This is a genomic window from Agrobacterium vaccinii (assembly GCF_021310995.1).
In the GTDB taxonomy this organism is placed as follows: domain Bacteria; phylum Pseudomonadota; class Alphaproteobacteria; order Rhizobiales; family Rhizobiaceae; genus Agrobacterium; species Agrobacterium vaccinii.
The window spans coordinates 1,475,612-1,532,411 of sequence record NZ_CP054150.1; the positions used below are offsets into that span (position 1 = coordinate 1,475,612).

Consider the following 56,800-nt stretch of genomic DNA (forward strand, 5'->3'; position numbering starts at 1 on the left):
CGATCACCATCCGGTGTCTGTTCCTTTACCAGCCAGCTTGAAATCTTGTCCTGATGCTTGCGCGGCACGCCCTTGACCAGCGACCAGTAGGTCTTTTTGGTGTCGCGCTCACGAAACGCAGCGGTCAACTTTTGCGCTGCACCTCTGGTGCGGGCAACAACCAGCACGCCTGACGTATCGCGGTCAATGCGGTGGACAAGACGCGGCTTTTCACCCTTGGAACTCGTCCATGCTTCCAGCAGCCCATCGATATGACGGTTGATGCCGGAGCCGCCCTGCACGGCAATGCCAGCAGGCTTGTTGAACACGAAGACTTTTTCGTCTTCATGCAGCAGCATGCGCTTCAACAGATCGACGTCGTCGGAATTCTTGAGGTCGCTGGAGCTGATCGGTCCACCCTTGACCTTCGCATCGACATCAAGCGGCGGAACGCGCACGGTCTGTCCGGCTTCCACACGCGCATCGGTCTTGACGCGGCCACCATCGACACGCACCTGCCCGGAGCGCATCAGTTTTTGCAGCGGACCAAAGCCTAAGCCCGGATAGTGGATCTTGAACCAGCGGTCGAGGCGCATTCCGGCTTCTTCAGGCTCAACCTTGATGTGCTCGATACCTGCCATGGCAATTCCATTCTTTCTTTTCTCAACTCCGCATCCTTGGTGTGCGGTATTTTCCGTTGCCTTTAGAACAAAGCGCGGCCCAAGGCCAGCCCGGCGAAGATTGCAGCGAAAGAAACGACGAGACTGGCCAGCAGATAGACCGCCGCCAGCCCCAAATCTCCGCGCTCGAACAGCACGACGGCGTCCAGCGTAAACGAAGACCATGTGGTGAAGCCGCCGAGAATGCCGGTGACGATGAACACCCGCACTTCCGAAGACGCATCGAACCTGCGCGCTATTATCTCGACCATCAAACCAATGAAAAATGCCCCGACAACGTTGACGGTGATCGTGCCCCACGGAAAGTTCGGACCCGCCAGCTTCACGCCCCAAACGCCGACCAGATAGCGTGCCACGGAACCGATTGCGCCGCCAATGGCAACGAGAGCGATATTGAGCATGGGAAATCTCCGGTCATGAAACGGCGGCTGGGCGCAGCGTGTTCGATCTTTACGACAAACTCGCAGCAAGCGAAATTCCCGAAGGGAACTATATGCGTAAAAAAGAGGTTTTCGAAATCGTTAAAACACCGATCAAATGCAACCCTTGGATTTAATCGGGAAGAAAGTCGCCGATGATAAAATCATTCGATTAAACAGCAGGAGGGTGTTCGCATGGTGCAAATTTTGTCAGTTTCGGCGACCACCGCTGGTTATGTTGCAGATAGCATCAAGGCCACCCAGCGTGCGTCGCGAAAAACGGAAATCGAGCAAGCCAAGCGCGAACTCGTGCGAAAGACCAGCCAGGTTCAGGACACTCAGGTCAGTTCCCTCTCGACTGCCGTCACACAGCCTGCCCTGTCACTGCACTTCATGACGGCGGGACAGCAGCACAATCCCCAAGCCACCCTTGAAGAGGTCATAGAAGCCTACGAGGAAAACAAGGGCCGCTCTGAAATCTAATTCAACGACAGAAGAAAGCTGCCGGGACTTATTGCCCGGCAGCTTTTTGATTCAGTTATGGTCGTGCTTTTCAGAGCCGCCTTTGGAAGACCCTACGTCAAGCATGACGTCTGCCTTGCCCGCCTTTTCGAAGGTCAGCGTAACCGGCACTTTGTCGCCTTCTGCGAATGGCCTCGTGACATTGAAGAACATGAAATGCAGGCCGCCCGGCGTCAGCTCCACGGTCTTGCCAGCGGGAATGACGATCCCGGCATCCAGCTTGCGCATCTTCATCACGTCATTGACCATCGCCATCTCGTGGATTTCGGCGCGACCGGCATTCGGCGATGAGATGGATACAAGACGGTCGTCGGACGAACCGTCATTCTTGATGGTGATGAAGCCCCCACCCACTGGCTGGCCCGGCAGCATCGCCTTGGACGCCGCACCGGAAAGCTCGAGTTCGCCGACTTTCACGACGTCAGCCGCGTGTTGTGCTGCCCCATGATCGTGTTCATGCCCGCCAGCCATCGCCTGCTTGGCCACGATCTTAATGGTGGGCGCGGGGTTCTCTAGCGAGTGAGGGTCCTGTCCCTTCTCGGCAACCTGATCCCAGTTCGCCCTACCCTTGTCTCCGCAAATCTGGATGACCTTGAACGGCAGATCGACCCCGGCATCCACGCCAGTCACTTTGCCCTGCACATTGAACGTATCATAGAATGCATCCGGCAAATCTCCGTCTTTCCAGCGAATCTCTACCGGGCCGGACTTCACGTCGACACCATGGTTTTTGTAGCTCTTTTGATAATCACCCGTGATGATCTCAAGCTCCCAGCCCGCCTTGGGCTGTGGCTTTGCTGAAATGAAGCCTTCCGGCAGCTTCATCCGCACCTCTGTGGTGGGAAGGCCACCGTCACATCCATGGGGAACCTGAAGTGCCGCAACGATGGTGCTTTCCTGCTCGGCAGTCTGGTTGACGAATGTCGAATGCGCGAGGGCTGGAGACGCCGCCATCGATGCGATTAGCGCCGTACCGGCTGCAAGTGTGTGAATGTTCATTTTGATACCCTTCCGACTGTGGCTCTTCGAGCGTCGCCAGTCCCGTTTGCCGCAAGATGCGGCTATCCTGTTTTCTCGGTTCAGCGATCAGAGAACAACAGGCGGCGCCCTCGCCTTGGGGCGCTGGTAATCGACGTCGTAGACCTGAACAGGTTGAATGACGGGGGCATTGTCCAGCCATGTGAACTCAGCCTTTGCCCAGGAGTTCGCATCCGGTGTTGGTATCAGGACCGAAGATGACAGAAGGCATGCTTCGCAAAACAGCGATATCGTGGAATGGTCTGATTTGCCGGGCGCATGGGGAGCCGCCGCACCCGCGTGTCCTTCGCAAATCTCGGCAAAGCTGCCATCTGGCAACCTGTAGGCCTCATCAAGAGCAAAGGACGGCGCGACAAAGGCAGCCACCGGTTTATGCGCAAAGCCAAGCGACAGCATCAGCGCCGCGCAGAAAATGCGCAGGAGCCGTGTCCAGTCTGTGCGGTGCTTACTCATGGACGCTGTCATGACACGAAGCGATATCGCGCTTTTTGTTTGAAATCAAAGTGGAATTGACGCGCACGGGAACCGTCCACTCCAAACCGTCGTTTGCCCGATGTAGAAAACCGGTGAGGAGAATGGTCCGATGCCTGCAAAATCCAAAGCACAACAGAAAGCTGCCGGTGCAGCGCTTGCAGCAAAACGCGGCGATATGCCAAAGTCACGTTTACAAGGCGCTTCAAAAACCATGGCTAAGTACATGACAGAAAAAGAACTTGAAGACCTGGCATCCACCAAACACAAGAAGCTGCCTGAAAAGAAAGACACGTGATTGAGACGTCTACCTTCAGCTCAATGAAAACAGTCTCGTGACGCAAGCGGAACAAAAAACTGTTTGGCTGCGTCATTTGGTCCTTGCCAAGAAACGCACATACCAGATAATGACGATCTATCCCGCTGGGAGACACCGCCTCACGGCGGGGCCGAAGGAGCAACCGCCCCGGAAACTCTCAGGCAAAAGGACCAGCGGCGAGGACGGAACTCTGGAGAGAAGCCACCTGCACAAGGACGGCTCGCCGAAGGGATAACAATCTCAGGCGACAAGGACAGAGGGGGCTCTTGAACCCGGCACGTTGTGTGCCATGACATGAGCCCGCGCGACATCGCGCAACCTCGGAGGCTTTTTTGGCCGATACTGCCGCTCTACAAGTCACCCCACTTCATTCTCTGCATGTGTCCCTCGGTGCCCGCATGGTGCCGTTTGCAGGATACGACATGCCGGTTCAGTACCCTGCAGGCGTCCTTAAGGAACATCTGCACACGCGCGCGTCGGCTGGCCTGTTCGACGTTTCCCATATGGGACAGGTGATCATGAAAGCGAAGTCCGGCAAGGTCGAAGATGCCGCGCTGGCTCTCGAAAAGCTTGTGCCGGTCGACATTCTTGGCCTCAAGGAAGGTCGTCAGCGATACGGGTTCTTTACCGATGCCGAAGGCAACATCCTGGATGACCTAATGATCACCAATATGGGCGATCATCTCTTTGTCGTCGTCAACGCCGCCTGCAAGGATGCCGATCTTGCACACATGCAGGCGCATCTTTCCGACACATGCGACATCACGCTTCTGGATGACCGTGCGCTCATCGCGCTTCAGGGACCACGTGCCGAGGCCGTGTTGGCCGAATTGTGGGCTGGCGTTTCTGGCATGAAGTTCATGGATGTTCGCGAAATTCCGCTTCTCGACGTGCCTTGCATTGTGTCTCGATCTGGATATTCCGGCGAAGACGGTTTTGAAATTTCCATTCCATCCGATAAGGCAGAGTTCATCGCCAAGGCGTTGCTGGAACATCCTGACTGCGAAGCCATCGGCCTTGGCGCGCGCGACAGCCTTCGTCTTGAGGCTGGCCTGTGTCTCTACGGCAATGACATCGACACCACGACCTCCCCCATCGAAGCCTCTCTCGAGTGGGCCATCCAGAAAGCACGCCGCACGGCCGGCGACCGCGCAGGCGGCTTTCCGGGTGCCGAGCGCATTCTCGGTGAGCTTGCCAATGGCACGACCCGCCGCCGCGTCGGCCTGAAGCCGGAGGGCAAGGCCCCGGTTCGCGGTCACGTCAAACTGTTCGCCGATGCAGAGGGCAAAAACGAGATTGGCGAAGTGACCTCGGGCGGCTTCGGACCGTCCGTCGAAGGCCCCGTCGCCATGGGCTACGTACCGAAAGATTTCGCAACACCCGGCACGGCCATATTCGCGGAAGTGCGTGGCAAGTACCTGCCCGTCACCGTGTCTGCCCTGCCCTTCATCACACCCACTTACAAACGCTAATTTCCGGAGAGACCAATGCTGAAATTTACTCAAGAGCACGAGTGGCTGAAGATCGAAGGCGATGTCGCCACCGTCGGCATCACGACGCATGCTGCCGAGCAGCTGGGCGACCTTGTTTTCGTAGAATTGCCGGAAGTCGGCGCGACCTTCTCCAAGGATGGTGACGCGGCCACAGTCGAGAGCGTGAAGGCTGCTTCCGACGTCTATTGTCCGCTGGATGGCGAGATCACCGAAATCAACCAGGCCATCGTGGACGACCCATCTCTGGTCAACTCTGATCCGCAGGGCGCTGGCTGGTTCTTCAAGCTCAAGCTTTCCAACGCGTCTGACGCCGATGCGCTGCTGGATGAAGCGGCCTATAAGGAGCTTATTGCGTAATGACGACTCCCACAGAGTTCCATTTCACCGACTATCAGCCCTATGACTTCGCCAACCGGCGTCATATCGGGCCGTCGCCGTCGGAAATGACGGATATGTTAAAGGTCATCGGTTACAACAGCCTCGATGCCCTCATCGACGCGACCGTGCCGTCTTCCATACGCCAGAAGGCACCGCTTGCATGGGGTGCAGCGCTGACGGAACGCGAGGCGCTGGACCGTCTTCGCGAAACCGCCAACAAGAACAAGGTCCTGACCTCGCTGATCGGTCAGGGCTATTATGGCACCATCACGCCGCCGGTCATCCAGCGCAACATTCTGGAAAATCCGGCATGGTACACCGCCTACACACCGTACCAGCCAGAGATTTCGCAGGGACGTCTTGAAGCGCTGCTGAACTTCCAGACCATGATTTCCGATCTGACCGGTCTTGATGTCGCCAACGCCTCGCTACTGGATGAAGCAACCGCTGCTGCCGAAGCCATGGCCATGTGCCAGCGCGTGGCGAAGTCCAAGGCGACAGCCTTCTTCGTGGATGCCAACTGCCATCCGCAGACTATCGCGCTCATCGAAACCCGTGCAGCACCACTCGGCTGGAATGTCATCGTCGGCAATCCCTTCACCGATCTCGATCCCGTCGATGTCTTCGGTGCGCTATTCCAGTACCCCGGTACGCATGGCCATGTGAATGATTTCACCGGCCTGATTTCCCGTCTGCACCAGACAGGCGCCATTGCCGCTGTCGCAACAGACCTGCTGGCGCTTACGCTTCTGAAATCCCCCGGTGAAATGAGCGCGGATATCGCCATCGGCTCGTCGCAGCGTTTCGGCGTTCCCGTTGGTTACGGCGGCCCGCATGCGGCCTTCATGGCCGTCAAGGATGCGATCAAGCGTTCCATGCCCGGCCGTCTCGTTGGGGTCTCAGTCGATGCGCGCGGCAACCGCGCTTATCGCCTGTCGCTTCAGACTCGCGAGCAGCATATCCGCCGCGAAAAGGCCACTTCCAACATCTGCACTGCACAGGTGCTGCTGGCCGTCATGGCGTCCATGTACGGCGTCTTCCACGGCCCGCAGGGCATCAAGGCCATTGCCCAGCAGACCCACCAGAAAGCCGTGTTGATGGCAAAGGGTCTGGAGAAGCTCGGCTTCGTCATCGAACCCGAAACCTTCTTCGACACCATCACCGTCGATGTTGGCCACATGCAGGCATTGATCCTGCGCGCAGCTGTCGCCGAAGGTGTGAACTTGCGCAAGGTCGGCTCGACGAAAATCGGCATGAGCCTGGATGAGCGCACGCGTCCGGCAACGCTGGAATCGGTCTGGCGTGCCTTTGGTGGCAACTTCTCGATTTCGGACTTCGAACCGGATTATCGATTGCCCAAAAACCTATTGCGCACAACGCAATACATGACGCACCCGATATTCCACATGAACCGCGCCGAGAGCGAGATGACCCGCTATATCCGCCGTCTTTCGGACCGCGATCTGGCGCTCGACCGTTCCATGATCCCGCTCGGTTCCTGCACCATGAAGCTGAACGCGACAGCCGAAATGCTGCCGATCACATGGCCGGAATTTTCTGATATCCATCCATTTGTGCCAGCCGATCAGGCACTGGGTTACAAGGAGATGATTGACGATCTTTCCACTAAGCTCTGCCAGGTCACCGGCTACGATGCCTTTTCCATGCAGCCGAATTCCGGTGCGCAGGGCGAATATGCGGGTCTGCTGACCATCCGCAACTATCACCTCGCGCGCGGCGATGCACATCGCGACGTTTGCCTCATCCCAACCTCTGCACACGGCACCAACCCTGCTTCTGCGCAGATGGTCGGCATGCGCGTGGTGCCTGTGAAGGTGAGAGAAAACGGTGACATCGATATCGAAGATTTCCGTGCGAAAGCAATGCAATACGCGGAAAACCTCTCATGCTGCATGATCACCTATCCGTCGACCCACGGCGTGTTCGAAGAGACCGTTCGGGAGATTTGCGACATCACCCACGAGCATGGTGGTCAGGTCTATCTCGACGGTGCCAACATGAATGCCATGGTTGGTCTGTCGCGTCCAGGCGATATCGGCTCCGATGTGTCGCACCTCAACCTGCATAAGACCTTCTGCATTCCGCATGGCGGCGGTGGTCCCGGCATGGGTCCAATCGGCGTCAAGGCGCATCTGGCTTCCTACCTGCCTGGCCATCCGGCCAGTGACGGACGCACCGGTGCGGTTTCGGCAGCACCTTTCGGCTCGCCATCGATCCTGCCGATCTCCTGGAGCTACTGCCTGATGATGGGTGGCGAAGGTCTGACGCAGGCAACCAAGGTCGCGATCCTCAACGCCAACTACATCGCAGCACGGCTGAAGGGCGCTTACGATGTGCTCTACAAGTCCGAAGCCGGACGCGTGGCACATGAGTGCATCATCGACACCCGCCCGCTGAACGAGAGCTGCGGCGTGACGGTGGACGATGTCGCCAAGCGTCTGATCGACTGCGGCTTCCACGCCCCGACCATGAGCTGGCCGGTTGCCGGTACGCTGATGATCGAGCCGACCGAGTCGGAACCAAAAGCCGAACTCGACCGCTTCTGCGATGCCATGCTGGCCATCCGTCAGGAAGCTCGCGATATCGAAGAAGGTCGTTCCGACAAGGCTAACAACCCGCTGAAGAACGCACCACACACCGTGGAAGACCTCGTCGGAAACTGGGATCGCCCCTACTCTCGCGAACAGGCTTGTTATCCGCCCGGTGCCTTCCGCGTGGACAAATACTGGTCGCCGGTCAACCGCGTCGATAACGTCTATGGCGACCGCAACCTCATCTGCACCTGCCCGCCAATGAGCGAATATGCGGAAGCTGCAGAGTAAAATTAAAAAAAGGCCCGGAGCGATCCGGGCCTTTTCATTTATGAGGCAAGTGTTGTGTCTTTAGCGCGTCAGCTGAATATCGGCGGTCGTCACCGTTGGTCCACCGGCACCATCCTTGTCGGTGGTGCGCAAACGCAAGCCGTTGTTGCCGACTTTGGTTATGGTCATGGCAGCGACCTTGTCTCCATTAATGACGCGTTTCCATGTGATGGACAGATTGATGGAATTACCACTGCGGCTGCCTGCCAGTGCAGATGGTATGCCTGATGGACCGACATAGTTTCCACGGTAACGCGTGCCGGAGGCACTCAGATCAGCTGAGATCGCACGGCGAATGACGAGCAGTCCGCGGCATGTGCCATTCATGCGCAGTGATGGACCAGACGAGGTCGAGTCGAACGTGCAGTTCACCTTGATGGGCTTGGAACCGATCTTGGTGGTGACGGTGCCTGACCCCTTCCAGCTTCCTTTCAAGGTGGAAAGAAACTGGCTTTCATCGGCCATTGCCGGTGGCGCCATCAGGGCTGTCGCGAGTGCTATCATGGAAATTAGTTTGCCGGTCATCCGCGTGTTCCTTGTGTGTGCAGACCGAACGCCCGGCTATCCTGATTGTTCCTTTGCACAGATTGTTATGCGCTAAAGCAACCTAAATCTATCACGCGCGTTTCTCGCCAGCTTCACCTAGCCCCTCCCGGATAGCCTTTCATGACAACGCTAACAACGCCCATTGATGCCAGCGGTCAGTCTCTCGGGAAATCCCCAGGGACAGGCCTGTCAGATCGCTCGATTTTTGCACTCGCCGTCCTCAATTTCTTTCTGGCTGACGCGCGTGACGGGCTTGGTCCGTTTCTGGATGCATTTCTGGCCACCAACGGCTGGTCGGCCATGCAGCTCGGCGTTATCGCCACCGTTGGCGGGCTTGTAGGACTTGCCGCGACGCCGCTTTGCGGCGCGTTGGTCGATGGCACCACGTGGAAGCGCACCCTGATTGCAATACCCGTTGTTCTCGTCACGATCGGCGCACTGATTACGCTGCTCTTCACCAACGAGGCCGTGGTCTGGACGGGCCAGATCATGACGGCAGTCGTCGGGGCCGTCGTTGGTCCTGCCCTTGCCGGTTTGACGCTGGGTCTCGTTGGGGAAAAGCTCTTCTCCCAACAAATCTCTCGCAACGAGTTCTGGAACCACGGCGGCAATTTCGTTTCGCTATTTGCCACCTATTTCGCCGTAACCGCCTTCGGCATTTCTGGCGTCATCGGGCTCATGGTCGCAACCGCGATTGGCGCTCTTGCTGCTGTCGTCGCCATCGATCCCAAACGGATCGACCACAAGGTGGCGCGCGGTCTGGGACACGATGAAGGCGAACCGGGACCATCCGGCTTCAAGGTTCTTTTCAAAGAACGGGGCCTGATTTTCCTCTCTATCATTCTGCTGATCTTCCACTTCGGCAATGCTCCTATGGGCAGATTGATTGCCCAGAATTTCGCAATCGAATTGAATACACCCTTCCGTACTACCGCTATCATTACCGGTGTCGCGCAGTTTGCCATGATCTTCGTCGCGGCCCTCGCGCCATGGCTCATCCGCCGCTTCGGTCTGTCGGCGGTGTTCTTGATCGCACTCGCAGCCATCCCCATTCGCGGCGTGCTCGCGGCATCGTTCCACGAGTTCTGGGTGATCTACCCCGTCCAGTTGCTGGATGGTATCGGCGCGGGCCTGCTCGGCATTGCAACGCCGGTTGCTGTCGAAAGAATTCTGAAAGGCACCGGGCGTTTCAATGTCGGCCTTGCCAGCGTGATGACTGTTCAGGGCATCGGCGCGTCTCTCAGCAACGGCGTGGCGGGTTGGCTTACTACCGAAGGCGGCTATGCGCTATCGCATCTGGTTGGCGGCGGTATCGCGGCCATCGCGATCGTGCTGTTTCTCATGTTCCGACACGATATCGCCCCGGCACAGGAAACGGACGGCTGAAAACGAAAAAAGGAGGCCAAACGGCCTCCTTTTTTAATTCGCAAAATTGGGATCAGCCCACAAAGGCCCGTTCGATCACGAACTCGGCCGGTTTGTTGTTTGCACCCTCGTGCAAGCCAGCCTGCTCCAAAAGCGCCTTGGTATCCTTCAGCATTGCGGTAGAGCCGCAGATCATGCCGCGATCCACAGCAGGGTCGAACGCTGGCAAGCCGAGATCGGCAAACATCTTGCCATTTTCGATCAGGTCGGTGATGCGTCCTGTAAAGGCGTAATCCTGGCGCGTGACGGTCGCGTAGTGCTTCAGCTTGTCACCGACCAACTCGCTCAGGAACTCGTGGTTCTTGATCTCTTCGACCAAATCGAAGCCGTATTTCAACTCAGCAACGTCGCGGCAGGTGTGGGTGAGGATGACTTCCTCGAACTTCTCATAGGTTTCCGGGTCGCGAATGAGGCTTGCGAAGGGCGCGATGCCGGTTCCGGTCGAGAACATATAGAGACGCTTGCCGGGCGTGAGCGCATCGAGCACCAGCGTACCTGTCGGCTTCTTGCGCATCAACACGGTATCGCCGGGCTTGATCTGCTGGAGATGCGAGGTCAGCGGACCATCCGGCACCTTGATCGAGAAGAATTCCAGCTCCTCATCCCAGGCGGGGCTGGCGATGGAATAGGCACGGTAGATAGGCTTTTCACCCACCATGAGGCCGATCATGGCGAACTCGCCCGAACGGAAACGGAAGCCGGCGGGACGTGTCATGCGGAAGCGGAACAGGTGATCGGTGTAATGCTCGACCGAAAGCACCGTCTCAGCATAAACGCCGTCAGGGATTTTCACCGCAAATTCTTCCGTCTTGGCTGGAGCGTTCATTCTCTATCCGTCCATCTTCATGGTGTGCGACATTTTCAGATGGGGCAATATACCATCCGGCCCTGCTTTTGAAGGTACAGGAATGTCATTGGTGCTATGCGAGTAGAAATATGTATCTAAAACTCATATTTCCACGCAAGAGTTCATATCGCCGCACGGCGTCGCCAGCTGTAGGACTGTTCACCCGGAGCGGGCTTGGCCGTCGGCTGGTAATAGACATCGATGCCGGGCAAACGGTTTTCCGACAGGCGACGGATCGCCGTTTCGTTCGTCACCGCAAAGCTGGTAAAACCGGTGCGGAGCATCAGAGGCACCTGGTCGATCAGCACATCACCCACTGCCCTTAATTCGCCCTGATAATTCAGACGCGTGCGCAACAGCGATGCATGACTGAAACCACGACCATCGCTAAATGCCGGGAAACTGACCGCGACCAGCCCGATGCGATCGATGAACGGGCGCAACTTTTCGACATCATCCGCCGGTGTCACGAGAACACCAAGGCCGATATCGTTGCTTACCTCGGCGCGCGCGATAAATGCGTCAAGGCCAAGAAAGGCCTGCTGGCCATCCTGCGCCTTCACCTCTTCGGTCTCGATGACCCACGGATCGTTCTCCACGAAACCGCTCTCATTCCAGATTTTTGTCATGATGCGGTTCCTTATGCGGCTGCGGCGGCTGCCGGATAGAGCGCGTCCTTGAAAGGCTGCGCGCCGACACGGCGATAGGCGTCAAGGAAGGTCTCTTCTCTCGACAGACGCAGGCCGAGATAGGTATCAACGATGGTCTCCACCGCGTCGGTCACCTTTTCCGGCTCGAAGCCGCGACCGATGATCTCACCGATGGACGAATTCTCGTCACCCGATCCACCCAACGTGATCTGATAGAGTTCGGCACCCTTCTTTTCCACGCCCAGCAGACCGATATGGCCGACATGATGGTGGCCGCAGGCGTTGATGCAGCCGGAAATCTTAATCTTCAGCTCACCGATTTCGGCCTGACGCTCCGGCGAGCCGAAGCGGTTGGAAATTTCCTGCGACACTGGAATAGAGCGTGCATTGGCAAGCGCGCAATAATCCAGCCCGGGACAGGCAATGATGTCTGTAATCAAACCGGCATTCGCCGTTGCAAGACCAGCACCCAGAAGCGCGCGGTAGACCGGCTCAAGATCGGCAAGGGCCACATGCGGTAGAATGATATTCTGTTCGTGGCTGATGCGGATTTCATCCAGCGCGTATTCTTCAGCGATATCGGCAACGAGATCCATCTGCTCGTCGGATGCGTCACCCGGAATGCCACCAATGGGCTTGAGCGATATCGTCACCATCCCGTAATCCGGGTTGGTGTGCGGCTGAACGTTCTGGTCCACCCAGCGTGCGAAATCTGCGTCGGCCTTTTTCCAGCGTGCGAGGCTTTCCCATCCTTCAGGGCGGGCCTTCAAATCCGGCAGCGCGAAGTAGGAGGTGATGGCAGCGATATCGGCATCCGGCAGTTTCAACTCGCCGTTTTTCAGCTCAGCGAACTCCGCCTCCACCTGACGCGCCAGCTCTTCGGCGCCCGTCTCGTGGACGAGGATTTTGATGCGGGCCTTGTACTTGTTGTCGCGACGGCCATGCAGATTGTAAACGCGCATGATGGCAGTGGTGTAGGACAACAAGTCCTCTTCGGGCAGGAAGTCGTTGATCTTCTTGGCGATCATCGGCGTTCTGCCCTGCCCGCCACCGACATAGACGGCAAAGCCGATTTCGCCCTTGTCGTTTTTCTTAAGGTGCAGGCCGATATCATGCACCTGAATGGCAGCACGATCCTTTTCCGCACCCGTAACAGCAATCTTGAACTTGCGCGGCAGAAAGGAGAATTCCGGGTGGACGGAAGACCATTGGCGCAGAATTTCAGCGTAAGGGCGCGGGTCTGCGACTTCATCGGCGGCAGCGCCAGCAAAATGGTCAGCGGTGACGTTGCGAATGCAGTTGCCAGAGGTTTGCAGCGCGTGCATTTCCACGCTCGCGAGTTCAGCCAGAATATCCGGCGTATCGGCAAGCCGCGGCCAGTTGTATTGAATATTCTGGCGCGTGGTGAAGTGGCCATAACCGCGGTCATATTTGCGGGCAATGTGGGCGAGCATCCGCATCTGTTTTGCGTTCAACGTGCCATAGGGAATGGCCACGCGCAGCATATAGGCATGAAGCTGGAGATAAACGCCGTTCATCAGACGCAACGGCTTGAATGCATCCTCGGCCAGTTCGCCGGAAAGGCGTCTTTCCACCTGATCGCGGAATTGCTCCACGCGACCTTGAACAAATGCGTGGTCGAACTCATCGTAGCGATACATGGTATTCCTCAGACTGCGATAAAGGCTGCGTCCGCCGGCTCAAAGCCTTTGGCGTAATGCATGGTTGGTCCTGCCGCACGAATTCTCTCGCGCAGGCGTGTCGGCCATAGGCGGCCATCCTGTTCGGTAACATCGACGATGTTGACGTCCACCACCTTGTTGGCAGAAAAATCGCGCTTGCCGATCTCTTCCAGTGAGGCCTCGGCATCAGCATGGCGCGCAACAAGAGCAGACTGAAGATTCTCGTTCCACGTGCCGCTTGCATCGAGCCATACGGCGATGCCGTCGTCGAGACGATTGGCTGTCAGAACCTTATCAACCATTTGCATACTCCTGCTTCAGATCGGACGACGTGCCAGCAAGCGACAGTGCTTCCGATCTTTCGAAATTAGCGCCCGCGACTGCATCACCGATGATGACCATAACCGGACCCGCCAGTTCGTCGCGATGCTCTAGCTCCGGCAAATCTTTCAGCGTGCCATGCATCAGGCGGCGATAAGAACGGCTGGCATTTTCGATGACCGCGACGGTGGTATTGGCATCGAGACCGGCCTTCATCAGACGCGTGGCAACGGACGCAGCCACGGAACGGCCCATGTAGACGGCGATCGTTGCACCTGAAACCGCGAGACGCGCCCAGTCCGGCAGGATGTCGCCAGCCAGATCATGACCCGTCGTAAAGATCAGCGAAGAGGCGACACCACGCAGTGTCAGCGGCAGTTCGAAATCGGCGGCGGCTGCAAAGGCGGAGGTGATGCCTGGCACGATTTCGTAAGCAATGCCCGCTTCCCGCAACGCCGCCATCTCTTCGGCGGCACGACCGTAAATCAAGGGATCGCCGGATTTGAGGCGCACGACCCGTTTGCCGTCTTCTCCCAGCGAGACCAGCAGCTTGTTGATGTCGGACTGGGACTTGGAGTGACAGCCTTTGCGCTTGCCGACGGAGAGACGCTCAGCATCCCTGCGGCCCATGTTGACGATTTCCTGCGGCACGAGCGCATCGTAAACAATGACATCCGCCTGCATCAGCACGCGCTGTGCGCGCAATGTCAGCAAATCCTCGGCACCAGGACCGGCACCCACCAACCAAACATAGCCTTCTGGACGCTCAGGCGAGGCAAGCAATTGCTCTGCGGCGCGGTGCGCACTGTCGATATCTGCCAGCGCAACAGCATCGGCAACACCACCGGAGAAGAAGCGACGCCAGAAGTTACGACGCAGGGCGCCTTTCGGCACATTCTTTTCCGCAGCATCGCGATACTCGACCGCCAGACGCGCCAAACGACCGAGCGAAGGCGACAGCATCTGGTCGATGCGCGCGCGGATCATCTGCCCGAGGACCGGCCCTGCCCCTTCGGTGCAGATCGCGACCGCGACGGGAGCGCGAGACACGAGGCCGGGTGTATAGAAATCGCAATAGCCAGGCTGATCGACCGCGTTGGCAGGAATGGACTTGGCACGCGCAACGTCTACAATTTGACGATCAAGCGCCTCCTCACCGGTGGCCGCGAAGACGAGAACCATGCCATCGACCAGCTCTGGCGAAAATGGAAGCAGATGATGTGTCACCTGCCCGCTCGCCAACAACGCCGCATAGTCACCCTGCGGCGCGTCCGCGAAGGCTTGAATATCGGCACTGGTGTTGAGAAGAAGTCGGACTTTTGCGAAGGCCTCATCGCCATTTCCAAAAACCGCAACGGGCCGCTTGTCCACTTTGAAAAAAGCAGGAAAAGTCGTAAGCCGATGGTCAGCCTTATCTGAAGCGGTTTTAAGCATGCTCATAATATGTCCGATCCGTCGCCGAGATTGAAGGTACAGAAATTCGCTTGCTATATTGCCGTAGATTTTTATTTCTCGGCAAGCGCTGTTTTGGAGGAAAAGCAACCACGGCGACGAAAACGGCACGCTGTTGTAATTCCACACATTTTCTACCAATTATGTACATTTTTTCGGCAAATCCCGAGCGACAATGTCCAATGATTAGGCAGCACCAGAAATAGGAAAATACCTTGACGGAACTTACACTCGCATCCCGCCTGCTCGATGTCATCGAGAAGGATATTCTACTGCTTACGACTCAAGGTGTGTCGCTGGGCAACAAGGTCTTCGGCGCGGCCATCCTGCGCAAGTCGGACCTTTCCCTCGTCATTGCGGAAACAAACAACGAGCTGGAAAATCCGCTTTGGCACGGTGAGGTTCACACGCTGAAACGTTTCTACGAATTGGGCGAGAAGCCTGACACGAAGGATTTGATCTTTCTCTCGACCCATGAACCCTGCACCATGTGCATGTCGGCGATCACCTGGGCGGGATTCGACAATTTCTATTCCTTCTTCAGTCACGAAGATTCGCGTGACGCTTTTGCCATTCCGCACGATCTGAAAATACTGAAAGAGGTTTTTGGACTGGAGCCAGGTGGTTACAGGCGCAGCAACGCGTTCTGGAACTCCTACTTCATTTCCGATCTCGTTGAGAATCTGGACGATCCGCTCAAGTCCAAGCTCAAGGAACAGACGGCGCGCATCAAAGCCGCCTATAACGACCTGTCGGTCAACTACCAGTCGTCCAAGGGCGACAACAACATTCCCCTGAACTGATCGCAGCAGAAAGCAGCAGCATATGGAAGCCTCGAAGGATATTTCGCGTCTCATCGAGATCATGGAAGCCCTGCGCCAGCCCGATACGGGTTGCCCGTGGGACATCGTCCAGACATTCGAGACGATCAAGCCTTACACGATCGAGGAGGCCTATGAGGTTGCCGACGCCATCGAACGCAACGATACGGACGACCTCTGTGATGAGCTTGGTGATCTGCTGCTACAAGTGGTGTTTCACTCCCGCATTGCCGAGGAAATGGGCGCGTTCTCCTTCGGCGATGTCGTCCACGCGGTAACATCCAAGATGATCCGACGCCATCCGCATGTCTTCGCCGTTTCAGATGCCGATACGGCCGAAACGGTAAAGATCCAGTGGGATGTCATCAAGGCGCAGGAAAAGCGGGAACGCGCCGAGCGGCGTTTGCGGCGGGGAATCGGCGACGATTTCAAAGCGGGCTATCTCGGCTCCATTCCGCGCACGCAACCGGCACTGACGGAAGCGCTGAAGCTTCAGGAACAGGCGGCGCGAGTGGGCTTCGACTGGTCGGCTCCTGAACCCATCCTCGACAAAATCGAGGAAGAAGTAAGAGAGTTGCGTGAAGCGCTTGCCGAGGGCAAACCGGAAAAAGTGGCGGATGAACTGGGTGATCTTATTTTCGCTCTCGTCAACATAGGCCGCCATGTAAAGACAGACCCCGAGAACGCATTGCGAGGCACCAACACCAAATTTCGCCGCCGTTTCCACCACATCGAAACGTCATTGAGCGACAATGGCGACACCCTCGAAGCGGCGACTTTGGAACGGATGGAAGAACTTTGGCAATCCGCCAAAGCCATCGAGCGTCAGCTTGAGTGACAGAGTGGTACTGTCTCAGCCAGCGTGACGCACCGTGTGCGATAAAGCGGCATCTTCGGCGAATTCGTCCGCGCGATAAACCGTCAGCCGATCACGGCCGCGCGACTTTGACGCATAGAGCGCAGTATCCGCCATTTTCATCAGCGCGTGTGGGGTGCAATATTTCTCCTCGCACACAGCTAGTCCCATGCTCAATGTGGCGACGACTTTTTGATCGTCGATTGTGTGTTTGATGGAGCTGACGAGCTGACGAACACTCTCGACCAATGTCGATGCCTCCTGTTCTCCCGTTGCTGGCAGAAACAGGATAAACTCTTCACCGCCGAACCGGGCGAAACTGTCATTGGGCCGAATGCGTGCGGACAGTTCTCTCGCCACACGCACCAGAACCTCATCACCTGCAAAGTGCCCGAAACCGTCGTTGATGCGCTTGAAGTGGTCGATATCGGTCATCACGATAACATCGCCCTGACGCATCTGTTCTGGAAGGCGCAGAGAGAAGGAGCGCCGGTTGGGCACGCCGGTCAGCACGTCAAGATCAGCCAGTCTCTTCAGCCCTTCTTCCGCCCTCTCCTTGACCAAGGCCAGAACAAAAACGGCGATTGCGAAATGGCAGACGATGGAGACGAAGAAAGCATTTCTTGGCGACACGAATGCAATCGTTGGAAATACAATCCCGACGACGACGAGAGCACTGAGAAATGCTGCAAAAGCGATGGTGGCCGCCAATGCCTTGCGAACGGGAAGCGGCTCGATCAGGCGGTCGGTGAACACCGTAAATGCGGCAGCAAACAGAAGTAACGCCGCGGTCGCCTGAAACGCACTGGTTCTGGCTTCGGTGAAGACATAGGAACCGGATAAAAACAAAGCAGTACAAACGAAAACCGGCAGGCACAAAACCAGCCACTCCCGACGCCTGCGCCTTTGCGTGCTGATGCGGCACATGCCGATCCAGAAAATCGAATAACCAACGAGACCGGCAAAACTGCCTGCAAGCGCCAGAAAATTTTCAAATCCATTCAAAAGCTTGCCGATGCTGACGAGTGTCGATGCCATCGCGACGAGAAAGAAACCAATCGCCAGAAATCCAAGCCCGACGCTCTCGCGCGATTGCGAGCGAACATACAGAAAGCACAGCGCCGCCACGAAAAAAGACAGCTTGTGCAGCAGCAGGACTGTAGGCAGATCTAAAGGTTGCATCATTATCAGCTCGTATGAATTGAGCGACAGTATCACACGGCGCTGATTACGAAACCCTAACAAAAAACAGACTAGCGGTTGCATCTAACGCATAACAGATATGCACCATCAGCTTTTCGATTAGAAAAGCATTTTCATTTTTCAACCAGTTGGAAAATAAACAGATAGATTGGCTTTTGCGAGGGTGGAGATGATTTCGATAACCGAGAGCGCTTAACGCTCCCAGTCTTCCAAATCTTGCTTCTGCACTTTGCCCAAACGACTTTCCAGCTCCAAAGCTTGCGCTTCGGAAAGACGGACTTCGAGCGTCACCGAGCCATCTTCGTTGTCTTCGCGCGCATCGACTATCGCGTTGCTGTAGACCCACGGAAGAAACTGCAATTGCTCGACATTCAGGAGAATGGTGTTTTCTGTCAGAACGCCAGAAAGCCGCCGGGAAATCTCTTCCATCAGCTGATCGACGCCCTCGCCGGTGATGGCGGAAACGGCGCGGACATTGGCACGTCCCTCGGCCTTATGCAGAATGGCGTCATGGCTTTCCAGATCCAGCCTGTCCACCTTGTTCCAAACCTCGATAATTTTCTCATCGGCGACTTTTTCATCGATACCGAGGTCGCTCAGAATACGAAGAACATCCGAAGACTGAGCACCATTATCAGGGTCCGCCATATCGCGAACATGGAGAATGAGGTCCGCTTCGAGCACCTCTTCCAGCGTTGCCCGAAAGGCGGCCACGAGATGGGTCGGCAGGTCGGAAATGAAACCGACCGTGTCTGACAGAATAACCGTCCGGCCATGCGGCAGCTTCATACGGCGCAGCGTCGGGTCCAGTGTAGCGAACAGCATGTCTTCGGCCAGAACGCCCGCACCGGTAATGCGGTTGAACAGCGTCGATTTACCGGCGTTGGTGTAACCAACGAGCGCAACAATGGGATGCGGCACCTTGCGGCGCTTTGCCCGGTGAAGCTGGCGCGTGCGCACGACTTGCTCCAGTTCGCGTTCCAGCTTGACGATGCGGTCCTGCAACAGGCGACGGTCGGCTTCGATCTGCGTTTCACCAGGACCACCCATAAAGCCCGCGCCACCGCGCTGGCGTTCAAGGTGGGTCCAGCTTCTGACGAGGCGGCCCTTTTGATAGTTGAGGTGCGCGAGATCGACCTGCAACGTACCTTCCTTGGTAGAAGCACGGCGGCCAAAAATCTCGAGAATAAGGCCTGTGCGGTCTATGACCTTGGCATTCCACTCTTTTTCAAGGTTACGCTGCTGCACCGGTGTCAGCGGATGATCGATGATCACCAGCCCGGAATCGGTTTCATTCAGCAGATGCTTGATTTCCTCGATCTTGCCACTCCCGAAAAGGGTGGCGGGACGAGGCTGATTAACGGGAACGATCAATCCTTCCGACACATGGAGATCGATGGCGAGAGCCAGACCCTTTGCTTCCTCAAGTTTCGCTTCCATAGAGCGTGGCGCTGTCGTCGCCGAGGCTTCCTTTGGCTGCCGCCCCTGTTTCAAGACCGGGATGATAACCACCGCGCGCATATCGTCCCGGTGCTTTTCCTGCTCGGGAATGATGGATTCGTTCGATGTGTCGCGTGTAGAAATGAGCCCGCACCTTTCGAGTGTCAGTGGAACAGCCAGAAAATCTCATGGCATGGAGAATGCAAAACAACGGTCCCGGCATACGGTTCCGTTGTCTGCCACATCTAGATGGGAATGATGGCTAAAAGACAGGCGCCGATTAAGCTGCACCCTCTTCCGATTCGAACATCTGCATCGGCTGGCCCGGCATGATCGTGGAAATCGCGTGCTTGTAAACAAGCTGGGAATGACCGTCACGACGAAGAAGAACACAGAAATTGTCGAAGGATGTAACAACGCCCGTCAGTTTTACGCCGTTGATCAAAAAAATCGTCAACGAAATCTTTTGTTTGCGAACGGTATTGAGAAAAAGATCTTGCAGGTTTTGAGAACGTTCCGCCATAGCGCCGATTCTTTCTTTTTTGCCCGGATGGGAGACCGGGAATTAAACAATCAATAATGGGATCGGTTGAACTTTGTCCCCCGTCAGCCGATCAGCAACTCTGGTATCAAATCACGATCTGTTCCGCAATGTGGAAAAACTTACCCGGATTTCCTGAGATACGCTTTTTTGTTTCAAAGCCAATGCATTAGAAATATTGTATAGACACGCGGAATAGCTGTTCCACCTCACGGACAGCATCAGATGACGCGAACAGGATGACGCGATCCTTCGCCTTGATCTTGGTATTGCCATCCGGTCGCAAAACTTTCTTGTCGCGATAGATCACACCGATTCGAATCCCTTCAGGCAAGTCGACATCCCGTAACGCCTGTCCGACCAACGGCGAGGTATCCAGCGCTTCTGCCTCTATGATTTCGCCATTGCCTCTTTGCACGGCATAAACGGAGCGGATGCGGCCTTTTCGAACATGTTGCAGCACCCGCGAAATCGTAACCGCGCGCGGATTGATGTAGGCGTCAAGCGCTAGAGACTTGGCAACATCGTGAAAAGACGGACCATTCAGCAGCGCAAGGTTCGATTTGCAGCCCAACTGCTTTGCCATAACGGCGCCCAGAATGTTCGTCTGGTCGTTGTTGGTCAGCGTCACGATCAAATCCGCATCCTGAATATCGGCCTGATGCAGTATTTTCTGATCGAGCACCGAGCCGTTCAGCACGATGGTGGAGTTCAGTTTCTCGGATGCGGCGATCGCGCGTTCCCGGTCAGCCTCGATGATCTTGACCCGCGTTTTGGGCTGGAGCTCCTCGATGGAGCGGGCCACATATTGACCGATATTGCCGCCACCCGCGATCACGATACGGCCAGCTTCCTTTTCTTCGTGACCGAACAGACCGAGGGTACGGCGCGCGTGCTGATGCTGACAGATGACATAGGCCAGGTCGCCGGTGCGAAGCTGCTCCGATGAGTCGATGGCCTTCAGATGGCCATTGCGGTAAACGCCGACCACGGTTGCCACCAGATCCGGGAAGAGTTGGCTGAGCTGTTGCAGCGGCGTGTTGACGACAGGGCAATTCTCCATGCACTCGATGGCCAGCATGAAAACGTTGTCGTCGGCAAACCGCACGACATCCGTGGCGCCGGGAAACGCGATGCGGCGCAGCACCATCTTGCCGACCTCGATCTCAGGCGAAATCGTCACATCGATGGACATGTTCTCGCGGCTGAAGAGGTCGCCATACTCAGGCTGAAGGTAGCTTTGATCGCGGATGCGGGCGACCTTGGTGGGTACGCTGAACAGCGCGTGCGCCACCTCGCAGGCGACAATATTGATCTCGTCGTAGAGCGTAACGGCAATGATCATGTCGGCCTGATCGGCACCAGCCTTGGCCAGCATATCGGGATGCGCGCCGTGCCCGACATAGCCACGCACATCGAGCGTTTCAGTGATCGCCGCAATCAGCCCCGCTGAGGTATCGATCACGGAGACCTCGTTATCCTCGCGCGACAATTGCTCCGCGATGCCGTAACCCACCTGGCCTGCGCCGCAAATGATAACTTTCATACGCTCTCTCTAGGGACGTTAACGGCAACTTTTGATCGTTATACGCCGAGCGATTTCAATTTGCGATGCAGGGCCGACCGTTCCATACCGACAAATTCCGCCGTGCGGGAAATATTGCCACCGAACCGGTTGATCTGGGCCACGAGATAATCCCGCTCGAACATCTCACGCGCTTCGCGCAAAGGCAGCGTCATGATGTGCTGGTCACCCTGCGCCGCGATCTTCGGCAGCATATCGCCAATATCGGCTGGCAGCATGTCCGCAGAAATCGGCGTATCACCGCCTTCGGGACGCGCCAGAATCATCAAGCGTTCGATGTTGTTGCGAAGCTGGCGGATGTTGCCCGGCCAGTCATGGGTCTGAAGGACGGCCATGGCGTCATCACCGATCTTGCGTGGACGAATGCCCGCCTGCTCGGAAATCTGCCGCATGAACATATCAACGAGAAACGGGATGTCCTCCCGACGCTCGGACAGGGCCGGAACCTTAACAGGAACGACGGCCAGACGGTGATAAAGGTCTTCGCGAAACAGCCCGTCGGCAATCAGCCCTTCGAGATTATGGGCTGTCGAGGAAATGATGCGGACGTCCACTTTCACCCGCTTGCCGCCGCCGACGCGCTCGAACTGCTGATCGACCAGAACACGCAAAATCTTGTTCTGCGTTTCGCGCGGCATTTCGCCGACCTCGTCGAGGTAGAGAACGCCGCGATGCGCCTCTTCCAGCGCACCGACCTTGCGTGGCTGACCAGGCAGACCTTCCGTGCCGAACAGGGCAATTTCCATGCGGTCGGGCGTGATCGTTGCGGCGTTGAGCGCCACGAACGGTCCCGTCGCGCGCGACGACTTTTTGTGGATCATGCGTGCCACCAGTTCCTTGCCGGAACCGGAGGGGCCGAGGATCATGATACGGCTGTTGGTGGGCGAGACACGGTCGATCGTCTGGCGTAGCTGCGAAACGGCAAGCGATGCGCCGATCAGTTCAACCGCATCGCCCGTACGCTTTTTTAGCTCGGATACCTCGCGCTTGAGCTTGGAGTTTTCCAAGGCACGTTCGGCGATGAGAATGAGCCGGTCAGCCTTGAAGGGTTTTTCGATGAAATCGAACGCGCCACGCTTGATGGCATTGACCGCCGTTTCGATGTTGCCATGGCCGGAGATCATCACCACCGGCAAATCCGGGTGACGGCTCTTGATCTCATCTAGCAGCGCCAGACCATCCAGCTTGCTGCCCTGCATCCAGATATCGAGGAAAATCAGCCGGGGAACGCGCTCGGAAATCGCGGCCAGTGCGCTGTCGCTGTCAAAAGCCATGCGCGTTTCATGTCCTTCATCGGACAGAATACCTGCAACGATTTCACGGATATCGGCTTCATCGTCTACGACCAGAATATCAGACGCCATATGCAATTTCCTTATCCATTTCACTGCCCACCGCTTCGATATGCGGTAGCAGCACTCTGATCATGGCGCCGTGGCCGTGATCGAAATCGGCGGGTGCATCATGCAACTCAAGATGACCGCCGTGTTCTTCAATGATTTTCTTGACGATGGCGAGACCGAGGCCCGTGCCCTTCTCGCGCATCGTCATATAGGGCTCCAGAATGCGGTGACGGTTTTCGACCGGAAGGCCGCGACCATTGTCGATGACGTCAGCGATGAAGCGATTGTTATGCTCGTCAAAGGATGCGCGAACGACGATCTTACCCTTGCGCGGCGCGTCACTCGTCTCGACCGACTCGATAGCCTCTGTCGCATTCTTGATGAGGTTGCCGAAGGCCTGCCCCAGCATGCGCGAGTCGAACATGCCTTCCAGCGGCTCGTCACCCAGCTCTGTTGCGAATTCGATATGCGCAGCGCCCATTTCCCGCAGGAATGTGGCATCCTTGAGAACCGTACGCAGATCCGACATTTCCTTGGTCGGCTTCGGCATACGGGCAAACGCCGAGAACTCATCGACCATGCGGCCAATGTCGCCCACCTGGCGCACGATGGTATCCGTACACTGGTCGAACACGGCGCGGTCGGCCTCGTCGTGAATTTGCTTGCCAAAACGGCGCTTGATGCGTTCGGCGGAAAGCTGGATCGGCGTCAGCGGATTCTTGATTTCGTGGGCGATACGCCGCGCGACCTCAGACCAAGCGGTAGAACGCTGCGCGATCAGGAGATCGGTGATGTCATCCAGCGTGATCACGTAGGATTCGTGTCCATCGCGCGCGTCTTCACGGGTGACCTGAACGTTGAGCGTGCGCTCTTTACCGCGTCTAACGATATTGATCTGGTGGCGAAAATCCATGCGGGCGGATGCAGCAGCTTCGGTCACGACATGTTCGATCTCAGGTGCCACTTCCACCAGCGGCAATCCGACCAGACTGTCAGAAGACACGGCCAGAAACTCTTCGGCGGAAGGGTTGGCGATCGTGATGTTGCGATGCTCGTCAACCCCAATCACAGCAGCAGTAACACCAGACAAAACCGCCTCGATGAAGCGACGGCGGTTGTCGATGTCATCCTTCGCCTCGATGATCTCATCCTGCTGACTGCGGATTTCCGAGATCATCTTGTTGAATGTTCGTGCCAGACGGCCGACGTCGCCATCAACAGCACGGACCGGCACCAGCACGTGCATATTGCCCATCGCCACGCTGTCGGCAGCGCTGATCAGCAGGCGGATAGGTCGCACGATGCGGTCCGCCACGGCAATCGCAGTCCAGATGGCCGCGAGAAGAACGATCAGCGCAAAACCGAGATAGAGGATGGCGAAGGCGATTTGCAGCGGCGCACGCCCCGCCTCCATGGCCTTGTACTCCGCGCGGTTCTCTTCCATCTGCCGCATCGCGCCCATGACCTTGGGGTCGACAGCACGCACGGTGTAGAGGAACGTTCCGCCGATACCCTCCAGCTTAATGATGGCGCCGACGAGGTTAGTCACGCCGGGCGGAATGAGTGTCGGTTGACCGGCTGCCGCCTTTTCAAGCGCATCCTGCGGAATAGCGGGCAGAGGCTTTTCGGTCTGGATATCAGCCTGAACCACCGCATCGCCATCTTCCTGCACGAGAAACGCGCCGAGAAACCCGCGTCCCTTCGCCTGCCGGGTCATCAACTCCTTGAAACCTGTCCGGTCGAGATAGAACAGTGCCCGGTTGCGATCCAGATCGGTCGCCATGGACAGCGTCTGGCCCTGCAGATAACCGGCATTTTCCAGCATATAGGCCTGCGCAATATTGCTGGACGAATCCACGATCGCCTGGGTGCGAATGGCAAACCAGCGGTCGAGCCCTACATTGAGGGTAATACTGGCGAAGATGGCGACGAGCACCGCAGGTGTGATGGCGACGATGGAAAACAGCGCCACGATGCGCACGTGCAACCGCGCCGCCGCCCTGCCCCGCCTGCGCGCTTTCATCAGTCGGTTGATCTCCCGACCAATCAGGTACATCAGCCCGATGATGAAAAGCGAATTGATAATGACAGAAGCAACGACCACGTTGGTGGTCGGCGCAATGGGTGTCAGCCCTAGCAGCACGAACAGAGTGAGCGTGGCGCAGACAAGCGCCACACCCGCAAGCACAAGTCCCGGAAACGCAAATGACATGCGCCTGTCGGCAATCACTATATCGCCCGACGGACGGTCGGAAATCCTATCGGTGACAGGCTTGCGCATCGATTATTTTCCCGCGCCGCGCTTTGCGGCACCACAACCTTGAAAAATGACGAAGCGGATTGCGATCAAAACGAATCCAGCTTTCCCGTGATTTTCAAGCAACACATTGTGGCGAAAATGCAACGACACCCATCACTTGTCAACCGTGTCAGGCGGTTCGCGAACTACGATACACAGATACGCCAAGCTCGCGGATCTTTTTGCGCAACGTATTGCGGTTCAGCCCGAGAAGATCGGCGGCCTTGATCTGATTGCCACGTGTTGCCGTCAGTGCTGCGAGAATCAGCGGATACTCCATTTCGCGCAGAACGCGATCATAAAGCCCTGCTGGCGGCAGATTTTCGCCAAAACTGGAGAAGTAATCCCGCATGTTTTCTTCCACGGCCTGCGAAATGGTCAGCGAGCCATTGCGGGTTGCGATGCGGTCAATCGGGCTGTCCGGCACATCCGACTGAAGCTCCTGTTCGATGATTTCGCGGGTGATGACTTCCTGTGGATAAAGCGCCATCAGGCGGCGAATGAGGTTCTCCAACTCCCGCACGTTGCCCGGCCAGGCATAGGCCTTCATCAGTTCCAGCGCCTCGGTCTCGAAACGTTTGCCTTCCAGCCCCTCTTTTTCACCGGTCTGAATGAAGTGGCGAACGAGGTCTGGAATATCCTCGGCGCGGTCCCGCAAAGGCGGCAGGCGCAATGGCACGACGTTGAGTCGGTAATAGAGGTCTTCGCGGAACAGGCCCTGATTGATCGAGGTCTTCAAATCCTTGTTGGTCGCGGCCACGATGCGAACATCGGTGCGGATCGGCGTGCGCCCGCCAACGGTGGTGTATTCGCCCTGCTGAAGCACCCGCAAAAGCCGCGTTTGCGCATCCATCGGCATATCACCGATTTCATCCAGAAACAGCGTCCCACCCTCGGCCTGCTCGAACCGGCCCGTAGAACGGTTCTGTGCTCCGGTAAAGGCACCTTTCTCATGGCCGAAGAGTTCGGATTCGATCAGGTCACGCGGAATGGCGGCCATGTTGATGGCGACAAACGGTCCGTTGCGGCGCTTGCCGTAATCATGCAGCGCGCGGGCGACCAGTTCCTTACCCGTGCCGGATTCACCTGTTATCATCAGCGTGAGGTCGGTCTGCATCAGCCGCGCCAGTACGCGGTAGATTTCCTGCATTGCGGCGGAACGACCGACCAGCGGCATGCCATCCTGCATGTCATCATCCAGCTTGGCAGGCTTACGCTTCGGCTCGGACAGCGCCCGCCCGATGATGGCGATCAGTTCCGTCAGGTCGAAGGGCTTGGGTAGATAATCATAGGCACCTTTTTCAGAGGCCTTGATGGCCGTCATGAAGGTGTTCTGGGCGCTCATGACCAGCACCGGCAGGTCGGGTCGTGCCTTCTTGATGCGCGGCAAAAGGTCGAATGCATTTTCATCCGGCATCACTACGTCGGTGACGACAAGATCGCCCTCCCCCGCAGACACCCAGCGCCACAGCGTGGCAGCGTTGGAGGTGATCCGCACGTCGTACCCGGCACGGCTGAGAGCCTGATTGAGGACGGTACGGATGGCCGCGTCATCATCGGCCACGAGAATCGTTGCTGTCATCGATTAAGTCCTGTCGGGTTCGGCAAAATGCTGTCGTCCGCCGCCAATTCGGGGGAAACGGGCATCAATACGCGGAAAGTCGTGCGATGGTTCTGGCTGTCGCACTCCACGATGCCACCATGGGCACCGATGAGTTTGGCGACGAGCGCAAGCCCAAGACCGGAACCATTGGTCTTGGTGGTAATAAAAGGGTCGAAGAGATGCGGCAACAAATCAGAGGGCACACCGGGGCCGTTATCGACCACGCAGAATTCCAGCGGCAGCGAGATACGCTCGCGGGTGCCAGCGACCGATAGGCGGATGCCCGGGCGGTAGGCGGTCGTCAGAACGACCTCGCCATCCGGCTGGTTACCCACGGCCTCGGCGGCGTTCTTGACCAGATTGAGAAAGACCTGCACCAGCTGATCGCGGTTGGCGTAAACAGCAGGCAGCGATGGATCGTAGTTCTCGCTGATCTTGATGTTGCGGGCAAAACCGGCTTTCGCTACGGCTTTCACGTGGTCCAGCACCGAGTGGATATTGATTGGCATCCGATCGACAGGGCGCTCGTCGGAGAATATCTCCATGCGATCCACCAGTGACACGATGCGGTCTGTTTCATCGCAAATCAGGCGTGTCAGCGCACGGTCCTCATCGGGAACCGATGTTTCCAGCAATTGCGCAGCACCGCGAATGCCGGAAAGCGGGTTCTTGATTTCATGCGCCAGCATGGAGGCCAGACCGGTTACCGAGCGCGCGGCGGCGCGGTGGGTCAACTGGCGGTCGATCTTATCGGCCATGGAGCGTTCCTGAAACACCACGACCACGGAGCCGGGCTCGCTGACCACAGGCGCAACGTAGAGGTCGACCAGCTTGTCCTGCCCCAAACGCGGCGACGACAGATCGACACGGTATTCGTTGACCGGCGCACGGCGTTCACGCACCTGATCGATCAAAGCCAATAACGGGCTTCCGAATGGGATGAAAGTGGAGATGCGATAGCGGGCGAGATGTGTGGCGCTGGCACCGAAAAAAGCCTCGGCCTCCCAATTCGCAAAGGCCACGAAACCCTCGCCATCCACCAGAATGACCGGGTTCTGCACGGCGTTGAGAACAGCCATGGCAAGCGCATTGTTGGCACCTGGCGTTGCTTTGTCGGCGCTCATGCGGCCTTCCTCGCGGCGGACAGTTCCGCGCCTTGTTGCAGCGCCGAGCGCAGCAGCGCGGTCACCTGCCCCGTGTTTTTCGATGTCATGATGTCAACCTTGTCATCTGTCTTCATGCCAGCGGCAAAACGGTCCAGATACCATCCAAGATGTTTGCGCGCATGGCGAAGTCCGGCTTCGATGCCGTAGAATTCCAGCATCAATTCGTAATGCTCGACAGCGATATCGGCGATCTCGGCGGCCTCCGGCGGCGCATGACCGGCCAGAACCGCAGGCAGCCATGGCTGCCCCTGCGCCCCTCGCCCCACCATGACAGCGTCTGCGCCAGACCGACGTAAAATCTCCGCGGCATCATCAGGTGTTTCCACATCGCCATTGGCAATCAGCGGCACGGAAATCACGTCCCGCACGGCCTTGATCGCATCCCAATCCGCACGCCCCTCATAAAACTGCATGCGCGTGCGACCGTGAATGGTGATGAGCTGAACGCCTGCGGCTTGCGCACGCGCCGCAATCTCAGGCGCGTTTATGGACTGGTCGTCCCAGCCAAGACGCATTTTCAACGTCACCGGCACGTCTACGGCTTTCACGGTAGCCTCGATCAGGCTGAGGGCATGGTCAGGCTCGCGCATCAGCGCGGAACCGGAATAACCGCCGGTCACCTTTTTCGCCGGGCAACCCATATTGATGTCGATGATGCCAGCGCCGTTATCCGCCGAAATCTTCGCAGCTTCCGCCATCCAGTAAGCTTCACGCCCGGCAAGTTGCACCATGTGCGGCAACATGCCTGCATTCTTCAGCCGCGCCCAGGACTCACCGCGATTGGCAACCAACTCGCGGCTCGCGACCATTTCGGTCACCACGAGGCCTGCGCCATACCGCCATGCCAGCCGCCGAAAGGGCAGATCCGTAACGCCAGACATGGGTGCCAGCACCGCGCGGTTACGAACGGTAACGGGTCCAATGTTGAAAGGGTCTGACAAAAGCGAAAGCGGCAAATGGTGATCTTTCATGCAGTTTAAAATATGCATTATTTTTAGACAGCCTTTATGGTCTTGCCAAGCACTTTCACGCGCATATCCATATGTTTTGATGAATTTTTATATTCGATGCACAAAAGATCAGAAAAGCGGCACACGGTTTGGGAGGATTTTCTGTGCTCTCGCTGGCAAACGGGGTTCTAAAACGCTACAGAAGCTCTGTAAACCTTTGAAGAGATGCACAAACGGCATAGGTTCAATGCAGGAATCGACTATGAAAATCGGAATCGTCGTTGTCGCCGCCGGGCGGGGAGAACGCGCTGGTGCGCCAGAGGAAGGCCCCAAGCAATATCGCTTGATCGGCGGCAAACCCGTCATACAGCATACGCTGGAACGCTTTCTGGCATGGCATGAGACAGCTCCGGTCGTCGTGGTCATCCACGCAGATGATGTGGCGCTGTTTGATGCAATCCGAACACGATTGAATGCGAACGACCGTATCAGCAGCGTCATTGGAGGTCAGACGCGTCAGCAGTCCGTGCTGGCAGGTCTTGAGGCGCTGTCACAGAGCGGCGTGACCCACGTCATGATCCATGATGCCGTCCGGCCCTTCATCGACGCGGAGATGCTGCAACGGATTGCTGATACGCTTTCGGCCGGAGAAAAAGCCGTGCTGCCCGCGGTGCCGGTTGCCGATACTCTGAAGCGCGGAGCCGCAGGTTTTGTCAGCGATACGGTATCGAGGGAGGAGCTTTACGCTGCCCAGACGCCACAATCCTTCGATTACCCAGCAATCCTGTCCGCACATCGCAATGCCGCCGCTGCCAACCGCGCTGATTTCACTGATGACGCCGCCATTGCCGAGTGGGCCGGAATTCCGGTTAAGCTCGTGGAGGGGCTTGTCGACAACGTGAAGCTGACTTTGAAACGAGATATTGCGATGGCCGATGAGAAGCTTTCCGCCGCCTTGCCAGACGTGCGCACAGGCAATGGTTACGATGTTCACCAGCTGGGCGACGGCGACGGCGTCACGCTTTGCGGCATTTTCATTCCGCATGATCAGAAACTGATGGGTCATTCGGATGCCGATGTCGCCCTTCACGCCCTGACGGATGCCCTGCTTGCCACCTGTGGCGCAGGCGATATTGGCGATCACTTCCCGCCATCCGACATGCAATGGAAAGGCGCCGCCTCCAGCATATTTCTGAAACATGCCGCGAAAGTTGTGCAGGACGCCGGTGGCACCATCATGAATGCCGACGTTTCGCTGATCGCCGAGGCCCCCAGAGTTGGGCCACACCGTCAGGCCATGCGGGAAAACCTCGCCGATATTCTCGGTATTTCGCTCGACCGCTGCTCGGTCAAGGCCACGACCAACGAGACGATCGGCTTTGTCGGTCGCCGCGAGGGCATCGCCGCCATCGCAACGGCGACAGTGGTTTATCGCGGGCATCAGCCATGAGTCTCTTTCCTGCCGATATCGAGATCCTCGCGCAGGCAATCGTCAAGGATTTTGGCGCGCGGGGACAGATGCTGTCGACAGCGGAAAGCTGCACCGGCGGGCTGATCGCCGGCGCCCTCACCGATATTCCGGGTTCGTCAGCGGTCGTCGACCGTGGCTTCGTGACCTACACCAATGAAGCCAAGATGCAGATGCTGGGCGTCAGCGCCGTCACGCTGAACGCATTCGGCGCAGTCTCGCGCGAAACTGCGTTGCAGATGGCTCACGGCGCACTGTTTCGCTCCCGCGCCGAACTCTCGGTCGCGGTCACGGGCATCGCGGGCCCAGGCGGTGGCTCGGACGCAAAGCCGGTCGGCCTCGTGCATCTCGTTGCAAAGCGACGTGACGGCCAGTTCATCCACCGCGAAATGCGGTATGGCGATATTGGCCGCACCGATGTGAGGTTGGCGACAGTCAGAACCGCGCTGGAAATGTTGCTGGCGCTTCAGTCTACGTAAATCTTGTCCGCCCGGGCCTCAAAGGCTTCGGCAAACATGTGGAAGGCGCGGTCGAACATGGAGCCCATGACGGCGCCCAGAATGCGGCTTTTGAACTCGTAATCGATAAAGAAATACACCGAGCTGCCGCCATTTTCAGTCGGCTCGAAACGCCAGCGGTTATCGAGATATTTGAACGGGCCATCCAGATATTTCACATCGATGGCATTCTCGTCCGGCTTCAGCAGAACCTGCGTCGTAAACGTCTCGCGAAATGCCTTGTACCCAACGGTCATATCCGCCACCAGCAACGTCTTTCCATCCCGGTCCTTTCTGGAACGAACGGTTAGACCTTCGCAGAGCGGCAGGAATTCGGGATACTTCTCCACATCGGCGACGAGAGCATACATCTGTTCGGGAGAGTGTTTGACAGGGCGGCGGGTTTCAAATTGCGGCATAAGCGGCAATTAATGCGCGGCGCGAACAAGATCAAGAAGCTGGCGGGCCTGCGCTCTGGATTTCACCTGAAATATCGGCACATGCGGACCGTAAAGTTCGAAATTCCTGATAAAGACTGGCGCATGGCGCTTCTCGAAATGCCAGATGTAGCTCAAAAACTCCCGATTGGGCAAAGGCTCCGGACACCCGTCCGCCATATCTGGTCGCACTGTGCCGTAATTGGCAGCCACCCGCTTTACTACCCCCATCAGACACGTCAGGCGTGGAATGCGCATCCAGATCACCAAGTCGGTTCGGGGCAATCGAAGCTGAAATGTCGATGGGTTGGAACCGTCGAGCAGCCAGCGGTCGCGTGCGACGATCTCTTCCAAGATACGTCGTTGCACCCCGCTCTCACGCTGTGACCAGCCATCCAGCCACCGCACGTCGCGGTCTATCGAGAAATACTTGAGCCCTAGATGGTCAGATAGCCCGCGTGAGATTGTGGTCTTGCCGCCGCCAGAGCAGCCAACCACCATAATCCGGGCTGCTTTCGATGCCAGAGAGGCCGCGTTTTCGATGTCATTGACGACTGCCATCCACTTCACCTTTGCATAGCAGTTTATGAAAATTGACTATTGCAACCATACTGGGCGGGTTGCTATTTAGGTGCAAGAGAGTTGCACCCATGGGATGCAGCCCAACAACCAGGCTAAAATGCCTTGCGAGCGACACGATGGATGATTTTTCCAACATTATCAACTTACTAGAATCCGCGAAACAGCTTGCTTCGATGAACAGCATGCCGATGCTTGCCTATCTCATCGACGTCGCAAAATGCGAAGCACGGGAAAACAAGCCGGTGCTGCGCAAGCGCAAGCGTGGCGAATCGACGATCAAGCAGGAAGCCGAAGTCTGAGATACGGGCTGTCCTCTTGCCATTCGACATGAGATCATCAAGATAATGAGTGGCCGCGACGCGGCCATCTTTCGTTTTGGGGAACCGGATAAGGATAGAATGCAAACCGTATCTGTCGATATGCGCTCCTATCGCGGCGAGACCCCTAGCGAACGCCATGCCTTTGTGCAGATCGTTCTGCCCGTTGCTGGACAGTTGGAGATCGATGTCTGCGGGCAGCAGGAAAGATTGTCGCCTTCCAGAGGTGTGCTGATCCACAAGAACACGTCCCACACCCAGACCAGTACAGTGTCCAACCGTTCGCTGGTGGTAGACATGGACGAGCAGGCGGTGGGCGCCGACATTCTCGACAGATTTTCCTCAACGCCCTTTATCGATCTCAGTCTGCGAACGACCAAGCTTACGCAGTACATGCACAACATGCTGCAAAGGGGCGAACAGAATGCAAAGGCCGCTCTAGCATGGGCGCCGATCCTGATTGGGAGCCTTGCGGACGAGAGCCCCGACCTCAAATATCGGCTCTCAGTGCTGAAGGCGCTCGTGGAAATCGACCCCTTCATGCCGTGGAGCCTGGAGCGCATGGCAGACCAAGCGGATATCAGCGTCAGCCGTTTGCACGCCGTTTTCCGTGAGCAGTTCGATGAAACGCCGCATCTCTGGCTGGCCGATATCCGCATGACGAAAATTCGCGAACTTTTGGCGAGCTCGTCTCTGCCGATTGCCGAAATTGCCGACAGGGCCGGTTTTGCCGATCAAACCGCCCTCACCCGCGCCATGAAGAAAGCGATGGGCACCACGCCCGCCGCCTATCGTCGCGAATTTTCGCCCCTGCCGCAGTAGTTTATGTCAAGACAGCCCCTCGCCGCCGTGGCAGATAACGCCCGGCAACGAATGGACATGGCATGAACAAGACTGGTCTCGGCGTATTTTATGGCATGCTGGCGGGTGCGCTCTGGGGCGGAATATTTCTGGCACCTGAGCTCATTCCCGCAGGGTTTACGCCGCTCCAACTGTCTACGGCGCGCTATCTCACCTACGGCTTGATCGCGTTGATCCTCATCAGCCCGAAACTTAAACGCGTCTCTGCACAGTTCGGCAAGGCGGAATGGATCGCGCTTGGTTGGCTGAGCCTCATCGGCAACATCGTATACTACGTGATGATCTCAACCGCCGTACAAATGAGCGGCGTCGCCTTCACCTCTATCATCATCGGCTTCCTGCCCGTCGCCGTCACGATCATCGGTAGCCGCGACCATGGCGCTGTTTCACTCAAGCGCCTTTGGCCATCGCTCCTCTTCGGAGCCATCGGTATCATTGGTGTATCATGGCAGTCGTTTTCAGAAGGAGATGGCGGGCTGGATATCATGCGCATCATCGGCCTTGCCTGCGCACTAGGCGCCCTCGCCTCTTGGACCGCTTTCGCCGTCGGCAATGCGCGCTGGCTTACACGCCTCCACGCCGTCAGTGCCGATGAATGGAACCTGATGACCGGCGTCGTCACAGGCGGTCTCGCGCTGCTTCTGGCCATTCCCGCCTTCGGTTTCAGCACCGCGGCTCATACCGGCTCTGACTGGCTGCAATTCACCGGCGTTGCTGTGGGCCTCGGCATCTCCGCATCCATCTTCGGCAACGCGCTGTGGAACCGCATGAGCCGCCTGCTTCCGCTGACGATGGTGGGGCAGATGATCCTGTTCGAGACGCTGTTTGCGTTGCTCTATGGCTTCATATGGGAACAGCGCGGGCCGACGCTGATCGAGAGCGCGGCGATTGTGTCCGTTGTGGTGAGTGTGCTGTTGTGCATGCAGGCGCATCGGCCTGCGAAAGTGCATGGGTGATATGGCGAGGTCAGTAAATTGCCTAGAATTACCATTTGCTAGGAGCCCGCAGCATTCTCCCCCTCATGCTGAGGTGCTTTGGCCGAAGGCCAAAGCCTCGAAGCATCCAGGCTAAGAACTCAATCTTGCTGCCCGCAACCCACGTCCTTCGAAGCCCCTTTGGGGCACCTCAGGATGAGGGTTGCTGCGTTGTGCCCAAAACCTCAAAACTCGTGAAAGGCTGGTAGCATGGCGCCTTCAAGTGAATAGTGGTCACTCAGCCGCAGCCAGAAGCTTCTTCTCACGATTAGCACGCAGCCGCTCAAAGTCATCGCCCGCATGGTGCGACGAGCGTGTCAGTGGGCTGGAAGACACCATCAGGAAGCCCTTTGTATAGGCAATCGTCTCATAGGACTTGAACTCTTCCGGCGTCACATAGGCTTCGACCTTGTGGTGCTTGCGGGTTGGCTGGAGGTACTGACCAATGGTCAGGAAATCCACGTCTGCGGTGCGCAGATCGTCCATAAGCTGAAGCACTTCGTTGCGCTCTTCACCAAGACCGACCATGATGCCGGATTTGGTGAACATCGTCGGGTCCAGTTCCTTCACGCGCTGCAACAGCCGCACGGAGTGGAAGTAACGCGCGCCGGGACGAACCGTGAGATAGTTGCCAGGCACGGTTTCCATGTTGTGGTTGAACACATCGGGCTTGGCGGCCACGACACGTTCCAACGCGCCCGGCTTCTTCAAGAAGTCCGGTGTCAGGATTTCGATGGTGGTGTTCGGTGATGCGGCACGGATGGCCCAGATCACCTTTTCGAAATGCTCGGCGCCACCGTCAGCCAGATCGTCGCGGTCAACGGATGTGATGACGACGTGGGATAGGCCCATCTGCTTGACAGCCTTGGCGACGTTCTCAGGCTCGAACATATCGAGCGCATTCGGCTTGCCGGTCGAGACGTTGCAGAAAGCGCAGGCGCGGGTGCAGATTTCACCCATGATCATGAAGGTCGCGTGCTTCTTTTCCCAGCATTCGCCGATATTCGGACAGCCAGCTTCCTCACACACCGTCACCAGCTTGTGGGAGCGCACCAGTTCACGCGTCTCGTGATAGCCCTTGGATGTCGGCGCTTTCACGCGTATCCATTCTGGCTTGCGCATGACTTCGGTATCGGGACGGTGCGCTTTTTCCGGGTGGCGGATGCGCTTTTCGTCCTGCGATGTCCTGTCGAGAATAGTGACCATGAGTAACCTGCTTCTACCGCTTTGAACGGTCTAACGCCTGACCAGCTTGGCGAGGAATAACAGAAGGCTTGCGCCTAAGAAAGATGTGACGAAATATCCGAGCCTGCTGTCCTGCACGAACACGTCAAATGTACGCAGCACCGCAACCGCCACGACCGAGCCGACAATGCCCAGCACGATATTCATGAAGATGCCAAAGCGCATATCCATGAGCTTGCCCGCCAACCAACCGGCCAGACCGCCGATGATGATGGCCGCTATCCACCCTACACTTTCCATCCGTCATCCCTTCCGTCAGGCGATCAATCTTGCAATCAGCGTCACGATAATCGCGCCCACCGTCGCGTGGATGATCTGCACCACCAGTGCGTTTTCAATACCGAGCGAAATGCCGAGGGCATTGAACAGATAACCGCCGACAAATGCGCCGATCACGCCGCTCAACAGGCACCCAATCAAGCCGCCACCGCCAACGACGAGGCTTGCAAGAAAACCGGCAACGAGGCCGATCAGTAGAAAAACAACCCAGGCTTCCGTGGCAATCGACATGATCGCTCTCCTTTTCAGTCACTCCCTTAGAGATAGGGAGTGACCGGGGTATTTATCAAGCGTTCAGCACGCGCCCATAGGCGTCCAGCACGCTTTCCTTCATCATTTCCGACAGCGTCGGATGCGGGAAGATCGTGTGCATCAGTTCTTCTTCTGTCGTCTCCAGGTTCATGGCGACAACGAAGCCCTGGATAAGTTCGGTCACTTCCGCACCCACCATATGCGCGCCGATCAGCTCGCCGGTCTTCTTATCGAAAATGGTCTTGACCATGCCCTGATCTTCACCCAGCGCAATCGCCTTGCCGTTGGCCGCAAAGGAATAGCGACCGACCCGGATCTCGCGTCCCTGCTCCTTTGCCTTGGCTTCCGTCAGACCAACCGAGGCGACCTGCGGATTGCAATAGGTGCAGCCGGGGATTTTTAACTTGTCCATCGCGTGAACATTCGGCAGACCGGCAATCTTTTCGATGCAGATCACTCCCTCATGCTCAGCCTTGTGCGCCAGCATTGGTGGGCCAGCGACATCACCGATGGCGTAGAGGCCGGGAACATTGGTCTTACCATAGCCATCGATGACCACGCAGCCGCGATCCGTCTTGACGCCGAGCGCCTCCAGACCGAGATTCTCGATATTACCCTGCACGCCAACAGCCGAAATCAGGCGATCAGCCGTGATCTTCTGCACCTTGCCGTCCTTGGTTTCGACATGGGCGGTGATCGAGTCGGAACCCGTTTCAACCTTGGAAACCTTGGCTTCGGTGATGATCTTGAGGCCGCGCTTCTCGAGCTGTTTGCGGGCGAAGGCCGAAATCTCGGCATCTTCCACCGGCATCACATTGGCCATCAGTTCCACCACCGTGACATCCACGCCCATGGAGCGATAGAAAGACGCGAACTCGATGCCGATGGCACCGGAGCCCATGACGACGATGGATTTCGGCATAAAGTCCGGCTTCATGGCTTCGAAATAGGTCCAGATCAGCTTGCCATCCGGCTCGATGCCGGGCAATGCGCGTGGACGGGCGCCCGTGGCGACGATGATGTGCTTGGCAGTATAAGTGCCCTCGCCCAGAACGCCCTTCGGAACCGGGTTCTGTGGCTGGACGATGGGCTTGGAAATCTTGCCGACGACGATCTCATTCGCCTTGGTCAGCTTTGCCTCGCCCCAGATGACGTCGATCTTGTTCTTCTTCATCAGGTAGGCAACGCCACCATTGAGGCGCGCAGACACGCCACGCGAACGGGCGACGACTTCCTTGACGTCGGCGGTAATCGTGCCTTCCAGCTTCAGGCCGTAATTCTTGGCGTGGTTGGAATTATCCAGCACTTCGGCAGAGCGCAGCAGAGCCTTGGTGGGAATGCAGCCCCAGTTCAGGCAGATGCCGCCCAGATGCTCGCGCTCGACGATGGCCGTCTTGAGGCCCAATTGCGCAGCACGGATGGCCGTGACGTAACCGCCCGGACCCGAACCGATGATGATGACGTCATAAGACTGAGCCATGTCTGTTTCCTGCCTTTGTCTTTCCGAGGGCGAAACCATGCCGCAGCCTCAGTCGATTTTCTCTTTTTCATTCCGCATCGTGCTTTCCGAAAATCGATTCGGATTTTCGGGCCGATACGCTATAGTCCAAGCATCATGCGAACGACGGGCTCGAGGCCTCTTCCAATCGCACGTGTGTTTTCTGCATCCAGATGAACGCCATCGACAGGCGTCGTCACTGCAACGGAGGCTGCATCGAAGAACCCGCAGCCCTTCTCATCCGCCAGATCTCGATAGAGCGACCCCATCATTTGCGATTCCTCAACCGCATCGATGAACATGGCAGCGAACATCTCATTGCCTGTTTCGCAAATATGCGGAGCCGAAACGATCAGGATTTCCGGCTGCTCGTCATCGAACGACCAGACGTGGCTGCGCACGAGATTGATAAGCCGCTCGACACCCTTCACCGCACCAACAGCGTTGCCGCTACCGATACCGCGCTTCAGATCGTTCGTGCCCAGCATGATGATGACAAGATCAAGCGGGGCGTGACTGTGCAGCAACGTCGGCAATATGCGCGCACCGTTACGATCGCAATCAGCCAGATGATCGTCGTAGGCCGTGGTTCTGCCGTTCAGCCCTTCGGCAATGACATTGACATCCGTTCCCAGCGCCTTTTGCAAAACGCTCGGCCAGCGATCTTCAAAGGCATGACGACCGAGATTTTCGGCGTCGAAACCCCAGGTCAGACTGTCGCCATAGCACAGAACGGTTTTCGTCATGTCAGCCTCCGGGATGAGCGAGCCGAAAACCGTTACCCGGCTTCCGGCTCAGCGTTCTTTTACACCAACATGCCCATCGGGTTTTCGATGTAGCGCTTGAAGGCAGATGCGAGTTCTGCACCGAGCGCGCCATCAATGACGCGGTGGTCGAAGGCGAAGGTTGCGGTCATGACCGTACCCATTTCAATCTTGCCGTTACGCACCACCGGCTTTTCGACGCCGGCACCAATCGACACGATGGAAGCCTGCGGCAGATTGACGATGGACGTGAAGGAAGACACGCCGAACATGCCGAGGTTGGACACGGATGTCGTGCCGCCCTGGTATTCTTCCGGCTTCAGCTTCTTGTCACGCGCACGCTTGGCAAGATCCTTGACCTCGTTGGAGATGACCGAAAGCGTCTTCGTCTCGGCATTGCGCACGATTGGCGTGATCAGACCATCCGGGATGGACACGGCGACACCGACATCGGCGTGCTTGTGCAGAACGCGAGCTGTCGAGGTCCACGAAGCATTCGCCATCGGAACGTCACGCAAAGCAAGCGCCATCGCCTTGATGATGAAGTCGTTGACGGAAAGCTTGAAGGCCGGAACCTCGCCCTTTTCCGTCTTCTTCACCGGTGCGGAAGCATTGATCTCGGCGCGCAGCTTCAGCATCGCATCGAGTTCGCATTCCATCGAGACCGTGTAGGACGGCACCGTTTGCGTCGACTCAGTCAGGCGCGAGGCAATCGTCTTGCGCATGCCGTCGTGCGGCAGAAGCTCGTAGGAGCCTTCCGCAAACAGCTTGAGAACGTATTCGTCCGACGGACCCTTGGCTGGAGCCGGAGCGGCGGTGCCAGCGGATGGTGTAGCAGCCGGAGCCGCCTTGGCACCGCCAGAGCTTGCCGCTTTTTCAACGTCCGTCTTGACGATGCGACCATGCGGGCCGGAGCCAGACACAGCCGAAAGATCAAGACCGGCTTCCTTGGCCAGACGACGGGCCAGCGGAGACGCGAAAATGCGTTCGCCATCCTTGGAGACTGGTGCGGGCGTCGATGGCGCCGGACCCTGATCAGCCACAGGCTTTTCAGCCTTGGCAGGAGCGGCCTCGGTCTTTGTCTCCTTCGGCGCGTCGGCCTTCGCAGCTTCCTGCTTCGGAGATTCGGCCTTGGCCTCAGCCTTTGCAGGGGCGGCATCGCCACCCTTGGCAGCTTCGCCCACGTCTTCGCCTTCGGCAGCGAGGATCGCGATCACGGCATTGACCTTGACAGCCTCGGAACCAGCTGGAACGACGAGCTTGGCAACGACGCCTTCGTCCACGGCTTCCACTTCCATGGTCGCCTTGTCGGTCTCGATCTCGGCAATCACGTCGCCAGGACCAACCTTATCGCCTTCCTTGACCAGCCACTTGGTGAGATTTCCCTCTTCCATGGTTGGCGAAAGGGCAGGCATTGTGATGTTGATAGGCATGACTAGCCCTCCCCCCAAACGAGATTGTACTGTTCCAATTCTTCAGGTTTTTCTGCCAGTGAACTCAGCTGAGACGGCGAGACTTCGATATATCCCGCAACATCACTCAGCCAGTCGCTCACGGCGCCGATGACGCCGATATCCTCACGCGGGACACCAGCGACGACATCGCCCTCACCGTCATTGATCACAGCCCAAAAGACGATGCGCTCAAACTGAGGCGCGTCCTTAGACCCTACAACACGATACCAGTTTTCACCGGCCGGGAGGATGTGTTTGATTTTACCCAAATTCTCCTCCTTCATTTGTAGCAGACGGTTTTGACGGCCTGAATGACTTCATCAACATTCGGCAAAGCCAGTTTTTCGAGGTTCGCAGCATACGGCATCGGAACGTCCTTGCCAGCAATCGTCAGGATCGGCGCATCGAGGTAGTCGAATGCGGCACGCTGAACGCTGTTGGAAATGAAGTCACCGACCGATGACTGCGGGAAGCCTTCTTCCACGGTCACCAAACGACCCGTCTTCTTGACCGATTCGATCACCGTCGGCAGGTCCATCGGACGGATGGTGCGCAGGTCGATCAGTTCGACGTCGATGCCGAGCTTTTCGAGTTCCGCAACCGCCTTGATCGCGTAGGTCATGCCGATACCGAAGGAAACGATGGTCGCATCCTTGCCCTTGCGGTGAATGCGCGCCTTGCCGATTGGCAGAACGAAATCGTCCATCTTCGGAACTTCGAAGCTCTGACCGTACAGAATTTCGTTTTCGAGGAAGATGATCGGGTTCGGATCGCGGATCGCAGCCTTGAGCAGACCCTTGGCGTCAGCAGCCGTGTAAGGCATAATGACCTTGAGGCCTGGAATATGGCTGTACCATGCGGCATAGCACTGCGAGTGCTGAGCGGCCACGCGGGCAGCAGCACCCGACGGACCACGAAACACCATCGGCGCACCCATCTGACCGCCAGACATGTAGAGCGTCTTGGCAGCGGAGTTGACGATTTGGTCGATGGCCTGCATGGCGAAGTTGAATGTCATGAATTCAACGATGGGGCGCAGACCCGTCATCGCTGCACCGACGCCGATACCGGCAAAGCCGTGTTCGGTGATCGGCGTATCGATAACACGCTTGGCGCCGAATTCCTGCAGAAGACCCTGAGTGATCTTGTAGGCGCCCTGGTATTCGGCGACTTCTTCACCCATGACGAAAACGTTCTCGTCGGAGCGCATTTCTTCCGCCATCGCATCGCGCAGTGCTTCGCGCACCGTCTGTGTCACGAACTCGGTGCCCTCAGGGATATCCGGGTCAGCAGCAACTTCGATCTTTGGCGCGGCCGGAACCTTTGCGGCTTCCTTGTCGGCAGAAGGCTCTTCGCTGGCTTCGCGGGTCTTGCCGCCAGCAGCGTCGGAACCGGAATTGGCAGCGTCTGCCTTCGGCTCTTCCTTCTTCGGTGCGGAAGACGCAGACAGATCGTCAGCGCTTTCGCCGTCCTGAAGCAGCACGGCAATGGCGGTGTTGACCTTGACGCCTTCGGTGCCAGCTTCGATCAGCAGCTTGCCGATGACGCCTTCATCCACGGCTTCGACTTCCATCGTTGCCTTGTCGGTTTCGATTTCAGCAATCGCGTCACCGGAGGAAACTTTGTCACCCTCTTTCTTCAGCCACTTGGAAAGCGTGCCTTCCTCCATGGTTGGGGAAAGGGCGGGCATGAGAATTTCTATAGGCATGTTATCTCCCTTCCCAAATCAGAGCAGAATGTCGGTGTAGAGCTCGGAAACATCCGGCTCCGGATCGGTCTGGGCGAACTCGGCGCTGTCGGCAACGACGTCACGGACATCCTTGTCGATTGCCTTGAGTTCATCCTCAGTGGCCCAGCCCTGTTGAAGGAGCCGCGCCTTGACCTGCTCGATTGGGTCATGTTCCGCGCGCATTTTCTGCACTTCGTCTTTGGAACGGTACTTTGCCGGGTCAGACATGGAGTGACCACGATAACGATAGGTCAGCATTTCCAGAATGATCGGGCCCTTGCCGGAACGGCAGTGCTCAAGCGCTTCGTCCGCAGCCGCCTTTACCGCACGGACATCCATGCCATCGACCTGCACGCCGGGAATGCCGAAACCGGAACCACGCAGCGAGTAATTGGACTGCGCCGTGGCGCGGGCGGTAGACGTGCCCATCGCGTAGTGGTTGTTTTCGACGATATAGATGATCGGCAGCTTCCAGAGAGCAGCCATGTTGAAGCTCTCGTAGACCTGACCCTGGTTGGCCGCGCCATCACCGAAGTAAGCAACGGAAACGCTGTCATTGCCACGGTACTTGTTGGCGAAGGCAAGACCGGTTCCCAGAGAAACCTGAGCACCCACGATGCCGTGTCCGCCGTAGAAATGCTTTTCCTTGGAGAACATGTGCATGGAGCCGCCCTTGCCCTTGGACAAGCCGCCCTGGCGTCCGGTCAACTCGGCCATGACGCCACGTGCGCTCATGCCAGCAGCCAGCATGTGGCCGTGGTCACGGTAAGCGGTGATGACCTGATCGCCTTCCTTCTGCGACATGTTCATGCCGACAACGACAGCTTCCTGCCCGATATAGAGGTGACAGAAACCACCGATGAAGCCCATGCCGTAGAGCTGGCCAGCCTTTTCTTCGAATCGACGGATCAGAAGCATTTCACGATAGGCGTGCAACTCTTCGTCTTTACCAAAGTCCGGCGTATTCTTGCCGGTGAATTCCTTGGTGGCGGTCTTTGCCGTAGTCTTGCGGCCGGATACGGTCGCGGTTTTTCGCGGCGCCATTCATCCCTCCCTGAGTTGCCATTAGAATGGTTGGATTGGGACGCACCATATGCAAGAAAAAGCGAACCAGCAATGCCATAAACGCATGGCTCATATTCTGGTAAGTTGCTGTGAATAAATTAAAAAACTGGATTAACCGATATCAGGTTAATCAGAAATATGTATTCATGATCACGATTTCGTCGCTGCGTGACATATTCAACTGATAACGCGAGATTTCATCGATCATGTCGCGCTCCAGCGAACCATCGCTCATCAGCTCGACCTGGCGCTCCAACGAGACGCGTGCCTTGGTCAGCTTCGCAAGCTCGACGGTGCGCGCCAGACGCTGGCGCTCCAGACGCTCCGTCGCCTGAAGACCAAAGTCGCCATGGACACAATGATATCCGAAATAGGAAAGGAATGCGACGGTGATTGCCGGAACGACCAGACGGCCAAAACGTCTCTTCTTGTGATGCTTGGTCCACATACTCTTGAACAGCCTTCAAACGCGTTACTGCCATCACCATAGCCGCATTTGTTTAACCATCCGTTGACCTTAACTCCGTCGCCCACCGCAGCGCACAAAAAAGGCCCGCCGAAGCGAGCCTTTTTTTAAATCTGTATAGAAAGCCTTAGCCACGCAGAATCGAACGACCGGCATAAGCTGCCTGTGGGCCGAGCATTTCTTCAATGCGGATCAGCTGGTTGTACTTGGCCAGACGGTCGGAGCGCGAAAGCGAACCGGTCTTGATCTGTCCGCAGTTGGTCGCAACAGAAAGATCGGCAATCGTCGAATCTTCCGTTTCGCCGGAGCGGTGGGACATGACGGCGGTGTAGCCAGCCTTGTGTGCGGTTTCGACGGCGTCGAGCGTTTCCGTCAGCGAACCAATCTGGTTGACCTTGACGAGGATGGAGTTGGCAACGCCCATCTTGATACCGTCACGCAGGCGGGCAGAGTTCGTCACGAACAGATCATCGCCGACCAACTGAACCTTGGAGCCGATCTTGTCGGTCAGGTACTTCCAGCCGTCCCAATCGTCTTCGGCCATACCATCTTCGATCGAGATGATCGGATACTTGGCTGCGAGTTCAGCGAGGTAATCCGCCATGGCTTCCGGCTCGAGCGTACGGCCCTCGCCTTCCATTTCGTACTTGCCGTTCTTGAAGAATTCTGTCGAGGCGCAATCGAGAGCGAGCGCAACGTCGTCGCCTGGCTTGTAACCGGCCTTCTCCACGGACTTCATGATGAAGTCGAGAGCTTCAGGCGCGCTCTTCAGGCCCGGCGCAAAACCACCTTCATCACCAACATTGGTGTTGAAGCCCTGTGCCGACAGTTCTTTTTTCAGAACGTGGAAGATTTCCGCGCCGATGCGCACGGCGTCACGGATGCTTTCCGCGCCAACCGGCATGATCATGAATTCCTGGAAGTCGATCGGATTGTCGGCATGCGCGCCACCATTGATGATGTTCATCATCGGCACTGGGAGCAGATGCGCGTTCGGGCCACCGACGTAACGGTAAAGCGGCAGTCCGGTCGTTTCGGCCGCAGCCTTGGCGACAGCCAGGGAAACACCGAGGATGGCGTTGGCACCGAGACGCGACTTGTTCGGCGTGCCATCGAGCTCGATCAGCGTCTGGTCGACGTGGATCTGGCTTTCGGCATCGAAACCGCCCAGCGCGTCGAAAATCTCGGTGTTGACGGCTTCGACAGCCTTCTCGACGCCCTTACCCAGGTAGCGCTTGCCACCATCACGCAGTTCAACGGCTTCGTGTGCGCCTGTCGATGCGCCCGATGGAACCGCCGCACGACCGAAAGAACCGTCTTCCAGATAGACATCGACTTCAACGGTGGGGTTGCCACGGCTGTCGAGGATTTCGCGTGCGATGATATCGGTAATGGCTGTCATGATCTCTCCCTTGGGACTGGAACAGGAATTTCAGATGCCTGTCTTAAAGTGCATCCCGAAAACTGTGAAGCGCTTTTCGGATGAGCGGCGCGATAAACGGGACAACGGAAATGGCGACTCGATTTGAATTTCTTCCGTCGCTGTAGACGACGCACAAGAATTTACAATGACGGCGCCCTCTTCCAGACGCCTTCCTTCTCATAAAAATCGATTAAGGCCAAAAGCCGTCACGCAGCCTTGGAGATGTTGTCGAAGGCCAGCAGTTTTTCCAGAAGCTTCGGCATATTCTTGAGGTGCACCATGTTCGGCCCGTCGGACGGCGCATTATCAGGGTCCTCATGCGTCTCCACGAAAAGACCAGCAACGCCCACGGCCACGGCAGCACGAGACAGCGTTTCAACAAACTCCCGCTGACCGCCGCTGGAACCACCCTGCCCGCCAGGCTGCTGCACGGAGTGCGTGGCATCGAACACCACGGGCGCACCGAGCGATGCCATGATGGGAAGCGAACGCATATCGGAAACCAGCGTATTGTAGCCGAACGAGGCCCCGCGCTCGCAGAGCAGTACGTTCGGATTGCCGCTATCGTTCAGCTTCGCCAGCACATTCTTCATGTCCCAAGGGGCCAAAAACTGACCCTTCTTGACGTTGATGACGCGACCGGTCTTTGCAGCCGCCACCAGCAAGTCAGTCTGGCGGCTGAGAAATGCCGGAATCTGAAGGATATCCACGACAGGCGCGACGATGCCGCACTGTTCCTCGTTGTGAATATCCGTGAGAACCGGAAATCCGAACTGGCTTTTCAGCTCCGAAAAAATCTCAAGCGCCTTATCGATGCCGATACCGCGCTGACCGGAGAGCGACGTGCGATTCGCCTTGTCGAACGAGGATTTGTAGACCAGACCGATACCCAGCTTGCCGCAAAGGTCAGCCAGCGTTTCCGCAATCATGAAGGCGTGGTCGCGGCTTTCCATCTGGCACGGCCCGGCAATCAGCGAGAAACGCTCGGTGTTGGAAAAAGAGACCGCGCCCGCACCCTCGCCAGCAACCACTTTCAGATTATTCGTCACACTCATGATGATTCCCCTGATACAAAAGGGACGCTTCGCAGCCGACGCCGCCGAACCATCCTGCAATCTCTCAAAACTCGCCACGCACTTAGCAGCAAGCAGCAGCGAAGTCACGGCATGACGTGGCAGGCGAGGTAGAACACCCATAGGACATCTATCAACGATGTCTTAAATGATTTGGGATGACTATTGGGGATTGCAGAACACATGTGGAACATATAGTGTTCGTTCTGTATTTGTTTCACGAATCTAAGCCTCAAAGCTTCAAGGGTGTTTACTCCATGCTCACGCGCAAACAGCAGGAACTGCTTCTCTTCATTCATGAGCGAATGAAAGAGTCCGGCGTGCCGCCGTCCTTCGATGAAATGAAGGATGCGCTCGATCTTGCCTCCAAATCCGGCATACACAGGCTGATCACGGCATTGGAAGAACGCGGATTCATTCGCCGGCTACCGAATCGTGCCCGCGCGCTCGAAGTCATCAAGCTTCCCGAATCGTATTCACCGCAGAATAAGCCGCAGCGAGGCTTTTCACCCAGCGTCATCGAGGGCAGTCTCGGCAAACCGCAGCCCGTGCAGCCGCCGCCTCCCGCTGCCGCAAACGATCGCAACCCTGATTCGGTGAGCGTACCGGTTATGGGACGGATTGCTGCGGGCGTGCCGATTTCGGCAATCCAGAACAACACGCATGATGTCGTCGTGCCCATGGATATGCTAGGTGCGGGCGAGCATTACGCGCTTGAAGTCAAAGGTGATTCGATGATCGAAGCAGGCATCTTCGATGGCGATACGGTTATAATCCGCGATACGAGTACGGCAAATCCGGGCGATATCATTGTCGCACTGGTGGACGAGGAAGAAGCGACCTTGAAACGCTTCCGTCGCAAAGGCGCGTCGATTGCGCTGGAGGCAGCAAACCCTGCCTATGAAACTCGTATCTTCGGACCTGATAGGGTGAAAATTCAGGGCAAACTCGTTGGCCTGATCCGCCGCTATCATTGAGACCTTCTGGGGCAGATTTGATTGTCTGCCCCGCCTTGGTATTTTCAATTTTCGGTATTTGCGACACTTGATGCTTAGTGGTCGAAGTTCGCTTGAGCTCGGACCGGTATATTATGCGTGTTTTAAACGGATAATTCGCTCAGGACGGTTTCAAAAACCGGAAATCATTAGCCGGGTCATCATTTTTTCGAATCGCGCGCCACTTCGATAGTCTATGACGTTTTGAGCACGTTTTTAGTGGTGATGAATGCGGTTGAGCAGCGGAATATAAGGTTTTCCGATCTCAGCGCGATGCTGGAAAGCTACTCGCTTGAGCGAATGACAAAACATCAAATAATTTGAAGACCACCATCGCGCAGACTGTCTGTATTGAAAAATTTTCCCGCGCTAACATGGTATGCGCAACGAGGGATCTTGAGATGTACGATCTTTACATAGCCAACAAGAATTATTCCTCCTGGTCATTGCGTCCGTGGGTATTGATGCGAACGCTCGATATTCCCTTCAGCGAGAAACTCACGCCCTTCGGCAATTCAGCACAGGATTTCGCAGTGTTTTCGCCAACGGCAAAAGTGCCCTGCCTTGTCGAAAACGAGTTCACCGTGTGGGACACGTTGTCGATAACAGAATATCTGGCCGAACGGCACATTGGCGTTTGGGCTGGTCATGCGAGGGCGCGTGCCTGGTCCCGTTCTGCAGCAGCAGAAATGCATTCCGGCTTCCAGACGTTGCGCAACGAGCATCCTATGCATGTCGGTCTTCGCATACAGCCAGTAGCGATCAGCGAAGCTTTGCGGAAAGACATCTCCCGCATAGACGCACTTTGGCAGGAAGGTCTGACATCCTTTGGTGGGCCATTCCTGGCAGGAGAAACATTTACGGCGGTCGACGCGTTTTTCTGTCCCGTCGCCTTCCGCTTTCAGACCTACGCAACGGCCTTGTCTCCCGAGTCAGAAGCTTACAAGAACCGTCTTCTCGCCCTGCCAGCGATGCATGAATGGCAAGATGCGGCTTTGCTGGAACCGTGGCGCGATGCGGAACACGAGGCGGAAGCCAAGGCCACCGGAGAATGGCTCGCGGATTTACGCTCAAAGCCGTGATCTCTGGGTAAACCTCCTATCGCGAGCGCACGCTGTGGCGTAGTTTTCTAGAGGAAAGAGTATTTGAAGGGTATAGCCGAAGCGTTTCAACCCGCACCCTTCGAGCCAAGCGTCGTCACCGCGAAGTCGACAACATCGTCGCGATATGCGGCGGAAGGGACGTGTCGAAATCTCTTTTGCGCCAGTCATAGCTCCGGTGCATGGTCCAGAACCGATTCACACCCTCCATCGCAGCCTCAGCTTTGACGATGGGGGCGTCCTTGTCGCCGAGCCAGATTTCCAGTGAGCCGGTTCGGCGCAATATGTCCTGGCTGATGAGAATGGCGCCGGAATAGCACTCGGTAAATGAGACACGTCGTGTCGTCACGATCAGGTCGGCGATCTCGCATGCGGTCCCAGTCAGCGTACTGTCGAAGATCACGGCTATTGCAACGCCGGTTCGGGATTTGGCAACGCACCAGCTATCCTTCCGGCACGTGAAGCGCTCTGTTTTGGAAAGCGCGTTTCGCATCTCCTCCGTTGCTTTTGCCTTATCTCTCTCGCTCAAACCAGTGCGCCGTGTAGTGGGTGGCTCGTCGGCATCAGCCTCGTCACCATCAGGTGACTTTGCGGTTTCCAGCATGTCTGGCGGGTTATGTCGTTCGGATAGGGGCAGCGCCCTCACCCATTGGTCATAGATGAAACCCGAGGCCCGCTGCTTTGTCGTCGCCACCGCATCCTCCGTCAGTAGCGCGACCAGAGAAGCGTCCTCGTAGATCAGCAAATCCGGCCTTGCCCTCCATTGCTCAACGACCAATAATCCAAACCCGGCGGCAATGAACGGCAAGCCTATCAGCGCCAAACGTGTGCGTAAGAGCGCCAGCAGCAAAAAACCTGTCGTGGATACGGCGAGGAACCAGCCGTTCTGCCGCCCGATCGTCGCATCGCCACCCCAACTGGAAACGGTCTTTGCGATGTCGATCACCAGCGCCATGCCGTAGCCCATGACCTTCAGAAAGGGAGCGTCGAGCCCAAACGGCATCAACAGCATGCCAACCAGCGCGAACGGCATGACAATCAACGACATGACCGGCATAGCCGCCAGATTGGCCGCCAGCCCATATGTCGTGATCCGGTGAAAATGCTCGATGGAGTAGACAGCAGTCGAGATGCCACCGATCAGTGACGTCACCACGACACCGCCCATGATCGTACCAACCTTGGCCGCCAATGACAGCCACCATGGTGGACGGGATAGGATCCGCTGCTCGCGGTCGCCTCGCCACCTGCTCCAGAAGGCGTAGCCGGACACCAGTGCCAGCGTCGCCGCAAACGACATCTGGAAACTCGGACCCATCACCTCATGCGGTGACAGAACGATGATGACGATGGCGGAAAGCGCGATGTTTCTGAGACTGATCGAGGGCTTGTCCACCAGCACCGCGATCAGCATGACCGACATCATCAACCACGCCCGCTCTGCCGATACGGCAAACCCAGAGATGAGATAGTAGGCGAGCGTCATCAACAGCGCCGCAAATGCGGAGATTTTCTTCACGGGCCAGCGCTGCGAAAAAGCGGGAAACAAGCTGAAGGCGGTTCGCATTCCGACGAAGAAGATGCCAGCGGCCAGCGCCATGTTCAGCCCTGAAATGGCAACGATATGCGCCAACCCGGAAACGCGCAGCGCTTCCATCGTCTCATTGGAAATCGCGCGCCTTTCGTCGGTGATGATCGATGCGGCGAACGCGCCAGCGTCGCCGCCGATCAGGTCACGAATGCGTTGCGCAATATCGCTTCTGAGCTTGTAGAGCCACGCATCCGCTGCCCCCGTCCACGTTGTGGACTTTTGCTTGTCCGGCAATGTCTTCGGCGCACCGTAGAAGAAACCCGTCGCGCCGATTCCATTAAAATATGAAGCGAAGGCGAAGTCGTTTAGCCCCGGCAGCGCCGGGCCCGAGGGCGGCGATAGCCGCGCCTTTCCGGTGATCACACCACCAATGGCCACTGCCTCACGACGGCTGCGTGATACCAGCGAGACTTTCTGCGGTGGGCGGGACAGTTTTGGGCCCGATGTCGCGTCCAGAACCACGACATATCGCCAGTTTCCCCTCGCATCCAGTTCACGCCTCTCCACCGTCCCGGTAATCGTTGTCGTCACAGGCGTGTCGAGAATGATGGTACCGATGCGCCGCGCTTCGACATCAGCCAGCAGCATGCCAGTCATCAAAAGAGCCATGGCCTTCAACACAGCTGCAACAGTGCCCGGGCGGTGCAGCATGGCTGCGGCCCAGGCGCCGATCCCAACCGTAACGAACATCAAAAACCAGCGCGATGGCGTCGCGGGCAGACCGAACCATAGCGCAGCCCCCAACGCGATGAAGACTGGCACGAACAGGAAGTCCTGCCGGTGCATCACCTCCTGCTCGGCACAGGTGATGATCCATTGTTTGAGAGCACGAACCGACCAACCCCGGGCAGTTCCCTGCCCCGTTTCCAAGGCCAGCTCGCGCCGTGAGGTGTGAAGCGGCAACAGCAAATCATCGAGGTCCGCATGCGCAACGGAGCTCGTTTCCGCCAGGCGGAAATGCTGTTTTTCGTCCTGTGTGTTCAAACCCCGGCGCCCCTTGCCGCAGCCCTTAGTTTGCAACCCCAAAGAAAAGATTGCAACCTCTTGCTGAGTTAAGAAAGCATTGACCTAGAATGAAACACTATGCCGTAGAAATGCTCCATTTCGGGATATTGGCGTGTCGCAATGCACAATTTGGCCTTCGGATAGCTTGGCTTTATGGCTCGGATCATATAGCTAAATCGCTGACGCTTAAACTGGCTGATGCGTCACCCCGCATCGCCTGCATATTTCGGAGGTATGGTATGACGGAAACTAGCGCGACAGTGACACTCGGCGATAATAAGGTCGATCTCCCTGTGCGAGAAGGCACGATCGGACCCAAGGTCGTAGATATCGGAACGCTTTATAAGAACACCGGCACCTTCACCTACGACCCCGGCTTTACGTCGACTGCCTCTTGCGAATCCAAGATCACGTATATCGATGGCGATGAAGGCGTGCTTCTGCATCGCGGTTACCCTATCGAGCAACTGGCCGAACAGGGCGACTTCCTCGAAACCTGCTACCTGCTGCTTTACGGCGAACTGCCGACGACAGCACAGAAGAAAGACTTCGACACCCGCGTAACGCGCCACACAATGGTGCATGAGCAGATGAGCCGCTTCTTCACCGGCTTCCGTCGCGACGCTCACCCGATGGCTGTCATGTGCGGCACGGTCGGCGCGCTCTCTGCGTTCTATCACGACTCCACAGATATTACCGATCCGCACCAGCGCATGGTCGCTTCGCTGCGTATGATCGCCAAGATGCCGACGATTGCGGCAATGGCTTACAAATACCACATCGGTCAGCCTTTCGTGTATCCAAAGAACGATCTGGATTACGCGTCCAATTTCCTCAACATGTGCTTTGCTGTTCCTTGCGAAGACTACAAAGTTGATCCTGTCCTAGCCCGCGCCATGGACCGCATCTTCATTCTCCACGCCGATCACGAGCAGAACGCGTCCACATCGACGGTTCGTCTGGCAGGTTCTTCCGGTGCAAATCCGTTCGCCTGTATCGCGGCTGGCATCGCCTGCCTCTGGGGCCCTGCCCACGGCGGTGCAAACGAAGCAGCGCTCAACATGCTGAACGAAATCGGTTCGGTCGATCGTATTCCTGAATACATCGCCCGCGCCAAGGACAAGAACGATCCGTTCCGCCTGATGGGCTTTGGCCACCGCGTTTACAAGAACTACGATCCGCGCGCCAAGATCATGCAGAAGACCATGTACGAAGTGCTGGAAGCCACGGGCAACCAGGATGATCCGATCATGCAGGTCGCGCTCGAGCTGGAAAAGATCGCCCTTTCCGACCCTTACTTCGTCGAAAAGAAGCTCTATCCAAACGTCGACTTCTACTCGGGTATCACGCTGAAGGCGCTTGGATTCCCCACGACCATGTTCACCGTTCTCTTTGCTCTCGCCCGCACCGTGGGCTGGATTGCTCAGTGGAACGAAATGATCGAAGATCCACAGCAGCGCATCGGTCGCCCTCGCCAGCTCTACACCGGCGAAGCAAAGCGCGACTACACGCCTGTGTCCAAGCGCTAAGCGCGGATATCCATTACGAAAAAAGAAGCCGGGCTCACGCCCGGCTTTTTTTGTTTGCCGATACCCGCGTCCTTTGTCAAAGTCGTACGAAGACATCAGCAAAGGCCAGCCATGATGGAAAAACGACCGCAAATATTGAATCGATCTGACTGGAGCGATGGTGAGGACTTCTGGCAGGGCGAGTTTGAGGGCCGCACTTTCGGAACCAACGCCTCCGTCATGTTCTACACCGTGAACGAAGTGGGCAAAGGCACGGGCCTGCACAAACACCCCTATGACGAAATCTTTATCATGCGAAAGGGCAACGCGCTTTTCACAATCGGTGATCAGGAAATCCGTGCCTCTGAAGGGCAGGTCCTCTTCGGACCCGCCAATATTCCCCACAAATACATCAATCTTGGACCCGGCCCTCTGGAAACGACCGACATCCATGTCGCAGACGTTTTCATTCAGGAAGACCTGGACTGAGCATCCAAAATCAATGCGCCGTTACGCCCAGAAACTGTTTTAGCTCCGGCGTCTTGGGTGCCGTAAACACCTCTTCCGGCGGGCCGATTTCGTGAACGCGGCCTTCATGCATGAAGACGACACGCGAGCAGACGTCGCGGGCAAATTTCATTTCGTGGGTGACCATGACGAGTGTCATGCCCTCCGCTGCCAGTTCCCGCACCACGGCCAGAACTTCCGCGACAAGTTCGGGGTCGAGCGCCGAGGTAATCTCGTCACACAGTAACGCTGTCGGCTGCATGGCAAGGGCCCTGGCAATCGCCACGCGCTGCTGTTGCCCGCCGGAAAGCTCATCCGGGTAGGCGTCGAATTTATGCGCCAGACCAACCCGTTCCAGCATCTTGCGCGCGATTGTTTCCGCTTCCGCTTTGCGCGTTTTCTTGACGACGGTCTGTGACAGCATGACGTTACCGCCGACGGTCAGGTGCGGAAACAGGTTGAATTGCTGGAAAATCATCCCGACTTTCAGACGCAGCGCTTTCAGGTGAATTTCGTCATCCAGAAACTGCGCGCCCGCGACAGAAATGGCACCGGAAGAAAGAGCTTCCAGACCGTTGATGCAACGGAGCAATGTGGATTTGCCCGACCCGCTTTTGCCGATGATGGCGATGACTTCGCCCGGCTCGATATCGAGATTGATTCCCTTCAAGACTTCGTTTGTGCCGTAGCTCTTGCGGACTTCAGTGATTTCGATGAGCGACATTGAGCTTCCTTTCGAGGATCTGGCTGCTTTTCGACAAAGGCCAGCACAGCGCGAAATAAATAAGGGCGACGAGGCCATAGACGGTGAAGGGTTGGAAGGTCGCGTTGGTCACGACCGTTCCGGCCTTAGAAAGCTCCACGAAACCGATGATCGATGTGACAGCTGTGCCCTTGATGACCTGCACGGCAAAACCAACGGTCGGCGGTATAGCCACGCGCATTGCCTGAGGCAAAATGACGTAACGCATCTGCTGAAGGCGCCCCATGCCAAGGCTGGCGGAGGCTTCCCACTGGCCCTTCTGTACCGACTCAACGCAACCGCGCCAGATTTCCGTCAGGAAAGCTGCCGCCCAGAGGATGAGTGTGATGCCTGCGGCAAGCCAGGCCGGCACATCGATACCCACCAGTCCCAGCCCAAAGAAGGCGATGAAGAGCTGCATCAGCAACGGTGTGCCCTGAAACAGCTCCACGTAATATTTCGAAAAAACCCGCAGCGATTTCTTTTTCGAAATGCGCATGAAGAGAAGCAAGAGCCCGACAAAGGCACCGCCGATGAAGGAAACAAGCGACAGCAAAATCGTCCAACGCGCTGCCAGAAGCAGGTTTCGCAAAATGTCCCAGGTCGAGAACTCGATCATCGGGCGCTCCTTCTGGGAAAAATGAACCCGCCCACGACAAGCAATATCTGCCGCAGAAGGATCGCCAGTGCCAGATAGATGACCGTTGAGACCATATAGGCTTCAAAAGCCCGGAACGTACGGGACTGGATGAAGTTGGCAGCAAAGGTCAGGTCTTCGGCGGCAATCTGCGACACCACGGAAGAGCCGAGCATGACGATGACGACCTGCGACGAAAGCGCTGGCCAGATGCGTTGCAGCGAAGGCACCAGCACTACATGCCGGAACGTCTCGAACCGGGTCATGGCAAGGCTTGCGCCCGCCTCGAACTGTCCCCTCGGCGTTGCCTGAATGCCAGCGCGAATGATTTCGCAGCTATAGGCACCCAGATTGACGACCATGGCTATGTTGGCAGCCGTCAATTCGGTCAGTTGCAATCCCAGCGACGGAAGGCCGAAAAAGATAAAGAAAAGCTGGATCAGAAATGGCGTATTGCGGATCAACTCCACATAAAGCGCGATGGGCGGCCGCAGCCATGTCGGCCCGAGTGCGCGCACCCAGGCGCAGAAAATACCGAGCGCAATCCCTAAAACACCGCCGATCGCAATCAGTTGAAGCGTAATCAGCACGCCCTTTACGATCACAGGGTAATATTCGAACAGCCACCCGAACTCGAATGCGTAATGCACGAGTGTTCCTTTCGGTGAAAAGAAGACAAGCGCGCCCCGTCAGTTGCAGGGCGCGCGCTCGAAGACCTCAGAGGTCTTTCGGGAGGTCCGTCTTCAACCATTTCTGGGCGATTGCATTGAGGCTTCCGTCCGCCTTCGCAGCGGTGATGATGCCGTCGATCTTCTCCAGAAGCGCTGGCTGTTCCTTGTTCAAGCCAATGAAGCAAGGGGAATTTTTGATCAAAAACTTAAGCTCTGGCCGCTTCGGCGGGTTCTTTTCCAGAATAGCGGCGGCGACGACGTTGCCGGTCGCGACGGTCTCGACCTGACCGGACAGGAAGGCGGAAATCGTGCCGTTATTGTCCTCGTAGCGTTTGATGGTGGCATCGGCAGGCGCGATTTTCGTCAGCTCCAGATCTTCCACCGCACCACGTGTCACGCCGATTGTCTTGCCCGCAAGGTCTTCCGCCTTCTCGATCTTGACGCTGCCAGGTGCAAAGACGCCGTTGAAGAATGGCGCATATGCAACAGAGAAATCGATGACCTTTTCCCGGTCAGGATTTTTGCCGAGGCTGGAAACGACCAGATCGACCTTGTTGGTCTGCAAATAGGGAATGCGGTTCGCGCTGGTCACCGGCACGAGTTCGACCTTCACACCCAGCTTTTCCGCGATCAGATTTGCCACGTCGATGTCATAACCCCGCGGCGCCATATCGATGCCGACACTGCCGAATGGCGGAAAATCCTGGGGCACGGCGACACGGATCGTGCCGCGCGATGCGATATCACCGAGCGCATCGGCCAGAACGGGCGTCGTGAAACTTGCGATAGCGGCGATAGCGACCAAAAAAGCCCGTCTATTAAACATTCTGAAATTCCCTTGAGAGTTTGAGTGCACATTGCGTATGCTTTAAGTAAGCAATGCCCGTGCCACTCAGCTTTTCTCAGGAAACTCGGATGCTCCAGGGCCGCAGAAACGGTCATTTGACTATTTTTTAGTCAAATTGGCCGTACCGAACGCACCGTTTGAGATCAGACTTGTCCAGTTTTCTTCTTTTCAAAGATCGAGAGCAGGATTTCGGCTCCTACCTCGCCCGGCGGTCGCTCCGTATGCAAACGGTCCTGCACCAGCGCAAAACCTTCAAGCATGGCGCGTCGCTGCAACGTGTCTGATGAAAGGCGCTCGGCCCAGCGCAGCATGGAGCCAGCACGCACGACCTCGTTGATATATTCCGGCACCACCGCGTAATCCGCGATCAGGTTCGGCAGGGCACCCGTCCATGTCTTGATGCGCCGACTCAACATCGTGAAAATCCAGTCGGTCTTGTAGACGGACACCACAGGCACATTCGCAAGCGCAAGCTCCAGGATGACCGTGCCGGACGCTGCAATGGCCGCATCCGCCTGCGCAAACGCCTGCCATTTGAAGTCCGCACCGACGCCAATCTCAGGGCGTGTATGGTCAGGCCATGATGCTGCCAGTTCGCGAATGCGGCTTTCCTGCCGCGTCACAGTCGGCAACACGAACCGAGTCGGACCGTTGCGCTCCACAAATGCACTTGCCGCGTCCTTGAAAGGCTTCATCAAACGTGTGGTCTCCGTAGACCGTGAGCCGGGGAGGAGAAGAATCGTTCTCGGCTCGGTCGCCTGTGGGACCTGCCGCTCAGCACGCAGAGCCCTGACACGCAGCAGATCCGCGTCCACACTCAGGCGATGACCGACAAAAGTCGTCGGCGGGCCACCCAGACGCCGCATTGTCTCAGGCTCGAATGGCAGCAGCGCCAGAACATGATTAACATAGGACAGCATCGCAGTGGCGCGCTGCTCCTTCCATGCCCATACGCTGGGGCACACGTAATTGACAACCGGCATATCCGGGATGGCCTTGCGGACGCGCTTGGCCACCCGGTGAGTAAAATCGGGGCTATCGATGATCAGCAACACATCCGGGCGCGCGGCGATGATGGCGTTGGCCGTTTCCTTGATGCGCGAAATCAACTGCGGCAGCTTTTTCAGCACCTGGGTAAAACCCATGATCGACAATTCGGAATAGTCGAACAGCGATACGAGGCCCTCGCCCGCCAGCCCTTCGCCACCCACGCCAACCAGCTCGACACGTCCGGCATATTGCGCCTTCAGCGACCGGACGAGATCGGCACCCAGCAGGTCGCCGGAAACTTCGCCTGCGATGACGCCAAGTTTCAACACAGCTTCCGTCACATCATGTCTCCTGAAATGCCCGTATCGATCCCGCAGACGAACAGACCAGCGGCGTCAGCCGCCTCCAGCATCGCGTCGCGATCCAGCACGAATGCCCTGCCCGCCTGCACAGCAATTCCGGCAAGCCCCGCCTTCGCGGCGTTCTGAACGGTAGAGGGGCCGATGGTGGGTAGATCTGCGCGGATATCCTGCTGTGGCTTGCACAGCTTGACTATAACGCCTTTTCTGCGGCTGGAAATACGCCCCTCTGCGCGCAGCGAAGCAACGCGCGCCAGCATGCCATCCGTGCCCTCGACACCCTCGAGCGCCACCAGACGTCCGCCGACGGAAACCGCGCCTTGCCCCACATCCAGCGCACCCAGCGCAAGGGCCGCTTTTGCAGCTTTTGCAATGTCACGCCGATCATCGTCGCTTGGTGTGATCTTGCCAAGGGAACCGGTGGTTGCCAGCAATCCCGGCGCTATTTCATGGGCGCCGATCACCCGCGCGCCCTGCGCCTCGATCAATCCGATCACCATTTGCAGCACGGTATCATCGCCGCCGGATAACAGCGTGCGGATGATGGAGGGCA

General features: G+C 57.1%; 57 protein-coding genes and 1 riboswitch (2 of these 58 cut by a window edge). Of the genes, 17 read left to right on the top strand and 40 right to left on the bottom strand.

The window, feature by feature from the left end; genetic code table 11:
• Both HRR99_RS07430 and crcB read right to left on the bottom strand, forming a co-directional pair.
• Positions 1-620 carry the 5' portion of an RluA family pseudouridine synthase gene (locus HRR99_RS07430; protein ID WP_111838333.1) on the bottom strand. Its footprint begins 373 nt before the window's first position, so 620 of the gene's 993 nt are visible here — the first part of the coding sequence; it begins with the start codon at positions 618-620; its stop codon lies beyond the left edge, outside the window.
• 62 nt (positions 621-682) lie between these two features.
• The gene (gene crcB, locus HRR99_RS07435) at positions 683-1,060 is read right to left on the bottom strand and encodes a fluoride efflux transporter CrcB (protein WP_233123325.1); all 378 of its coding nucleotides are present in this window, start codon (positions 1,058-1,060) and stop codon (positions 683-685) included.
• A gap of 213 nt (positions 1,061-1,273) precedes the next feature.
• On the opposite strand from crcB, the gene HRR99_RS07440 reads away from it, so the two are divergent.
• On the top strand, positions 1,274-1,561 hold the full coding sequence (locus tag HRR99_RS07440; protein WP_233123326.1) for a hypothetical protein: 288 nt from the start codon (positions 1,274-1,276) through the stop codon (positions 1,559-1,561).
• A gap of 51 nt (positions 1,562-1,612) precedes the next feature.
• Here HRR99_RS07440 and HRR99_RS07445 read toward each other — a convergent pair whose 3' ends face one another.
• On the bottom strand, positions 1,613-2,599 hold the full coding sequence (locus HRR99_RS07445) for a copper chaperone PCu(A)C domain-containing protein (protein ID WP_233123327.1): 987 nt from the start codon (positions 2,597-2,599) through the stop codon (positions 1,613-1,615).
• A gap of 87 nt (positions 2,600-2,686) precedes the next feature.
• The gene (locus tag HRR99_RS07450) at positions 2,687-3,091 is read right to left on the bottom strand and encodes a hypothetical protein (RefSeq protein ID WP_233123328.1); all 405 of its coding nucleotides are present in this window, start codon (positions 3,089-3,091) and stop codon (positions 2,687-2,689) included.
• Between the two features lie 130 nt (positions 3,092-3,221).
• Here HRR99_RS07450 and HRR99_RS07455 point away from each other — a divergent pair, with 130 nt between their 5' ends.
• From HRR99_RS07455 to gcvP, 4 genes are all read left to right on the top strand, one after another.
• Positions 3,222-3,407, top strand: a complete 186-nt coding sequence (locus HRR99_RS07455; RefSeq protein ID WP_233123329.1) for a DUF3008 family protein — start codon at positions 3,222-3,224, stop codon at positions 3,405-3,407.
• Between the two features lie 116 nt (positions 3,408-3,523).
• Positions 3,524-3,611, top strand: a riboswitch (glycine riboswitch).
• 149 nt (positions 3,612-3,760) lie between these two features.
• Positions 3,761-4,900: a glycine cleavage system aminomethyltransferase GcvT gene (gene gcvT / locus HRR99_RS07460; RefSeq protein ID WP_233123330.1), complete on the top strand. Its 1,140-nt coding sequence runs from the start codon at positions 3,761-3,763 to the stop codon at positions 4,898-4,900.
• A gap of 15 nt (positions 4,901-4,915) precedes the next feature.
• Positions 4,916-5,278: a glycine cleavage system protein GcvH gene (gene gcvH, locus HRR99_RS07465; RefSeq protein ID WP_045230457.1), complete on the top strand. Its 363-nt coding sequence runs from the start codon at positions 4,916-4,918 to the stop codon at positions 5,276-5,278.
• A complete protein-coding gene (gcvP, locus tag HRR99_RS07470; protein ID WP_233123331.1) occupies positions 5,278-8,142 on the top strand; it encodes an aminomethyl-transferring glycine dehydrogenase in 2,865 nt (954 codons plus the stop codon). Before gcvH ends, gcvP begins: the two co-directional genes overlap by 1 nt.
• A 60-nt stretch (positions 8,143-8,202) precedes the next feature.
• Here gcvP and HRR99_RS07475 read toward each other — a convergent pair whose 3' ends face one another.
• The gene (locus HRR99_RS07475; protein WP_233123332.1) at positions 8,203-8,706 is read right to left on the bottom strand and encodes a hypothetical protein; all 504 of its coding nucleotides are present in this window, start codon (positions 8,704-8,706) and stop codon (positions 8,203-8,205) included.
• A gap of 141 nt (positions 8,707-8,847) precedes the next feature.
• Here HRR99_RS07475 and HRR99_RS07480 point away from each other — a divergent pair, with 141 nt between their 5' ends.
• Positions 8,848-10,113 (top strand): MFS transporter, encoded by a 1,266-nt coding sequence (locus HRR99_RS07480; RefSeq protein ID WP_233123333.1) that lies wholly within the window; start codon positions 8,848-8,850, stop codon positions 10,111-10,113.
• A gap of 52 nt (positions 10,114-10,165) precedes the next feature.
• Here HRR99_RS07480 and HRR99_RS07485 read toward each other — a convergent pair whose 3' ends face one another.
• The 5 genes from HRR99_RS07485 to cysG all read right to left on the bottom strand — a co-directional run bounded on the left by HRR99_RS07485 (position 10,166) and on the right by cysG (position 15,086).
• A complete protein-coding gene (locus HRR99_RS07485) occupies positions 10,166-10,978 on the bottom strand; it encodes a ferredoxin--NADP reductase (RefSeq protein WP_233123334.1) in 813 nt (270 codons plus the stop codon).
• Between the two features lie 143 nt (positions 10,979-11,121).
• Positions 11,122-11,628 carry a DUF934 domain-containing protein gene (locus HRR99_RS07490; RefSeq protein ID WP_233123336.1) on the bottom strand — a complete coding sequence of 169 codons (507 nt, stop codon included), beginning with the start codon at positions 11,626-11,628 and terminating at the stop codon, positions 11,122-11,124.
• A gap of 11 nt (positions 11,629-11,639) precedes the next feature.
• The gene (locus HRR99_RS07495; protein ID WP_233123338.1) at positions 11,640-13,310 is read right to left on the bottom strand and encodes a nitrite/sulfite reductase; all 1,671 of its coding nucleotides are present in this window, start codon (positions 13,308-13,310) and stop codon (positions 11,640-11,642) included.
• Between the two features lie 8 nt (positions 13,311-13,318).
• The gene (locus HRR99_RS07500; RefSeq protein WP_233123340.1) at positions 13,319-13,633 is read right to left on the bottom strand and encodes a DUF2849 domain-containing protein; all 315 of its coding nucleotides are present in this window, start codon (positions 13,631-13,633) and stop codon (positions 13,319-13,321) included.
• Positions 13,626-15,086, bottom strand: coding sequence for a siroheme synthase CysG (gene cysG, locus HRR99_RS07505; protein ID WP_233123451.1), 1,461 nt, complete (start codon positions 15,084-15,086; stop codon positions 13,626-13,628). Before cysG ends, HRR99_RS07500 begins: the two co-directional genes overlap by 8 nt.
• A gap of 233 nt (positions 15,087-15,319) precedes the next feature.
• Here cysG and HRR99_RS07510 point away from each other — a divergent pair, with 233 nt between their 5' ends.
• Together HRR99_RS07510 and mazG are read left to right on the top strand one after the other, a co-directional pair.
• Positions 15,320-15,907 carry a deaminase gene (locus tag HRR99_RS07510; RefSeq protein ID WP_233123342.1) on the top strand — a complete coding sequence of 196 codons (588 nt, stop codon included), beginning with the start codon at positions 15,320-15,322 and terminating at the stop codon, positions 15,905-15,907.
• Between the two features lie 22 nt (positions 15,908-15,929).
• Complete coding sequence (gene mazG / locus HRR99_RS07515) at positions 15,930-16,763, top strand: nucleoside triphosphate pyrophosphohydrolase (RefSeq protein WP_112499949.1); 834 nt, start codon at positions 15,930-15,932, stop codon at positions 16,761-16,763.
• 15 nt (positions 16,764-16,778) lie between these two features.
• On the opposite strand, the gene HRR99_RS07520 is transcribed toward mazG, so the two are convergent.
• From HRR99_RS07520 to dusB, 9 genes are all read right to left on the bottom strand, one after another.
• A complete protein-coding gene (locus tag HRR99_RS07520; protein WP_233123344.1) occupies positions 16,779-17,966 on the bottom strand; it encodes a GGDEF domain-containing protein in 1,188 nt (395 codons plus the stop codon).
• Between the two features lie 210 nt (positions 17,967-18,176).
• Positions 18,177-19,505, bottom strand: a complete 1,329-nt coding sequence (gene hflX / locus HRR99_RS07525) for a GTPase HflX (RefSeq protein ID WP_233123346.1) — start codon at positions 19,503-19,505, stop codon at positions 18,177-18,179.
• A gap of 199 nt (positions 19,506-19,704) precedes the next feature.
• A complete protein-coding gene (gene hfq / locus HRR99_RS07530) occupies positions 19,705-19,947 on the bottom strand; it encodes an RNA chaperone Hfq (RefSeq protein WP_003496145.1) in 243 nt (80 codons plus the stop codon).
• 187 nt (positions 19,948-20,134) lie between these two features.
• On the bottom strand, positions 20,135-21,511 hold the full coding sequence (trkA, locus tag HRR99_RS07535; protein ID WP_233123347.1) for a Trk system potassium transporter TrkA: 1,377 nt from the start codon (positions 21,509-21,511) through the stop codon (positions 20,135-20,137).
• A 38-nt stretch (positions 21,512-21,549) separates the two neighbouring features.
• Positions 21,550-22,914 (bottom strand): nitrogen assimilation response regulator NtrX, encoded by a 1,365-nt coding sequence (gene ntrX / locus HRR99_RS07540; RefSeq protein WP_111838316.1) that lies wholly within the window; start codon positions 22,912-22,914, stop codon positions 21,550-21,552.
• The gene (locus HRR99_RS07545; RefSeq protein WP_233123348.1) at positions 22,904-25,174 is read right to left on the bottom strand and encodes a sensor histidine kinase NtrY-like; all 2,271 of its coding nucleotides are present in this window, start codon (positions 25,172-25,174) and stop codon (positions 22,904-22,906) included. Before HRR99_RS07545 ends, ntrX begins: the two co-directional genes overlap by 11 nt.
• Before the next feature lie 148 nt (positions 25,175-25,322).
• A complete protein-coding gene (ntrC, locus tag HRR99_RS07550; protein ID WP_233123350.1) occupies positions 25,323-26,774 on the bottom strand; it encodes a nitrogen regulation protein NR(I) in 1,452 nt (483 codons plus the stop codon).
• Positions 26,771-27,919 carry a two-component system sensor histidine kinase NtrB gene (locus tag HRR99_RS07555; RefSeq protein WP_111838313.1) on the bottom strand — a complete coding sequence of 383 codons (1,149 nt, stop codon included), beginning with the start codon at positions 27,917-27,919 and terminating at the stop codon, positions 26,771-26,773. Before HRR99_RS07555 ends, ntrC begins: the two co-directional genes overlap by 4 nt.
• Positions 27,916-28,932: a tRNA dihydrouridine synthase DusB gene (dusB, locus tag HRR99_RS07560; RefSeq protein ID WP_233123351.1), complete on the bottom strand. Its 1,017-nt coding sequence runs from the start codon at positions 28,930-28,932 to the stop codon at positions 27,916-27,918. The genes HRR99_RS07555 and dusB overlap by 4 nt, the downstream gene beginning before the upstream one ends.
• A gap of 241 nt (positions 28,933-29,173) precedes the next feature.
• Here dusB and HRR99_RS07565 point away from each other — a divergent pair, with 241 nt between their 5' ends.
• Positions 29,174-30,361: a bifunctional 2-C-methyl-D-erythritol 4-phosphate cytidylyltransferase/2-C-methyl-D-erythritol 2,4-cyclodiphosphate synthase gene (locus tag HRR99_RS07565; protein ID WP_233123353.1), complete on the top strand. Its 1,188-nt coding sequence runs from the start codon at positions 29,174-29,176 to the stop codon at positions 30,359-30,361.
• Positions 30,358-30,858: a CinA family protein gene (locus tag HRR99_RS07570; RefSeq protein WP_233123354.1), complete on the top strand. Its 501-nt coding sequence runs from the start codon at positions 30,358-30,360 to the stop codon at positions 30,856-30,858. The genes HRR99_RS07565 and HRR99_RS07570 overlap by 4 nt, the downstream gene beginning before the upstream one ends.
• Here the strand turns inward: HRR99_RS07570 and HRR99_RS07575 are convergent.
• Positions 30,846-31,295: a type II toxin-antitoxin system RatA family toxin gene (locus HRR99_RS07575; RefSeq protein WP_233123355.1), complete on the bottom strand. Its 450-nt coding sequence runs from the start codon at positions 31,293-31,295 to the stop codon at positions 30,846-30,848. The two genes, HRR99_RS07570 and HRR99_RS07575, sit on opposite strands and share 13 nt — an antisense overlap.
• A gap of 9 nt (positions 31,296-31,304) precedes the next feature.
• Positions 31,305-31,874: a P-loop NTPase family protein gene (locus HRR99_RS07580; protein WP_233123357.1), complete on the bottom strand. Its 570-nt coding sequence runs from the start codon at positions 31,872-31,874 to the stop codon at positions 31,305-31,307.
• A 137-nt stretch (positions 31,875-32,011) separates the two neighbouring features.
• On the opposite strand from HRR99_RS07580, the gene HRR99_RS07585 reads away from it, so the two are divergent.
• The 3 genes from HRR99_RS07585 (at position 32,012) to HRR99_RS07595 (ending at position 34,029) form a co-directional block, all read left to right on the top strand.
• Positions 32,012-32,194: a hypothetical protein gene (locus tag HRR99_RS07585; RefSeq protein WP_111838309.1), complete on the top strand. Its 183-nt coding sequence runs from the start codon at positions 32,012-32,014 to the stop codon at positions 32,192-32,194.
• 99 nt (positions 32,195-32,293) lie between these two features.
• Entirely contained in the window at positions 32,294-33,034 is a 741-nt protein-coding gene (locus HRR99_RS07590) for an AraC family transcriptional regulator (RefSeq protein ID WP_233123358.1), read from the top strand.
• Positions 33,035-33,096: 62 nt separating this feature from the next.
• Positions 33,097-34,029, top strand: a complete 933-nt coding sequence (locus tag HRR99_RS07595; RefSeq protein ID WP_233123360.1) for a DMT family transporter — start codon at positions 33,097-33,099, stop codon at positions 34,027-34,029.
• A 252-nt stretch (positions 34,030-34,281) separates the two neighbouring features.
• Here HRR99_RS07595 and lipA read toward each other — a convergent pair whose 3' ends face one another.
• From lipA to kdsA, 12 genes are all read right to left on the bottom strand, one after another.
• Complete coding sequence (gene lipA, locus HRR99_RS07600; protein ID WP_233123361.1) at positions 34,282-35,253, bottom strand: lipoyl synthase; 972 nt, start codon at positions 35,251-35,253, stop codon at positions 34,282-34,284.
• A 30-nt stretch (positions 35,254-35,283) separates the two neighbouring features.
• Complete coding sequence (locus tag HRR99_RS07605) at positions 35,284-35,532, bottom strand: GlsB/YeaQ/YmgE family stress response membrane protein (RefSeq protein ID WP_042619429.1); 249 nt, start codon at positions 35,530-35,532, stop codon at positions 35,284-35,286.
• A 15-nt stretch (positions 35,533-35,547) separates the two neighbouring features.
• Positions 35,548-35,802, bottom strand: a complete 255-nt coding sequence (locus tag HRR99_RS07610) for a GlsB/YeaQ/YmgE family stress response membrane protein (RefSeq protein ID WP_062449859.1) — start codon at positions 35,800-35,802, stop codon at positions 35,548-35,550.
• 55 nt (positions 35,803-35,857) lie between these two features.
• Positions 35,858-37,303, bottom strand: a complete 1,446-nt coding sequence (gene lpdA / locus HRR99_RS07615) for a dihydrolipoyl dehydrogenase (protein WP_233123363.1) — start codon at positions 37,301-37,303, stop codon at positions 35,858-35,860.
• Between the two features lie 119 nt (positions 37,304-37,422).
• A complete protein-coding gene (locus HRR99_RS07620; protein ID WP_233123364.1) occupies positions 37,423-38,067 on the bottom strand; it encodes an SGNH/GDSL hydrolase family protein in 645 nt (214 codons plus the stop codon).
• Between the two features lie 59 nt (positions 38,068-38,126).
• Complete coding sequence (locus HRR99_RS07625) at positions 38,127-39,518, bottom strand: pyruvate dehydrogenase complex dihydrolipoamide acetyltransferase (RefSeq protein ID WP_233123366.1); 1,392 nt, start codon at positions 39,516-39,518, stop codon at positions 38,127-38,129.
• A 2-nt stretch (positions 39,519-39,520) separates the two neighbouring features.
• On the bottom strand, positions 39,521-39,808 hold the full coding sequence (locus HRR99_RS07630) for a hypothetical protein (RefSeq protein WP_162694399.1): 288 nt from the start codon (positions 39,806-39,808) through the stop codon (positions 39,521-39,523).
• An 11-nt stretch (positions 39,809-39,819) separates the two neighbouring features.
• Positions 39,820-41,247, bottom strand: a complete 1,428-nt coding sequence (locus HRR99_RS07635; RefSeq protein ID WP_045230429.1) for a pyruvate dehydrogenase complex E1 component subunit beta — start codon at positions 41,245-41,247, stop codon at positions 39,820-39,822.
• Positions 41,248-41,265: 18 nt separating this feature from the next.
• Positions 41,266-42,312: a pyruvate dehydrogenase (acetyl-transferring) E1 component subunit alpha gene (gene pdhA / locus HRR99_RS07640; protein ID WP_045230428.1), complete on the bottom strand. Its 1,047-nt coding sequence runs from the start codon at positions 42,310-42,312 to the stop codon at positions 41,266-41,268.
• 151 nt (positions 42,313-42,463) lie between these two features.
• On the bottom strand, positions 42,464-42,781 hold the full coding sequence (locus tag HRR99_RS07645; protein WP_111838302.1) for an FtsB family cell division protein: 318 nt from the start codon (positions 42,779-42,781) through the stop codon (positions 42,464-42,466).
• Between the two features lie 145 nt (positions 42,782-42,926).
• On the bottom strand, positions 42,927-44,201 hold the full coding sequence (gene eno / locus HRR99_RS07650; RefSeq protein ID WP_233123367.1) for a phosphopyruvate hydratase: 1,275 nt from the start codon (positions 44,199-44,201) through the stop codon (positions 42,927-42,929).
• 227 nt (positions 44,202-44,428) lie between these two features.
• Positions 44,429-45,277 carry a 3-deoxy-8-phosphooctulonate synthase gene (gene kdsA, locus HRR99_RS07655; RefSeq protein WP_233123368.1) on the bottom strand — a complete coding sequence of 283 codons (849 nt, stop codon included), beginning with the start codon at positions 45,275-45,277 and terminating at the stop codon, positions 44,429-44,431.
• Positions 45,278-45,552: 275 nt separating this feature from the next.
• On the opposite strand from kdsA, the gene lexA reads away from it, so the two are divergent.
• Together lexA and HRR99_RS07665 are read left to right on the top strand one after the other, a co-directional pair.
• Positions 45,553-46,272 carry a transcriptional repressor LexA gene (lexA, locus tag HRR99_RS07660; RefSeq protein ID WP_112500028.1) on the top strand — a complete coding sequence of 240 codons (720 nt, stop codon included), beginning with the start codon at positions 45,553-45,555 and terminating at the stop codon, positions 46,270-46,272.
• A 419-nt stretch (positions 46,273-46,691) separates the two neighbouring features.
• Positions 46,692-47,372 (top strand): glutathione S-transferase family protein, encoded by a 681-nt coding sequence (locus HRR99_RS07665; protein WP_233123369.1) that lies wholly within the window; start codon positions 46,692-46,694, stop codon positions 47,370-47,372.
• A gap of 115 nt (positions 47,373-47,487) precedes the next feature.
• On the opposite strand, the gene HRR99_RS07670 is transcribed toward HRR99_RS07665, so the two are convergent.
• Positions 47,488-49,965: a ComEC/Rec2 family competence protein gene (locus HRR99_RS07670; RefSeq protein WP_422387300.1), complete on the bottom strand. Its 2,478-nt coding sequence runs from the start codon at positions 49,963-49,965 to the stop codon at positions 47,488-47,490.
• Between the two features lie 260 nt (positions 49,966-50,225).
• Here HRR99_RS07670 and gltA point away from each other — a divergent pair, with 260 nt between their 5' ends.
• Positions 50,226-51,515 (top strand): citrate synthase, encoded by a 1,290-nt coding sequence (gltA, locus tag HRR99_RS07675; protein WP_111838299.1) that lies wholly within the window; start codon positions 50,226-50,228, stop codon positions 51,513-51,515.
• A 114-nt stretch (positions 51,516-51,629) separates the two neighbouring features.
• Positions 51,630-51,983 (top strand): cupin domain-containing protein, encoded by a 354-nt coding sequence (locus tag HRR99_RS07680; protein WP_111838481.1) that lies wholly within the window; start codon positions 51,630-51,632, stop codon positions 51,981-51,983.
• A gap of 10 nt (positions 51,984-51,993) precedes the next feature.
• On the opposite strand, the gene HRR99_RS07685 is transcribed toward HRR99_RS07680, so the two are convergent.
• From HRR99_RS07685 to HRR99_RS07710, 6 genes are all read right to left on the bottom strand, one after another.
• Positions 51,994-52,725, bottom strand: coding sequence for an amino acid ABC transporter ATP-binding protein (locus HRR99_RS07685; RefSeq protein ID WP_111838298.1), 732 nt, complete (start codon positions 52,723-52,725; stop codon positions 51,994-51,996).
• Positions 52,703-53,362: an amino acid ABC transporter permease gene (locus tag HRR99_RS07690; RefSeq protein ID WP_111838297.1), complete on the bottom strand. Its 660-nt coding sequence runs from the start codon at positions 53,360-53,362 to the stop codon at positions 52,703-52,705. The genes HRR99_RS07685 and HRR99_RS07690 overlap by 23 nt, the downstream gene beginning before the upstream one ends.
• Entirely contained in the window at positions 53,359-54,030 is a 672-nt protein-coding gene (locus HRR99_RS07695; RefSeq protein ID WP_233123370.1) for an amino acid ABC transporter permease, read from the bottom strand. The genes HRR99_RS07690 and HRR99_RS07695 overlap by 4 nt, the downstream gene beginning before the upstream one ends.
• Before the next feature lie 67 nt (positions 54,031-54,097).
• Positions 54,098-54,877, bottom strand: coding sequence for a transporter substrate-binding domain-containing protein (locus HRR99_RS07700; RefSeq protein WP_233123372.1), 780 nt, complete (start codon positions 54,875-54,877; stop codon positions 54,098-54,100).
• 164 nt (positions 54,878-55,041) lie between these two features.
• Complete coding sequence (lpxB, locus tag HRR99_RS07705; protein WP_233123373.1) at positions 55,042-56,229, bottom strand: lipid-A-disaccharide synthase; 1,188 nt, start codon at positions 56,227-56,229, stop codon at positions 55,042-55,044.
• Positions 56,226-56,800, bottom strand: the 3' portion of a protein-coding gene (locus tag HRR99_RS07710) for an LpxI family protein (protein ID WP_233123374.1). 292 nt of this gene lie beyond the right edge of the window; the window shows 575 of its 867 coding nt (coding positions 293-867); its start codon lies beyond the right edge, outside the window; it ends in the stop codon at positions 56,226-56,228. The genes lpxB and HRR99_RS07710 overlap by 4 nt, the downstream gene beginning before the upstream one ends.

Excerpts from the sequence above, each read along its gene's own strand:
- crcB (WP_233123325.1), bottom strand. The coding sequence starts at position 1,060 with ATGCTCAATATCGCTCTCGTTGCCATTGGCGGCGCAATCGGTTCCGTG.
- HRR99_RS07440 (WP_233123326.1), top strand. The coding sequence starts at position 1,274 with ATGGTGCAAATTTTGTCAGTTTCGGCGACCACCGCTGGTTATGTTGCA.
- HRR99_RS07445 (WP_233123327.1), bottom strand. The coding sequence starts at position 2,599 with ATGAACATTCACACACTTGCAGCCGGTACGGCGCTAATCGCATCGATG.
- HRR99_RS07450 (WP_233123328.1), bottom strand. The coding sequence starts at position 3,091 with ATGAGTAAGCACCGCACAGACTGGACACGGCTCCTGCGCATTTTCTGC.
- HRR99_RS07455 (WP_233123329.1), top strand. The coding sequence starts at position 3,222 with ATGCCTGCAAAATCCAAAGCACAACAGAAAGCTGCCGGTGCAGCGCTT.
- gcvH (WP_045230457.1), top strand. The coding sequence starts at position 4,916 with ATGCTGAAATTTACTCAAGAGCACGAGTGGCTGAAGATCGAAGGCGAT.
- gcvP (WP_233123331.1), top strand. The coding sequence starts at position 5,278 with ATGACGACTCCCACAGAGTTCCATTTCACCGACTATCAGCCCTATGAC.
- HRR99_RS07475 (WP_233123332.1), bottom strand. The coding sequence starts at position 8,706 with ATGACCGGCAAACTAATTTCCATGATAGCACTCGCGACAGCCCTGATG.
- HRR99_RS07480 (WP_233123333.1), top strand. The coding sequence starts at position 8,848 with ATGACAACGCTAACAACGCCCATTGATGCCAGCGGTCAGTCTCTCGGG.
- HRR99_RS07485 (WP_233123334.1), bottom strand. The coding sequence starts at position 10,978 with ATGAACGCTCCAGCCAAGACGGAAGAATTTGCGGTGAAAATCCCTGAC.
- HRR99_RS07490 (WP_233123336.1), bottom strand. The coding sequence starts at position 11,628 with ATGACAAAAATCTGGAATGAGAGCGGTTTCGTGGAGAACGATCCGTGG.
- HRR99_RS07495 (WP_233123338.1), bottom strand. The coding sequence starts at position 13,310 with ATGTATCGCTACGATGAGTTCGACCACGCATTTGTTCAAGGTCGCGTG.
- HRR99_RS07500 (WP_233123340.1), bottom strand. The coding sequence starts at position 13,633 with ATGGTTGATAAGGTTCTGACAGCCAATCGTCTCGACGACGGCATCGCC.
- cysG (WP_233123451.1), bottom strand. The coding sequence starts at position 15,086 with ATGCTTAAAACCGCTTCAGATAAGGCTGACCATCGGCTTACGACTTTT.
- mazG (WP_112499949.1), top strand. The coding sequence starts at position 15,930 with ATGGAAGCCTCGAAGGATATTTCGCGTCTCATCGAGATCATGGAAGCC.
- HRR99_RS07520 (WP_233123344.1), bottom strand. The coding sequence starts at position 17,966 with ATGATGCAACCTTTAGATCTGCCTACAGTCCTGCTGCTGCACAAGCTG.
- hflX (WP_233123346.1), bottom strand. The coding sequence starts at position 19,505 with ATGCGCGCGGTGGTTATCATCCCGGTCTTGAAACAGGGGCGGCAGCCA.
- hfq (WP_003496145.1), bottom strand. The coding sequence starts at position 19,947 with ATGGCGGAACGTTCTCAAAACCTGCAAGATCTTTTTCTCAATACCGTT.
- trkA (WP_233123347.1), bottom strand. The coding sequence starts at position 21,511 with ATGAAAGTTATCATTTGCGGCGCAGGCCAGGTGGGTTACGGCATCGCG.
- ntrX (WP_111838316.1), bottom strand. The coding sequence starts at position 22,914 with ATGGCGTCTGATATTCTGGTCGTAGACGATGAAGCCGATATCCGTGAA.
- HRR99_RS07545 (WP_233123348.1), bottom strand. The coding sequence starts at position 25,174 with ATGCGCAAGCCTGTCACCGATAGGATTTCCGACCGTCCGTCGGGCGAT.
- ntrC (WP_233123350.1), bottom strand. The coding sequence starts at position 26,774 with ATGACAGCAACGATTCTCGTGGCCGATGATGACGCGGCCATCCGTACC.
- HRR99_RS07555 (WP_111838313.1), bottom strand. The coding sequence starts at position 27,919 with ATGAGCGCCGACAAAGCAACGCCAGGTGCCAACAATGCGCTTGCCATG.
- dusB (WP_233123351.1), bottom strand. The coding sequence starts at position 28,932 with ATGAAAGATCACCATTTGCCGCTTTCGCTTTTGTCAGACCCTTTCAAC.
- HRR99_RS07565 (WP_233123353.1), top strand. The coding sequence starts at position 29,174 with ATGAAAATCGGAATCGTCGTTGTCGCCGCCGGGCGGGGAGAACGCGCT.
- HRR99_RS07570 (WP_233123354.1), top strand. The coding sequence starts at position 30,358 with ATGAGTCTCTTTCCTGCCGATATCGAGATCCTCGCGCAGGCAATCGTC.
- HRR99_RS07575 (WP_233123355.1), bottom strand. The coding sequence starts at position 31,295 with ATGCCGCAATTTGAAACCCGCCGCCCTGTCAAACACTCTCCCGAACAG.
- HRR99_RS07580 (WP_233123357.1), bottom strand. The coding sequence starts at position 31,874 with ATGGCAGTCGTCAATGACATCGAAAACGCGGCCTCTCTGGCATCGAAA.
- HRR99_RS07585 (WP_111838309.1), top strand. The coding sequence starts at position 32,012 with ATGGATGATTTTTCCAACATTATCAACTTACTAGAATCCGCGAAACAG.
- HRR99_RS07590 (WP_233123358.1), top strand. The coding sequence starts at position 32,294 with ATGCAAACCGTATCTGTCGATATGCGCTCCTATCGCGGCGAGACCCCT.
- HRR99_RS07595 (WP_233123360.1), top strand. The coding sequence starts at position 33,097 with ATGAACAAGACTGGTCTCGGCGTATTTTATGGCATGCTGGCGGGTGCG.
- lipA (WP_233123361.1), bottom strand. The coding sequence starts at position 35,253 with ATGGTCACTATTCTCGACAGGACATCGCAGGACGAAAAGCGCATCCGC.
- HRR99_RS07605 (WP_042619429.1), bottom strand. The coding sequence starts at position 35,532 with ATGGAAAGTGTAGGGTGGATAGCGGCCATCATCATCGGCGGTCTGGCC.
- HRR99_RS07610 (WP_062449859.1), bottom strand. The coding sequence starts at position 35,802 with ATGTCGATTGCCACGGAAGCCTGGGTTGTTTTTCTACTGATCGGCCTC.
- lpdA (WP_233123363.1), bottom strand. The coding sequence starts at position 37,303 with ATGGCTCAGTCTTATGACGTCATCATCATCGGTTCGGGTCCGGGCGGT.
- HRR99_RS07620 (WP_233123364.1), bottom strand. The coding sequence starts at position 38,067 with ATGACGAAAACCGTTCTGTGCTATGGCGACAGTCTGACCTGGGGTTTC.
- HRR99_RS07625 (WP_233123366.1), bottom strand. The coding sequence starts at position 39,518 with ATGCCTATCAACATCACAATGCCTGCCCTTTCGCCAACCATGGAAGAG.
- HRR99_RS07635 (WP_045230429.1), bottom strand. The coding sequence starts at position 41,247 with ATGCCTATAGAAATTCTCATGCCCGCCCTTTCCCCAACCATGGAGGAA.
- pdhA (WP_045230428.1), bottom strand. The coding sequence starts at position 42,312 with ATGGCGCCGCGAAAAACCGCGACCGTATCCGGCCGCAAGACTACGGCA.
- HRR99_RS07645 (WP_111838302.1), bottom strand. The coding sequence starts at position 42,781 with ATGTGGACCAAGCATCACAAGAAGAGACGTTTTGGCCGTCTGGTCGTT.
- eno (WP_233123367.1), bottom strand. The coding sequence starts at position 44,201 with ATGACAGCCATTACCGATATCATCGCACGCGAAATCCTCGACAGCCGT.
- kdsA (WP_233123368.1), bottom strand. The coding sequence starts at position 45,277 with ATGAGTGTGACGAATAATCTGAAAGTGGTTGCTGGCGAGGGTGCGGGC.
- lexA (WP_112500028.1), top strand. The coding sequence starts at position 45,553 with ATGCTCACGCGCAAACAGCAGGAACTGCTTCTCTTCATTCATGAGCGA.
- HRR99_RS07665 (WP_233123369.1), top strand. The coding sequence starts at position 46,692 with ATGTACGATCTTTACATAGCCAACAAGAATTATTCCTCCTGGTCATTG.
- gltA (WP_111838299.1), top strand. The coding sequence starts at position 50,226 with ATGACGGAAACTAGCGCGACAGTGACACTCGGCGATAATAAGGTCGAT.
- HRR99_RS07680 (WP_111838481.1), top strand. The coding sequence starts at position 51,630 with ATGGAAAAACGACCGCAAATATTGAATCGATCTGACTGGAGCGATGGT.
- HRR99_RS07685 (WP_111838298.1), bottom strand. The coding sequence starts at position 52,725 with ATGTCGCTCATCGAAATCACTGAAGTCCGCAAGAGCTACGGCACAAAC.
- HRR99_RS07690 (WP_111838297.1), bottom strand. The coding sequence starts at position 53,362 with ATGATCGAGTTCTCGACCTGGGACATTTTGCGAAACCTGCTTCTGGCA.
- HRR99_RS07700 (WP_233123372.1), bottom strand. The coding sequence starts at position 54,877 with ATGTTTAATAGACGGGCTTTTTTGGTCGCTATCGCCGCTATCGCAAGT.